This window comes from Streptomyces sp. NPDC051987, from assembly GCF_040680735.1.
In the GTDB taxonomy this organism is placed as follows: domain Bacteria; phylum Actinomycetota; class Actinomycetes; order Streptomycetales; family Streptomycetaceae; genus Streptomyces.
The window spans coordinates 1-51,143 of the sequence record NZ_JBFAXI010000055.1; the positions used below are offsets into that span (position 1 = coordinate 1).

The 51,143-nt window shown below is 69.6% G+C and carries 83 protein-coding genes (1 of these 83 running past the window's edge); 75 read left to right on the forward strand and 8 right to left on the reverse strand.

Translation table 11 applies throughout. The features are described 5' to 3' along the window. Positions 1–102: 102 nt before the first annotated feature. Entirely contained in the window at positions 103–1,356 is a 1,254-nt protein-coding gene (locus AB0M11_RS26275; RefSeq protein WP_365709554.1) for a site-specific integrase, read from the forward strand. Between the two features lie 4 nt (positions 1,357–1,360). On the opposite strand, the gene AB0M11_RS26280 is transcribed toward AB0M11_RS26275, so the two are convergent. Both AB0M11_RS26280 and AB0M11_RS26285 read right to left on the reverse strand, forming a co-directional pair. Further along, a complete protein-coding gene (locus AB0M11_RS26280; protein ID WP_365709556.1) occupies positions 1,361–1,636 on the reverse strand; it encodes a hypothetical protein in 276 nt (91 codons plus the stop codon). A gap of 160 nt (positions 1,637–1,796) precedes the next feature. Next, positions 1,797–2,213 carry an XRE family transcriptional regulator gene (locus tag AB0M11_RS26285; RefSeq protein ID WP_365709558.1) on the reverse strand — a complete coding sequence of 139 codons (417 nt, stop codon included), beginning with the start codon at positions 2,211–2,213 and terminating at the stop codon, positions 1,797–1,799. 267 nt (positions 2,214–2,480) lie between these two features. Here AB0M11_RS26285 and AB0M11_RS26290 point away from each other — a divergent pair, with 267 nt between their 5' ends. The 21 genes from AB0M11_RS26290 to AB0M11_RS26390 all read left to right on the forward strand — a co-directional run bounded on the left by AB0M11_RS26290 (position 2,481) and on the right by AB0M11_RS26390 (position 12,593). Beyond that, complete coding sequence (locus tag AB0M11_RS26290; protein WP_365709560.1) at positions 2,481–2,777, forward strand: helix-turn-helix transcriptional regulator; 297 nt, start codon at positions 2,481–2,483, stop codon at positions 2,775–2,777. Continuing rightward, positions 2,774–3,037, forward strand: a complete 264-nt coding sequence (locus tag AB0M11_RS26295; protein ID WP_365709562.1) for a helix-turn-helix domain-containing protein — start codon at positions 2,774–2,776, stop codon at positions 3,035–3,037. The genes AB0M11_RS26290 and AB0M11_RS26295 overlap by 4 nt, the downstream gene beginning before the upstream one ends. A 172-nt stretch (positions 3,038–3,209) precedes the next feature. Continuing rightward, positions 3,210–3,491: a hypothetical protein gene (locus AB0M11_RS26300; protein ID WP_365709564.1), complete on the forward strand. Its 282-nt coding sequence runs from the start codon at positions 3,210–3,212 to the stop codon at positions 3,489–3,491. After that, on the forward strand, positions 3,488–4,009 hold the full coding sequence (locus AB0M11_RS26305; protein ID WP_365709566.1) for a hypothetical protein: 522 nt from the start codon (positions 3,488–3,490) through the stop codon (positions 4,007–4,009). The genes AB0M11_RS26300 and AB0M11_RS26305 overlap by 4 nt, the downstream gene beginning before the upstream one ends. A gap of 109 nt (positions 4,010–4,118) precedes the next feature. Beyond that, complete coding sequence (locus tag AB0M11_RS26310; protein WP_365709568.1) at positions 4,119–4,493, forward strand: hypothetical protein; 375 nt, start codon at positions 4,119–4,121, stop codon at positions 4,491–4,493. Further along, positions 4,490–4,885: a hypothetical protein gene (locus tag AB0M11_RS26315; RefSeq protein WP_365709570.1), complete on the forward strand. Its 396-nt coding sequence runs from the start codon at positions 4,490–4,492 to the stop codon at positions 4,883–4,885. The genes AB0M11_RS26310 and AB0M11_RS26315 overlap by 4 nt, the downstream gene beginning before the upstream one ends. Continuing rightward, entirely contained in the window at positions 4,882–5,070 is a 189-nt protein-coding gene (locus tag AB0M11_RS26320; RefSeq protein ID WP_365709572.1) for a hypothetical protein, read from the forward strand. The genes AB0M11_RS26315 and AB0M11_RS26320 overlap by 4 nt, the downstream gene beginning before the upstream one ends. Beyond that, on the forward strand, positions 5,070–5,303 hold the full coding sequence (locus AB0M11_RS26325) for a hypothetical protein (protein WP_365709574.1): 234 nt from the start codon (positions 5,070–5,072) through the stop codon (positions 5,301–5,303). Before AB0M11_RS26320 ends, AB0M11_RS26325 begins: the two co-directional genes overlap by 1 nt. Beyond that, positions 5,300–5,659 carry a hypothetical protein gene (locus AB0M11_RS26330; protein ID WP_365709576.1) on the forward strand — a complete coding sequence of 120 codons (360 nt, stop codon included), beginning with the start codon at positions 5,300–5,302 and terminating at the stop codon, positions 5,657–5,659. The genes AB0M11_RS26325 and AB0M11_RS26330 overlap by 4 nt, the downstream gene beginning before the upstream one ends. Further along, entirely contained in the window at positions 5,656–6,693 is a 1,038-nt protein-coding gene (locus AB0M11_RS26335; protein ID WP_365709578.1) for a lambda-exonuclease family protein, read from the forward strand. The genes AB0M11_RS26330 and AB0M11_RS26335 overlap by 4 nt, the downstream gene beginning before the upstream one ends. Position 6,694: 1 nt before the next feature. Next, positions 6,695–7,471, forward strand: coding sequence for an ERF family protein (locus AB0M11_RS26340; RefSeq protein WP_365709580.1), 777 nt, complete (start codon positions 6,695–6,697; stop codon positions 7,469–7,471). After that, positions 7,468–8,322, forward strand: coding sequence for an exonuclease domain-containing protein (locus AB0M11_RS26345; RefSeq protein WP_365709582.1), 855 nt, complete (start codon positions 7,468–7,470; stop codon positions 8,320–8,322). Before AB0M11_RS26340 ends, AB0M11_RS26345 begins: the two co-directional genes overlap by 4 nt. After that, on the forward strand, positions 8,322–8,648 hold the full coding sequence (locus AB0M11_RS26350) for a hypothetical protein (protein WP_365709584.1): 327 nt from the start codon (positions 8,322–8,324) through the stop codon (positions 8,646–8,648). Before AB0M11_RS26345 ends, AB0M11_RS26350 begins: the two co-directional genes overlap by 1 nt. A gap of 2 nt (positions 8,649–8,650) precedes the next feature. Continuing rightward, positions 8,651–8,893, forward strand: coding sequence for a hypothetical protein (locus AB0M11_RS26355; RefSeq protein ID WP_365709586.1), 243 nt, complete (start codon positions 8,651–8,653; stop codon positions 8,891–8,893). Continuing rightward, complete coding sequence (locus AB0M11_RS26360; RefSeq protein WP_365709588.1) at positions 8,893–9,174, forward strand: hypothetical protein; 282 nt, start codon at positions 8,893–8,895, stop codon at positions 9,172–9,174. Before AB0M11_RS26355 ends, AB0M11_RS26360 begins: the two co-directional genes overlap by 1 nt. After that, positions 9,171–9,809, forward strand: a complete 639-nt coding sequence (locus AB0M11_RS26365) for a hypothetical protein (protein ID WP_365709590.1) — start codon at positions 9,171–9,173, stop codon at positions 9,807–9,809. The genes AB0M11_RS26360 and AB0M11_RS26365 overlap by 4 nt, the downstream gene beginning before the upstream one ends. After that, entirely contained in the window at positions 9,806–10,240 is a 435-nt protein-coding gene (locus AB0M11_RS26370; protein ID WP_365709593.1) for a hypothetical protein, read from the forward strand. The genes AB0M11_RS26365 and AB0M11_RS26370 overlap by 4 nt, the downstream gene beginning before the upstream one ends. After that, positions 10,237–10,701: a WhiB family transcriptional regulator gene (locus AB0M11_RS26375; protein ID WP_365709596.1), complete on the forward strand. Its 465-nt coding sequence runs from the start codon at positions 10,237–10,239 to the stop codon at positions 10,699–10,701. The genes AB0M11_RS26370 and AB0M11_RS26375 overlap by 4 nt, the downstream gene beginning before the upstream one ends. Continuing rightward, on the forward strand, positions 10,698–10,967 hold the full coding sequence (locus AB0M11_RS26380; RefSeq protein WP_365709598.1) for a helix-turn-helix domain-containing protein: 270 nt from the start codon (positions 10,698–10,700) through the stop codon (positions 10,965–10,967). The genes AB0M11_RS26375 and AB0M11_RS26380 overlap by 4 nt, the downstream gene beginning before the upstream one ends. A gap of 56 nt (positions 10,968–11,023) precedes the next feature. Beyond that, positions 11,024–12,232, forward strand: a complete 1,209-nt coding sequence (locus AB0M11_RS26385; RefSeq protein ID WP_365709600.1) for a T4 RnlA family RNA ligase — start codon at positions 11,024–11,026, stop codon at positions 12,230–12,232. Positions 12,233–12,383: 151 nt separating this feature from the next. Further along, positions 12,384–12,593, forward strand: a complete 210-nt coding sequence (locus AB0M11_RS26390; protein ID WP_365709602.1) for a helix-turn-helix domain-containing protein — start codon at positions 12,384–12,386, stop codon at positions 12,591–12,593. Between the two features lie 65 nt (positions 12,594–12,658). Here AB0M11_RS26390 and AB0M11_RS26395 read toward each other — a convergent pair whose 3' ends face one another. Further along, positions 12,659–12,853 (reverse strand): hypothetical protein, encoded by a 195-nt coding sequence (locus tag AB0M11_RS26395; protein ID WP_365709604.1) that lies wholly within the window; start codon positions 12,851–12,853, stop codon positions 12,659–12,661. A gap of 240 nt (positions 12,854–13,093) precedes the next feature. Here AB0M11_RS26395 and AB0M11_RS26400 point away from each other — a divergent pair, with 240 nt between their 5' ends. The 16 genes from AB0M11_RS26400 (at position 13,094) to AB0M11_RS26475 (ending at position 20,294) form a co-directional block, all read left to right on the forward strand. Beyond that, the gene (locus AB0M11_RS26400) at positions 13,094–13,984 is read left to right on the forward strand and encodes a helix-turn-helix domain-containing protein (protein ID WP_365709606.1); all 891 of its coding nucleotides are present in this window, start codon (positions 13,094–13,096) and stop codon (positions 13,982–13,984) included. Beyond that, entirely contained in the window at positions 13,981–14,643 is a 663-nt protein-coding gene (locus AB0M11_RS26405) for a hypothetical protein (RefSeq protein WP_365709608.1), read from the forward strand. The genes AB0M11_RS26400 and AB0M11_RS26405 overlap by 4 nt, the downstream gene beginning before the upstream one ends. Before the next feature lie 292 nt (positions 14,644–14,935). Beyond that, entirely contained in the window at positions 14,936–15,205 is a 270-nt protein-coding gene (locus tag AB0M11_RS26410) for a hypothetical protein (RefSeq protein ID WP_365709610.1), read from the forward strand. After that, entirely contained in the window at positions 15,202–15,435 is a 234-nt protein-coding gene (locus AB0M11_RS26415; protein WP_365709612.1) for a hypothetical protein, read from the forward strand. Before AB0M11_RS26410 ends, AB0M11_RS26415 begins: the two co-directional genes overlap by 4 nt. Before the next feature lie 95 nt (positions 15,436–15,530). Next, positions 15,531–16,085, forward strand: coding sequence for a hypothetical protein (locus AB0M11_RS26420; RefSeq protein ID WP_365709614.1), 555 nt, complete (start codon positions 15,531–15,533; stop codon positions 16,083–16,085). A 5-nt stretch (positions 16,086–16,090) separates the two neighbouring features. Beyond that, complete coding sequence (locus tag AB0M11_RS26425) at positions 16,091–16,849, forward strand: SAM-dependent methyltransferase (RefSeq protein ID WP_365709616.1); 759 nt, start codon at positions 16,091–16,093, stop codon at positions 16,847–16,849. A gap of 76 nt (positions 16,850–16,925) precedes the next feature. Further along, positions 16,926–17,600 carry a hypothetical protein gene (locus tag AB0M11_RS26430; protein ID WP_365709618.1) on the forward strand — a complete coding sequence of 225 codons (675 nt, stop codon included), beginning with the start codon at positions 16,926–16,928 and terminating at the stop codon, positions 17,598–17,600. Continuing rightward, the gene (locus AB0M11_RS26435) at positions 17,597–17,764 is read left to right on the forward strand and encodes a hypothetical protein (RefSeq protein WP_365709620.1); all 168 of its coding nucleotides are present in this window, start codon (positions 17,597–17,599) and stop codon (positions 17,762–17,764) included. The genes AB0M11_RS26430 and AB0M11_RS26435 overlap by 4 nt, the downstream gene beginning before the upstream one ends. 2 nt (positions 17,765–17,766) lie before the next feature. Further along, positions 17,767–18,051: a hypothetical protein gene (locus AB0M11_RS26440; RefSeq protein ID WP_365709622.1), complete on the forward strand. Its 285-nt coding sequence runs from the start codon at positions 17,767–17,769 to the stop codon at positions 18,049–18,051. Further along, positions 18,048–18,233 (forward strand): hypothetical protein, encoded by a 186-nt coding sequence (locus AB0M11_RS26445; RefSeq protein ID WP_365709624.1) that lies wholly within the window; start codon positions 18,048–18,050, stop codon positions 18,231–18,233. The genes AB0M11_RS26440 and AB0M11_RS26445 overlap by 4 nt, the downstream gene beginning before the upstream one ends. Positions 18,234–18,250: 17 nt before the next feature. Further along, positions 18,251–18,718 (forward strand): hypothetical protein, encoded by a 468-nt coding sequence (locus tag AB0M11_RS26450; protein WP_365709626.1) that lies wholly within the window; start codon positions 18,251–18,253, stop codon positions 18,716–18,718. A gap of 78 nt (positions 18,719–18,796) precedes the next feature. Beyond that, entirely contained in the window at positions 18,797–19,042 is a 246-nt protein-coding gene (locus AB0M11_RS26455) for a hypothetical protein (protein WP_365709628.1), read from the forward strand. Next, complete coding sequence (locus AB0M11_RS26460; protein ID WP_365709630.1) at positions 19,039–19,227, forward strand: hypothetical protein; 189 nt, start codon at positions 19,039–19,041, stop codon at positions 19,225–19,227. Before AB0M11_RS26455 ends, AB0M11_RS26460 begins: the two co-directional genes overlap by 4 nt. Then, positions 19,224–19,487 (forward strand): LuxR C-terminal-related transcriptional regulator, encoded by a 264-nt coding sequence (locus tag AB0M11_RS26465; protein WP_365709632.1) that lies wholly within the window; start codon positions 19,224–19,226, stop codon positions 19,485–19,487. The genes AB0M11_RS26460 and AB0M11_RS26465 overlap by 4 nt, the downstream gene beginning before the upstream one ends. Continuing rightward, positions 19,484–20,146: a hypothetical protein gene (locus AB0M11_RS26470; protein WP_365709634.1), complete on the forward strand. Its 663-nt coding sequence runs from the start codon at positions 19,484–19,486 to the stop codon at positions 20,144–20,146. Before AB0M11_RS26465 ends, AB0M11_RS26470 begins: the two co-directional genes overlap by 4 nt. Beyond that, positions 20,139–20,294, forward strand: coding sequence for a hypothetical protein (locus AB0M11_RS26475; RefSeq protein WP_365709636.1), 156 nt, complete (start codon positions 20,139–20,141; stop codon positions 20,292–20,294). Before AB0M11_RS26470 ends, AB0M11_RS26475 begins: the two co-directional genes overlap by 8 nt. Positions 20,295–20,477: 183 nt before the next feature. Here AB0M11_RS26475 and AB0M11_RS26480 read toward each other — a convergent pair whose 3' ends face one another. Beyond that, complete coding sequence (locus AB0M11_RS26480) at positions 20,478–20,936, reverse strand: AlpA family phage regulatory protein (protein WP_365709638.1); 459 nt, start codon at positions 20,934–20,936, stop codon at positions 20,478–20,480. A 171-nt stretch (positions 20,937–21,107) separates the two neighbouring features. Here AB0M11_RS26480 and AB0M11_RS26485 point away from each other — a divergent pair, with 171 nt between their 5' ends. From AB0M11_RS26485 to AB0M11_RS26525, 9 genes are all read left to right on the forward strand, one after another. Next, positions 21,108–21,278 (forward strand): hypothetical protein, encoded by a 171-nt coding sequence (locus AB0M11_RS26485; protein ID WP_365709640.1) that lies wholly within the window; start codon positions 21,108–21,110, stop codon positions 21,276–21,278. Beyond that, the gene (locus AB0M11_RS26490; protein WP_365709642.1) at positions 21,278–21,472 is read left to right on the forward strand and encodes a hypothetical protein; all 195 of its coding nucleotides are present in this window, start codon (positions 21,278–21,280) and stop codon (positions 21,470–21,472) included. Before AB0M11_RS26485 ends, AB0M11_RS26490 begins: the two co-directional genes overlap by 1 nt. Before the next feature lie 84 nt (positions 21,473–21,556). After that, entirely contained in the window at positions 21,557–22,624 is a 1,068-nt protein-coding gene (locus AB0M11_RS26495; RefSeq protein ID WP_365709644.1) for a hypothetical protein, read from the forward strand. Then, positions 22,621–23,133: a hypothetical protein gene (locus AB0M11_RS26500; protein WP_365709646.1), complete on the forward strand. Its 513-nt coding sequence runs from the start codon at positions 22,621–22,623 to the stop codon at positions 23,131–23,133. Before AB0M11_RS26495 ends, AB0M11_RS26500 begins: the two co-directional genes overlap by 4 nt. 15 nt (positions 23,134–23,148) lie before the next feature. After that, the gene (locus AB0M11_RS26505; RefSeq protein ID WP_365709648.1) at positions 23,149–23,664 is read left to right on the forward strand and encodes a hypothetical protein; all 516 of its coding nucleotides are present in this window, start codon (positions 23,149–23,151) and stop codon (positions 23,662–23,664) included. 17 nt (positions 23,665–23,681) lie between these two features. After that, complete coding sequence (locus tag AB0M11_RS26510; protein ID WP_365709650.1) at positions 23,682–24,308, forward strand: hypothetical protein; 627 nt, start codon at positions 23,682–23,684, stop codon at positions 24,306–24,308. A 68-nt stretch (positions 24,309–24,376) separates the two neighbouring features. Further along, on the forward strand, positions 24,377–24,628 hold the full coding sequence (locus tag AB0M11_RS26515) for a hypothetical protein (RefSeq protein WP_365709652.1): 252 nt from the start codon (positions 24,377–24,379) through the stop codon (positions 24,626–24,628). 54 nt (positions 24,629–24,682) lie between these two features. Beyond that, entirely contained in the window at positions 24,683–24,832 is a 150-nt protein-coding gene (locus tag AB0M11_RS26520) for a hypothetical protein (RefSeq protein WP_365709654.1), read from the forward strand. 134 nt (positions 24,833–24,966) lie between these two features. After that, positions 24,967–25,377 (forward strand): DUF732 domain-containing protein, encoded by a 411-nt coding sequence (locus AB0M11_RS26525; protein ID WP_365709657.1) that lies wholly within the window; start codon positions 24,967–24,969, stop codon positions 25,375–25,377. Between the two features lie 46 nt (positions 25,378–25,423). Here the strand turns inward: AB0M11_RS26525 and AB0M11_RS26530 are convergent, their stop codons facing one another. From AB0M11_RS26530 to AB0M11_RS26545, 4 genes are read right to left on the reverse strand one after another with little or no spacing between them, the layout of a single operon-like run. After that, positions 25,424–25,729: a DUF6221 family protein gene (locus AB0M11_RS26530; RefSeq protein WP_365709659.1), complete on the reverse strand. Its 306-nt coding sequence runs from the start codon at positions 25,727–25,729 to the stop codon at positions 25,424–25,426. Then, positions 25,726–26,109 (reverse strand): hypothetical protein, encoded by a 384-nt coding sequence (locus AB0M11_RS26535; RefSeq protein WP_365709660.1) that lies wholly within the window; start codon positions 26,107–26,109, stop codon positions 25,726–25,728. Before AB0M11_RS26535 ends, AB0M11_RS26530 begins: the two co-directional genes overlap by 4 nt. After that, positions 26,106–26,570, reverse strand: a complete 465-nt coding sequence (locus AB0M11_RS26540) for a GIY-YIG nuclease family protein (protein ID WP_365709661.1) — start codon at positions 26,568–26,570, stop codon at positions 26,106–26,108. Before AB0M11_RS26540 ends, AB0M11_RS26535 begins: the two co-directional genes overlap by 4 nt. Next, the gene (locus AB0M11_RS26545) at positions 26,567–26,758 is read right to left on the reverse strand and encodes a helix-turn-helix domain-containing protein (protein WP_365709663.1); all 192 of its coding nucleotides are present in this window, start codon (positions 26,756–26,758) and stop codon (positions 26,567–26,569) included. The genes AB0M11_RS26540 and AB0M11_RS26545 overlap by 4 nt, the downstream gene beginning before the upstream one ends. A 102-nt stretch (positions 26,759–26,860) precedes the next feature. Between AB0M11_RS26545 and AB0M11_RS26550 the strand changes: the two genes are divergently transcribed. From AB0M11_RS26550 to AB0M11_RS26685, 28 genes are all read left to right on the forward strand, one after another. Then, entirely contained in the window at positions 26,861–27,244 is a 384-nt protein-coding gene (locus tag AB0M11_RS26550) for a WYL domain-containing protein (protein WP_365709665.1), read from the forward strand. Positions 27,245–27,253: 9 nt separating this feature from the next. Then, positions 27,254–27,424, forward strand: coding sequence for a hypothetical protein (locus AB0M11_RS26555; protein ID WP_365709667.1), 171 nt, complete (start codon positions 27,254–27,256; stop codon positions 27,422–27,424). Between the two features lie 22 nt (positions 27,425–27,446). Then, a complete protein-coding gene (locus tag AB0M11_RS26560; RefSeq protein WP_365709669.1) occupies positions 27,447–27,632 on the forward strand; it encodes a hypothetical protein in 186 nt (61 codons plus the stop codon). A gap of 42 nt (positions 27,633–27,674) precedes the next feature. Beyond that, positions 27,675–27,959 (forward strand): hypothetical protein, encoded by a 285-nt coding sequence (locus AB0M11_RS26565; RefSeq protein ID WP_365709671.1) that lies wholly within the window; start codon positions 27,675–27,677, stop codon positions 27,957–27,959. 139 nt (positions 27,960–28,098) lie between these two features. Then, entirely contained in the window at positions 28,099–28,590 is a 492-nt protein-coding gene (locus AB0M11_RS26570) for a hypothetical protein (RefSeq protein WP_365709673.1), read from the forward strand. 98 nt (positions 28,591–28,688) lie between these two features. Beyond that, the gene (locus tag AB0M11_RS26575) at positions 28,689–29,498 is read left to right on the forward strand and encodes an endonuclease VII domain-containing protein (protein ID WP_365709675.1); all 810 of its coding nucleotides are present in this window, start codon (positions 28,689–28,691) and stop codon (positions 29,496–29,498) included. After that, positions 29,491–30,879, forward strand: coding sequence for a phage terminase large subunit (locus AB0M11_RS26580; RefSeq protein WP_365709677.1), 1,389 nt, complete (start codon positions 29,491–29,493; stop codon positions 30,877–30,879). Before AB0M11_RS26575 ends, AB0M11_RS26580 begins: the two co-directional genes overlap by 8 nt. A 93-nt stretch (positions 30,880–30,972) precedes the next feature. Further along, positions 30,973–31,212 (forward strand): hypothetical protein, encoded by a 240-nt coding sequence (locus tag AB0M11_RS26585; RefSeq protein ID WP_365709679.1) that lies wholly within the window; start codon positions 30,973–30,975, stop codon positions 31,210–31,212. After that, positions 31,209–32,816: a phage portal protein gene (locus tag AB0M11_RS26590; RefSeq protein ID WP_365709681.1), complete on the forward strand. Its 1,608-nt coding sequence runs from the start codon at positions 31,209–31,211 to the stop codon at positions 32,814–32,816. Before AB0M11_RS26585 ends, AB0M11_RS26590 begins: the two co-directional genes overlap by 4 nt. Then, positions 32,816–34,060 carry a head maturation protease, ClpP-related gene (locus tag AB0M11_RS26595; protein ID WP_365709683.1) on the forward strand — a complete coding sequence of 415 codons (1,245 nt, stop codon included), beginning with the start codon at positions 32,816–32,818 and terminating at the stop codon, positions 34,058–34,060. The genes AB0M11_RS26590 and AB0M11_RS26595 overlap by 1 nt, the downstream gene beginning before the upstream one ends. Further along, positions 34,057–35,457 (forward strand): phage major capsid protein, encoded by a 1,401-nt coding sequence (locus AB0M11_RS26600; RefSeq protein WP_365709685.1) that lies wholly within the window; start codon positions 34,057–34,059, stop codon positions 35,455–35,457. The genes AB0M11_RS26595 and AB0M11_RS26600 overlap by 4 nt, the downstream gene beginning before the upstream one ends. A gap of 55 nt (positions 35,458–35,512) precedes the next feature. Beyond that, positions 35,513–35,932 (forward strand): hypothetical protein, encoded by a 420-nt coding sequence (locus tag AB0M11_RS26605; protein WP_365709687.1) that lies wholly within the window; start codon positions 35,513–35,515, stop codon positions 35,930–35,932. Positions 35,933–35,936: 4 nt separating this feature from the next. Continuing rightward, the gene (locus AB0M11_RS26610; protein ID WP_365709689.1) at positions 35,937–36,407 is read left to right on the forward strand and encodes a hypothetical protein; all 471 of its coding nucleotides are present in this window, start codon (positions 35,937–35,939) and stop codon (positions 36,405–36,407) included. A 514-nt stretch (positions 36,408–36,921) separates the two neighbouring features. Then, complete coding sequence (locus AB0M11_RS26615) at positions 36,922–37,989, forward strand: hypothetical protein (protein WP_365709691.1); 1,068 nt, start codon at positions 36,922–36,924, stop codon at positions 37,987–37,989. A 2-nt stretch (positions 37,990–37,991) separates the two neighbouring features. Beyond that, on the forward strand, positions 37,992–38,366 hold the full coding sequence (locus AB0M11_RS26620) for a hypothetical protein (RefSeq protein ID WP_365709694.1): 375 nt from the start codon (positions 37,992–37,994) through the stop codon (positions 38,364–38,366). A 6-nt stretch (positions 38,367–38,372) separates the two neighbouring features. Next, positions 38,373–38,831, forward strand: a complete 459-nt coding sequence (locus tag AB0M11_RS26625) for a hypothetical protein (RefSeq protein ID WP_365709696.1) — start codon at positions 38,373–38,375, stop codon at positions 38,829–38,831. Position 38,832: 1 nt separating this feature from the next. Beyond that, positions 38,833–39,585, forward strand: a complete 753-nt coding sequence (locus AB0M11_RS26630) for a hypothetical protein (protein ID WP_365709698.1) — start codon at positions 38,833–38,835, stop codon at positions 39,583–39,585. Beyond that, positions 39,585–40,031, forward strand: coding sequence for a hypothetical protein (locus AB0M11_RS26635; RefSeq protein WP_365709700.1), 447 nt, complete (start codon positions 39,585–39,587; stop codon positions 40,029–40,031). Before AB0M11_RS26630 ends, AB0M11_RS26635 begins: the two co-directional genes overlap by 1 nt. Before the next feature lie 6 nt (positions 40,032–40,037). Further along, on the forward strand, positions 40,038–40,445 hold the full coding sequence (locus AB0M11_RS26640; protein WP_365709702.1) for a hypothetical protein: 408 nt from the start codon (positions 40,038–40,040) through the stop codon (positions 40,443–40,445). Between the two features lie 10 nt (positions 40,446–40,455). Continuing rightward, a complete protein-coding gene (locus tag AB0M11_RS26645; protein ID WP_365709704.1) occupies positions 40,456–40,863 on the forward strand; it encodes a hypothetical protein in 408 nt (135 codons plus the stop codon). 156 nt (positions 40,864–41,019) lie between these two features. Beyond that, the gene (locus tag AB0M11_RS26650) at positions 41,020–44,772 is read left to right on the forward strand and encodes a phage tail protein (RefSeq protein WP_365709706.1); all 3,753 of its coding nucleotides are present in this window, start codon (positions 41,020–41,022) and stop codon (positions 44,770–44,772) included. A gap of 4 nt (positions 44,773–44,776) precedes the next feature. Further along, a complete protein-coding gene (locus AB0M11_RS26655) occupies positions 44,777–45,289 on the forward strand; it encodes a hypothetical protein (protein ID WP_365709708.1) in 513 nt (170 codons plus the stop codon). A 91-nt stretch (positions 45,290–45,380) separates the two neighbouring features. Next, entirely contained in the window at positions 45,381–48,248 is a 2,868-nt protein-coding gene (locus AB0M11_RS26660; RefSeq protein WP_365709710.1) for a hypothetical protein, read from the forward strand. Positions 48,249–48,259: 11 nt separating this feature from the next. Next, positions 48,260–48,814, forward strand: a complete 555-nt coding sequence (locus tag AB0M11_RS26665) for a hypothetical protein (protein ID WP_365709712.1) — start codon at positions 48,260–48,262, stop codon at positions 48,812–48,814. A gap of 20 nt (positions 48,815–48,834) precedes the next feature. Next, positions 48,835–49,032: a hypothetical protein gene (locus AB0M11_RS26670; protein WP_365709714.1), complete on the forward strand. Its 198-nt coding sequence runs from the start codon at positions 48,835–48,837 to the stop codon at positions 49,030–49,032. An 82-nt stretch (positions 49,033–49,114) separates the two neighbouring features. After that, positions 49,115–49,960 carry a hypothetical protein gene (locus AB0M11_RS26675; protein WP_365709716.1) on the forward strand — a complete coding sequence of 282 codons (846 nt, stop codon included), beginning with the start codon at positions 49,115–49,117 and terminating at the stop codon, positions 49,958–49,960. Further along, entirely contained in the window at positions 49,960–50,871 is a 912-nt protein-coding gene (locus AB0M11_RS26680) for a GH25 family lysozyme (protein WP_365709718.1), read from the forward strand. The genes AB0M11_RS26675 and AB0M11_RS26680 overlap by 1 nt, the downstream gene beginning before the upstream one ends. A gap of 14 nt (positions 50,872–50,885) precedes the next feature. Next, positions 50,886–51,143, forward strand: the 5' portion of a protein-coding gene (locus AB0M11_RS26685) for a hypothetical protein (RefSeq protein WP_365709720.1). The gene runs 93 nt beyond the window's last position; 258 of the gene's 351 nt are visible here — the first part of the coding sequence; its start codon is at positions 50,886–50,888; the stop codon falls past the right edge of the window.

Below are 51,143 nucleotides of genomic sequence, written 5' to 3' on the forward strand. Positions count from 1 at the left end.
CGGGTTCGATTCCCGTCCGCCTCCGTCCCCTACCAGTACCGATAGAAAACTCGGCCAAACGCGGGCCTAACGCAGACGACTCACAACCACTACCCTCCCCCCATGGCGAGCATCAGGAAGCGCGAACGCAAGGACGGAACCGCGATCTACCAAGTCCGCTGGCTCCAAGGCGGACGCGGCGGCGACTGGGAGACCGAGAAGTTCGGCGACGAGACCGCGGCCGAGGAGTTCAAGAAGCTGGTCGACGCCAACGGCCAGCAGTGGCCGGCAGGCTGGGTGAAGGGCAAGGGCTTCGCCACGGAGCAGCTGGTCGAGGGAGACATGCCCCTCGTCCAGTGGGCCCACCGCTACGTCGACCGGCTCATCGGCATCGACGAGCGCACCCGCCGCGACTACAAGCGCGACGTCGACAACCACTTCGCAGTCATGCGGCACACCCAGCCGTCAGGGCTCGTTGTGGACGCAACGATCGGCAACGTCGTCGGCGACGACGTCCAGGACTGGGTACGGGCGCAGGAGGCGGGCGAGCGGGACCCGGCGAACCCGGAGGCGTGGCTGCGGCGGCCGGCGAGCCCGAAGAGCATCGCCAACCGGCACGGGCTGCTCTCCGCGATCGTCCAGGCCGCGGTCGAGGCGGATCCGCCGCTGCGGTCCAAGAACTGCTGCCTGGGTACGCGGCTGCCGCGGGTCGACGACGGCATCGACGACGAGATGTGCTTCCTTGAGCACGACGAGTACGCCCGCATCGCCGCCGAGATCGAGGACCCGCACGCCCGGGATCTGGCCGACTGGCTCGTGGGCACCGGCATGCGCTGGGGCGAGGCGACCGCCCTGCAGGTCCGCGACGTCAACCTCATCCGGAACACGGTGGGTGTCCACCGTTCCTGGAAGCGCAGCGCGCCGGGCGAAGCGGGCCCGGCGTACTTCCTTGGGCCGCCGAAGACCCGCAAGGCCCGGCGCGTCATCGCGGTCACGGACGCCCAGATGGAGATGCTGCGCCGCCGGATGGCGGGCAAGCGCCCCGAGGACCTCCTCTTCGAGACGCCGCGCGGCAAGAGCTGGCGCCACGACAACTTCTGGCGCCGACGCTGGGTCCCCGCGGTGAACGCGGCCGTTGAGAAAGGTCTGCCGAAGCGGCCCCGGATCCACGACCTGCGGCACACGCATGTGGCGTGGCTGATCGGCGAGCGGATCCCGCTGCCCGCGATTCAGGCGCGGCTGGGCCATGAGTCGATCACGACGACCGTGGACCGGTACGGGCATCTGGTGCAGGCCCTGGACGGCGAGATCCGGGCGGCCGTTGACGCTGTGATGGGCGCCGGGCCGGCCGCCCCGGGGATCCGCCGGCTGGTGTGACGGCCTACCGGCCGGGCCAGTTCTGGACCCACCAGCCTTCGTTGACGATGCGTGTCAGCTGTTCTACGAACTCGTCGACTGCCTGCTGGCTGACGTGCTCCTTGGAGGCGAGCCACATGAACTCGCCTTTCCGCTCGACGCCGACCACGGCGCGGCCCCCGGGCAGTGCATCGACGAGTTCCATCTTGAACTCGGCTTGCGGGTTGTCTTCCGGGGGCCGTGACGTTTCCTCGTTGTCGTCTTCTTCGCTGTGCGACGTGGCGCTGCCGTCGTCAGCCATCGCTCCCACCTTCCCCACGTACAGCCGCACGGGCGCTCGTTCTGACGTTCGAGCGCCCGTATGGAGTGATCCGTTCGCGCCCCCCAGGCGGATCACCGACTGTGCCACACCGATCAGGCTGTGACCAGAGGGAACCACAGAGTAGTGGTAAGTCGTACTTTTAGTCCGTCTTGCCTGCGCCTTTGCCGTCGCGCTCCGTACGCCTCCGGGCAAAGGTTTCCGCGATGGCGGCCAGCTGCTGCCGTTCCTCGTCCGTCATCTCCTCGATGCGGGCCGCGAGAACCCGGGTGGTGTGGTCCTCGCTCCAGAGGAACGACTGCATGTCCAGGTACTGCGCTGCGGCCGCCTCCTGGAGGGTCCGCAGTGGGAGCGACAGGCCGGCGGCGAGGGCGCGCAGGAGGGCGGGGGCGGGTGCGTCGGTGCTCTCGCCGCGCTCGACCTTGCTGATCCATCCGTACTTGGCCTGGGCGCCCGTCTCAGGGTCAACGGAAAGCTCTTCGAGCTTCCGGACGCTGATCTTCAGGTCGGCACGCCGCTGCCGTACCAGGTCGGCGAAGTCGGTCCGCTGCTCAGTCATGGCGTGCATTCTGCCCCTTCATCTCCTTCACGTGACGGTTGATGTCTACGTTACGGCTTTTGATCACTGAGCAAATAGCAGGTCGGGGCGGACGACCGTTCACGCTCCAGCACAGAGTGTCTACGGAAGCACCCTGTGCGCGCCATACACACGGGGTGTGATGACCGAATCTCGCTGCACTGTGCGTTTCCGTAGACACCATGACTACGGGCGTGTACTGTCGGTCTTGTTCACGGAAACGCACACCGCGTCTACGGAGGTGAACGCGTGCGTCCGCAGCAAAACCCGATGGTGCTCGTGAGCCCCGACCTCCTGGTCCAGCTCATGCAGCGCACCGGCAACGGCCGCGAGGTCTCAGTCCGAGAACTCGCCCAGGCCGCCCAATGCCACCCCAGCAAGATCGGTCACCTGCGCACCGGAGAGCGCAGCACCGCCACCCACGACGAAGCATTGGCAATTGCCAAACGGCTTGGAGTAGACCTCCTCGTCCTCTGGGAGCACACCGGCCGGACGGTACCGGCCCCCGAAGAGGACGACGTGACGCTCACGGCGGTCCCGGCATGAGCCGCCGCCTCAAGTACCCGGAGGCCGCGGAGCAGTTGGGCGTGAGCGAGGGCTGGCTCCGCAAGAACATCAAGAAGCTCCCGCACACCAAGATCGCCCGGACCGTGTACTTCACGGACGCCGACCTCGAACGCATCGACGTCCTGTTCCACCACGAGCCCAGCGCCGGGCCGCTGGCGACGCCCACGCCCATCGAGGCGTCCCCGTCGCCGCTGGCCGCACTGGTGCCGCTGCCCAGCCGCCGCTCAGTGCGCGGCTGACGCATCCCCTGAACGCGCCGAAGGGCCGCTCTGACTTTCGCCGGCCCGAGCAGCCCCCGATCGGCGGACCCCAACCATGAAGGAAGAGAGGCCCTCGATGGGCACATCATCTCAGAACCCCGTCCCTCTGCACCAAGCCCCGTTCTCTCGGATCAGGGACAACAACGACGCGGTGCAGGTGCTGATCGACAGGACTGGGCTGCCCGCGCCGACGCTGGTGTCGTTGCCGGATGCGGTGCACGTCATCCTCGCGGACATCGACGACATGATGCCGTGGCTGGCTGAGCTGGGCGGCCGGGTGGTTGTCGACGGTACGCCGGGGTGCCGGACGTGGACGCTGCTCACGGAGCTGGAGAAGACGAGCCGTCGGGGCGCGGTGCCGGTTCAGGTGCACGCGTTGACGGTCGTGGGCCAGGCCGTCCTTCCGTCGCTGCGCGAGGCGGTGGCGGCATGAGTGAGCCGATCACGAACCTGCCGGACGCGGTGGCCGCGCAGGGTGCTCTGCCGATGCCGGTAGGCACGGAGCCGCGGACCCTCAATGTGGTCGAGGAGGAGCTGACGGGCGCGAACTTGGCGCTCTACGAGGAGGAGTTGGAGAACGCGCGGCTGCGGTTGGCGTTGAAGTCGGCGCAGCGTGGGCGGCGGGAGCTGCGGGCCGACGTCCAGTTCCTGGAGCCGAGCCGTGCGCGCTGGCGCAAGGCGTGCATCGACGCCGAGGGCGAGCGGGACCTGCTGAAGGCTCGGGTTGCCGAGTTGGAGGCCGAGCGGCACTCGACGAACGAGGCCCTGGACGACGCCGTGCGGGAGCTGCGGGCCCGCGAGGTTGAGCGGTCGGAGGACAAGCTGACTCGGCTGTTGGCGCCGGTGCAGGCGTTGCGGGAGTCGCTGGAGGACCCGCACGACAGCCCGCTGCATCACGAGTACCGGGTGAGCCACGACCTGCCGCTGCCCGAGACGGGCGGTGCCTCGTGATGTGGCCCATCGAGTTCCTCTTCCTCGCGTTCTTCGCCGACGGCGCGCTCCTCGTGAAGGCCCTCGTCGACCGCGACTTCCCCACCACCAGCCCGAAGGACGGCACCCGATGAAGTTCCGGATCGAGGGCCCGTTCCCTCTCACCATCGAAGCCACCGAGTCGGGCGCCGAGCTCGACATCAGCACCTTCCTGATCCGCGCGCTCCTCACCCAGCTGGTGACGGACGCCGCCGAGGACCCGGAGGGCCTGGGCGAGGAGCTCGCCGGGATCGGTGACCTCCTCAAGTCCGCGATCCACCAGGGCCGCGACAGCCACGCTCGGCACGAGTTCGACGAGCAGATGCAGCGGCTCGTGGACCGGCTGGCGGGCGGCGGGACGATCCCGCTGTACGGGGCTGCGGTCGGCGAGTTGCGGGATGCGTGCGCGGTGATTGCGGCGCCCCGTCCGGTGCCCGCGCAGCAGGACCGGAGGCGGTCCGCATGAGCGCTCGCGAGCAGATCCTCGCGCATCCGGGCGTACTGGCAACCGCTGACGCGGAGATCGCGGCGCTACTCGACGTTCACCGCGCCGAGTCCATCGGCCACGCCATCGCCCGCATCAACGCCGTCCCCGTCGACTGCACCGCCCTCACCGGACCCATCTGGTACGGGTCCGGCTGGAAGGACTGCATCACCACGCTGCGGGACATCGCCGACTACCGGCTCCCCGACGGCGAGGCCTACCCCGGCGAGTTGCAGCGGCTCCGGGCGCGGATGCGGGAACTGCGGGCGGCCGCCCTCCGCGGTGAGGACATGCCGCGCGTGCAGCAGATCCTCATCAGCCACGCCGAGTACGAGGCGAAGGCCCGCGCGGAGAAGGCGGGTGAGCAGCGATGAACCTGCGCCTCGCCGCCCACTGGACCGCCACCACCACCACCGCGGCCGCCGCCGTCTCCACCGCCGCCGCGATCCCCTTCACCGGGCCCGCCGCCGGCGCCGCCGGACTCCTCGCCGCGGCCGGGGTGTGCCTGATCGGCATCGCCACCGCCCCCGCCCTCAACACCCGGAAGGAGAAGCGCTGATGGCCGAGCACTTCACCCGCCGCGGCCACCTCCTCGCCGCCATAAGGGCATACGGCCGCCCCGTCACCACCCAGCTCGCCGCACAACTCCTCGCCGGCACGTGGCCGACCTACGGCCGGAACACGGCCCGCAAGGACCTACGCGGGCTGGCCCGGGCCGGACTGCTCACCCCGGCCGACATCGACGACCGCCGCCTCTACCACCTCAACCAGACCCACCCGGGGGACCGATGATCAGCGCCAACACCCTGCGAAGGCAAGTCATCACCGCAGCCGAAAAACACGACCTTCCGCTCAGCATCCGGCAGGCCGAGGCCCTCGCCAACTACCTGGCCGTCCACGTCAACCGCGGCCCGGCCCCCACCGTCCGCCTCACCGACGTGCAGTACGCCGCCCTCGTCGGCCTCGCCTCCGGCGAAGACGCCGCAGAGACCGGCCGCCGGATCTGCCGCTCCGAGAACACGATCAAAACCCACCGGCGGACCCTGTACCGGGCTCTCGGCGCCCGGTCCGGAGCGCACGCGGTGGCCATTGCGATCGACCTGGGGCTGCTGCGCACGGCCCGCCGCCAGCTGGGCGGTGCCGCATGACGGACACGACCGTGGCCGGGGCAGTTGCTCCGGCCGCCGGCCGCCGCGTCACACCGACCGGCCGGCTCATCCTCTCCGCCGACGCCGACCGCGCCGACTGGCTCACCGCCCGCCGCAACGGCATCGGCTCCTCCGACGTCCCCGCCATCCTCGGCCTGATCGACCACAACCCGCCGCTGAAGGTCTACTACGACAAGCTCGGCCACGACGTCGACGACGCTGGCGAAGCCGCCTACTGGGGCACCGTCAACGAAGCGAACGTCGCCCACCGGTGGGCCATGCAGAACCGGTCGGTGATCCGCCGCGTTGGGCTCGTCGCCCACCAGGACCACCCGCACTGGATGACCACCCTCGACCGCAGGGTCACCGAGTGCCCGCTCGACTCCGACGAGCAGTCACCCTGCGGCCTTGAGGTGAAGACCCGCAGCGCCTTCAAGTCCGCCCAGTGGCACGCCGGAGCACCCGACGACGTCACCGCCCAGGTGCTGTGGCAGATCATCGTCAACGGCTACGAGCACATGCACTACGCCGTCCTCATCGGCGGCAACGACTACCACCAGGGCGTCATCCGCGCCGACGAGTACCGCGACGTCATGGCCGACATCACCACCGCCGTCGACCGGTTCTGGACCGAGCACGTCAAGGCCGAAGTCCCCCCGGCGCCGGACGGCGACGGCGAGGCCGTCACAAAGCTGCTCCGCCGCCTCCACCCCACCCGCAGCGGCTCCGTGGACGTCGACATGCACGCGGACGCCCTCGACGCCCTCCTCGCCTACGGCCGCCACCAGCGCACCGAAGCCGACGCGAAGAAAGCGAAGAACGCCGCGAAGGCCCGCATGGTCGCCGCCCTCGGCGGCGCGCAGGAAGCCCGCCTCGGCGGCGAGCGCGCCTACTCGCTGGAGCCCACGAACGCCGCACCGAAGGTCGACTTCGAGCTGATGGCCGAGCGCTTCCCCGAGGCCTACGCCGCGTGCGTCACCCCGAACCCGACCGAACGCATCGACATCGCCAAGCAGTACAAGGGGGGCATCTGACATGGGACTGCGTGAGAACGCAGCCGCCGCAGCCGGCCGAACGCTGGACGAGACCGAGCCTGCGGCCATCCGGTACGAGGTGCGTGAGGCGCCGAACCTGGCCGAGCCCGACCTCGGCGACCTCAGCAAGGACGCCGAACCCACGACCAGCGCCGTCATCGCCTGGTCCCGGGTCATGGGCGAGGTCCGCTCGATCGCGAAGAACGAGCGCTTCGACGGCGGCCGCGCCGGACGGTTCAACTTCCGCGGCATCGAGACCGCGCTGAACGCGTTCGGCCCGGCCTGCCGCAAGCACGGCGTGCTGGTGATCCAGCACAGGGTGGAGACCGAGTACCGGGACATCTCCACCAGCTCCGGCGGCCGGATGCGCGAGTGCACCGCCCTGGTGACGTTCCGGATCTACGGTCCGGACGGCTCGTTCTTCGAGTCGCAGGCCGCGGGCGAGGCATCGGACTCCGGCGGCCGGTCGACGCCGAAGGCGCAGTCGATCGCGCTGCGGACCCTCCTCATCAACAACGGGCTCGTGCCGACCGAGGACCGGGACGCCGACGCCGTCCAGTTCGAGCGGGCCGAGTCCCCGGTGCGGCCGGCCGTGTCGTACCTGGACGAGATCTGCAACCCGCAGACGAGCGCCGGGCGTCTGCGGCAGATCCACCACGAGCTGGGCACGACTCGCCAGTTGGGGGCGCTGGTCACCAACGAGGTCGGTGACGAGGAGCAGATCGGCGCGATGGTCGTGCGGATCGGCAAGGAGCGCGCCGCCGGGGGTGCCGCATGAGCGACCTCTGGTTCACCCAGCGCATGGCCGCCCTCGACTTCGAGGCGTCCGACAAGGACCCGGCGACCGCCCGGATCGTGTCCTGCGCGCTCATCCTCGTCGGCGGCGGCCTGCCCGCCGACATCCGCGAGTGGCTCGTCAATCCGGGCGTCGCGCAGGAGCCTGGCGCGATCGCCGTCCACGGCCTGACGGACGAGTACCTCGCCGAGCACGGGGCGCCGGCGGAGCAGGCGGTCGGGGAGATCGCCAAGTCGGTGGCCGAGGTCGTCGCGGCCGGCATCCCGCTCGTCGGCCACAACCTCGGCAGCTTCGACCTGAACCTGCTGAGCGCGGAATGCGGGCGGCACCTCGGCGACAGCCTCGAAGGGATCTGCCGGGCACCGCTGACCCGGGTCATCGACACCCTCGTTCTCGATAAGCACGCGGCCCCCTACCGGCGGCGGGTGAGCGAGAAGCAGGGCCCGTACCAGATGCGCACCAGCGCGGAGACGTACGGCCTGGACTGGGACGAGGACGAGGCGCACGGCGCCACCTACGACGCGCTTCAGTCCGCGCGGGTGGCGTACCGGATCGGTGCGATCGCCCACACCCGGCCGAAGGAGCGGCCGGACTGGGTGCACCGGTTGCGGAACCGGCGCGGCCCGTACGACCGGTTCAACGATCTGGCGTTCGTGACCGTCGAGGAGCTGCACCGCCGCCAGGTGGTGTGGGCGCGGGAGGACGCGGCGTCGTATCAGGCGTGGTTGCGGGATCCGGTGAAGTCGGGTGAGAAGCACGACCCGAATGCGGTGATCGACGGCACGTGGCCGCTCCGGCCCGCGCCCAGCACGACAGAGAGCGAGGCCCTGTGATGCCCGTCCTCAAAAGCACCTACCAGGACCTGCGGGCCCGCTACGAGCGGACGGCCGAGGCGCGCGACGAGGCGCTGAAGCTCGCCGCCGAACGGCTGTCGACCATCACCCGGCAGGCCGCCCAGATCGACCGCCTGCGCGACGAGCGGCCGGACGCCGTGGTGGTGGCGCCGCGTCCGCTCCCGGGCGATGCCGAGCTGCGCCGCCAGCTGCTCCTCGCGAACCGGGCGCTGGCCGAGATGCAGCAGCGCCTCGACGACCTCCAGCGCTCGCACATCGCGGACACGAAGGAGCTGCACGACCTGAGGCAGGGGGCCGCGTCGTGATCATGCCCCTTGCTGTCGGCGCCTGCTGCCTCATGGCCAGCCTCTCCGGGGCCGCGCTCATCGCCCGCGCCTGGCCGAAGCCGTCCGGTGCCCACCGGGCCCCGCACCCGATGCTCCGGCCCGTCGAGGCCCTCGACCAGTTCGAGGCGCACTGCCCGCACGAGGGCCGCACCACCCTGCACGCCCGGCTGCGGCTCGGCGGCGTGGTGTGCATGGACTGCCGCAACCCGGACGGGAGCGCCTGATGAGCATCGGCATCGTGATGGCCGCCGTCTTCGGCGGGTCCTTCGTGGTGATCGCCGCCATGGGCTGGCGGGCCACCCACACCCCGCTAACCGAGGAAGAGCGGGCCGCGCAGGCCGGCGCCCGGGTCGGTCTCCCGGCCCCGGCCGCGGACAACGTCGCAGGCGTCCGCACCGACTGGGCTGATGAGTGCGCACTGATCCTCAGCCTGCCCGAATACCAGGCCGGCGCGGACCGGCTCCTCGACGCCATTCGTGAGCAGCAGGAAGGAGAGCAGCCGTGACAGCGCCCACCCTGTTCGACACCGAGACCCCGGCCGTCCCCGCGGCGGCCGAGCCCCGGCCCACCGCCCTGCCGACCGTGTACGGCCTGGATCTTTCCTTGACCTGTACCGGCATCAGCAATGGCACTACCGCCGAAGCCCTCATCCCCGGCGACCGCGACGGCCACGACCGCCTGGAGTTCCACCGGCGCGCCATCCGCGAGCGGATCCCCGAGGACACCAGCCTCGTCGTCATCGAAGGCGTCGCCATGTCCGTCGGCTACCGGCCCGGCGTCGAGGAGATGACCTACCTCCGCGGCATCATCAAGCACGACCTGTGGCGCCGCCGGATCCCCTTCGCCACCTGCCCGCCGCAGCATCGGATCATCTACGCCTGCGGGGTGGCCAACCCGGCCAAGGACTACCCGCCCAGCCGGCGCAAGACGATGGCGAAGGGCATGGTCCGGGCGGCCGTCATCGAGCGGTACCGGGTGCCGTGCGAGGGCCGCGGCCGCTACGACCAAGCGGATTCGGTCGTCCTCGCGGCGATGGGCCTGCACTGGCTCGGCTACCCGCTGGCCGTCCTCCCGGACACGCACCGGCGGGCCCTGGACGGGGTCACGTGGCCGCTGAACATCCCGGCGGTGGCCCGATGAAAATCCGCGAAGACGTCGCCCAACTCCTGCGAGCCGGACACTCCGACCGCGGCATCGCACGCCAACTCGGCGTCCACCGCGACCAAGTCATCAAGGCGCGGCGCGCCCTCGGGATCCCCGCCGTGCCCACCCACCCCCGGCCCAGGCCCGTCGAGGAGGTCTTCCAGGCCCGCGTCGAGGAAGTCGACGGCGGCCACCTGAAGTGGACCGGATTCCGCAACGAGCGCGGCACGCCGGTGGTGAAGCACCGTGTCCAGGGCGTCCTGCGTAACGAGACCGCCTACCGGGTGGCGTGGCGGTTCGGGCACACCCGGGAACCGGAGGGCCTGGTCCTTCCCGGCTGCGGCTACGAGCAGTGCGTCGCGCCGGGCCACATGGAGGACCGGGTCATGCGAGCCGCGTACACGGCGATCTTCGGGGAGGCGGCATGAAGCACTACACCGGGGCTGCTCCCGCCACCCGCCAGCCCGCCGACTGGCGCCTCCGTGCCGCATGCCTCGGCAAGTGGAGCGCGATGCACCCGGAGAACGACGAGGCCGAGATCGAGGCCGCCAAGCGGATCTGCGGGCCGTGTCCGGTCAAGGTCGACTGCTTCTTCGACGCGGTCCACACCGGCGACATGGCCCACGGCATCCGGGCCGGGCTGCGGCCGAACGAACGCCGGGCGGTCGCGAAGGAGCTGGAGGGGCGCAAGCAGCCTGGGCAGGCCGTCTCGTCGCAGGCGGTGCCGGAAGAACCGCCGAAGAAGAGGGAGCCGGCGCAGTGCGGAACCCGCGCCGGTTATCGCCGGCATCGGGCGGCCGGTGAGGACGCGTGTGGTCCGTGCCGTCAGGCGAACACGGACGCGGACAACCGGCTGCGCCGGACCGGGACCTCGAAGGCTGCGGCGTGAGCGCCCGCGATCCGGAGCCGTGCGACGGCGTCAACGGCGACCACCACGGCGAGGTCCGCTTCTACCGAACCGGCTGGAAGTGCATCGCGCACGCGCCCCGCCCGCAGCCGCTCGGGCTCCCGGAGCCGCCGCCGTACTACAAGCGGCCGAAGCTCACGCCGGCGCAGCGGGACCAGATCCGGCGGCGGCTCGTGGATGGCGAGTTGGCGCGTGATCTGGCCGTCGAGTTCGGGGTGACGGTCGGGACCATCCGCAATCACAGCTGACTGAGTGGCCCCGGCCGCGCGAATCGGCCGGGGCACCCAACCCAAGGAGTAGCACGATGACCACCCTCACCGAGCTCATCCCACCCGACGAGCTCACCGCCGCACTCGACGCCGGGCACATCACCCGCAAACCACACCCCCACCTGCCGCTGTCGATCTACACCTACACCCGGGCCGCCCAATACCAGCAGGCCTGGAACACCGCCACCCTCCGCTGCCGCGGCCTCATCGCCGACGACACCACTGGGCAGATCATCGCGTGGCCGTTCCCGAAGTTCTTCAACGTCGGCGAACACCAGCAGGGCCGTACCTACGCCCCGCCCCTGCCTGAGGGCGAGCCGTTCCGCGTGTACGACAAGGTCGACGGCAGCCTCGGCATCGTCTTCCACTACGACGGCCGCTGGCATGTTGCGTCCAAGGGCTCGTTCACCAGCGAGCAAGCCATGTGGGCGCAGGCGTGGCTCATGACGAGCGACACCAGCAACCTCATCCCCGGCACCACCTACCTGTGCGAGATCGTCTACCCCGGCAACCGGATCGTCGTCGACTACGGCGACCGCGAAGACCTCGTCCTCCTCGGCGCCTACCGGGACAACGGCCGCGAGGCACAGCTGGAGTGGGCCGCACCGGACTGGGAGCCCATCGGGTCCGTCGTCCGTTCCTGGCGGATGCTGCCGCTGGCCGACCTGGTGAAGCTCGCCGAGGCCAACACCCGGCCCGACGGCACCCCCACCTCCGGGATCTCCACCGAGGGCTACGTCATCCGCTACGCCAACGGGCTCCGCGCGAAGGTGAAGCTGTCCGAGTACGTCCGCCTCCACAAGGTCCTCACCGGCATCACCGAACGGGACATCTGGCGCATGGTCGGCATGCAGCGGTACGCCGACCAGCCCGCGAAGCTCGTCGCCAAGGCCCTCGGCTGCCCGGTCGGCGAGGTGGCCGCTGTCCAGCAGACCGGGGCGTCGCCGCTCGCCGCGCTCCTCGACGCGGTCCCCGACGAGTTCGACCAGTGGGTGAAGTCGGTCGCGGCCCGGCTGGAGTTCCAGGCCCGTGAGCTCGGCAAGCAGACCGCCGAAGCGTATGCGGCGATCTCCCACCTCGGCGCGGACCGCGGAGTGTTCGCGCGGGCGGCTCAGCAGATCGAGGACCGGGCGGTCCGTGCCTGCATGTTCCTGCTCCTCGACGGGCGACCGACGGGGCTGCACCTGTGGCGGGCGGTGAAGCCGGAGGCCGCGGCGCCGTTCGTCGTGGACGACGACACCTGAGCCATCTGAAGCCGGCGGCCGCCCCCAGACGCCCCGCGTCACGGCCGCCACCCGGGCGCCGTCCCGCCCTTCCCCCCGCCGCTCAGCGGGACGGCGCCCACCTTTCCGACCAGCCGCACACCACCAGCACCACCAACCAGAAAGGCACCACGTGACCATCACCAGCCACAACCCCGGCACCCACCTCACCGGCCCCGACCGCACGGCCACCGCCCAACAGGCCGCCGAGCTGTACGTGCAGGGCTGCACGATCCAGTCCGTTGCCCGGCAGATCGGCCGCTCGTACGGGCTCGCGCGGGAGTTGCTGTTGGAGGCTGGCGTGACCCTGCGGGCCCGCGGCGGGGGCCGCCGGAGGCAGTGACGGGTCCGCAACACCAGGAAGCCCCGCACTCCGGTGCGGGGCCGTACGACGAGGAGGAGACGGTGTCAGGACTCGGCGATGTTCTTCGCAGCGGCGATGTCGCGCTGCTCCCTGCGCCAGCGCGCGACTTCCTTCTTGATGTACATCCGCAGGTCGTCCGAGCGGGAGATGCCCTTGGCGTCGCATGCCTCTTGGTACGCGCTCCAGTCGTCGTCGGAGACACGCACTACTCGGTTGGGCATGGGGTCGCGGGCTGCCATGGCAAAAGGCTAGCTGATCTGCGGGCGACTAGTCGACACCGCGCATTGCGTCACAGGTGCGTCATGGTCGCAGAACGCATATGCAATTTGCCACCAGCGGCGGTAGGATCTAGGGCAGGCAGGGCATCGACCAAGCCGCCCTGAACTGGGGGTTCATCTCGCATGCCCTGACCAGCACGACCGAGAGAAGGACCGTTGAGCCTCGAAGCCACAGTGTGGGCACTCAAATACGCACCCCCCATGCCCCCGCAGCTTCTCGGCACCCTGTTCGGCCTCGCCGACCACGCCGACAAGCACGGCCGCAGCGCGTACCCCTCGGTGCGCACCCTCGCCGCGTACGCCTGCAAGGCGGAACGGTCCGTCCAGCGCGACCTCAAGGAGCTGGCCAAGCTCGGTCTCATCCGCGACGGGGACCAGTCGGCCGCCGCGCACATCCCGCAGGAACGGCGCCCGCACGTCTACGACCTCGCGATGGAGATCACCGTCCCGGGCGGTCGCGCCGGCGCCGACGAGGTGACGCGGACGTCACGGGTGACGCTGGCGTCATCCCGTGCGCGCGGTGGCCGCAAAGGTGCAGCTCAGTACGAGGTAGGGGTGACGCCCACGTCAGGGGTGACGCCCACGTCACCCCCCGACGCCCACGTCACCCCCGGGGTGACGCCCACGTCCGAGTGGGGTGACGCCCACGTCGCCGGTGGGGTGACGCCCACGTCACCCAAACCGTCCTTTGAACCACCCACTAACCGTCCTATGAACCGGGGGGAGCTCGCGCTCGTCGCGAACACCGCCTCCGACACGGACTGGCCCGAAGGTCCCCCCGCCCCCATCGACATCGACGGCTTCACCGTCAGCGACTCCATGCGCCGGTGGGCCAACGGCGTCTACCCCGACTTCGACATCCGGTTCTCCACCCAGCAGTTCATCCGCCACTACCGCTCCACCGGCACCCGACGCCCCAACTGGTCCGAAGCCTGGCGCAAGTGGATCGCCGAAGACGCCGAACGCAGCGCACGCCGACAACCGCGCAGCAACCCCAGCCACCAACAGGCCGAGACAGATGCCTGGTTCGAACGCTCCCTCGCCCGCGCCCGAGCCCGCGATCAAGCCGCCGCAGAAGGAGGCACCGCATGACCAACGAAGAAGCCGCAGTCCTCTGCCGCTACGTCCGATCCCTCTGCCCCGCCCAACGCTTCGACGAATTCACCGCCGACGTCTGGCACGACCTCCTCTACCCCTTCCACCTCAACGAAGCCCGCACCGCCGCCGTTGCCATCGCCTCCACCCAGCCATTCGTCTCACCCGGAGAGATCGCCGCTCACGTCCGCCGCACCCGCGCCGACCGACTCCACCGCCACACCGACCCCACCCCGGCAGCCGACCCCGACAACGTCCACGCCTACCAGGCCGAGCTCCGCGCCACCCGAGCCGCCGTCGCCACCGGCCAGCAGGAACCCGCACAGCACGAACTCACCGCCGGGCCCATGCACCCCGACGTTGCCGCCCGCCTGAAGACCCTCGGGTCGTACGTCCCCCGCCAAGTCGACGAGGCCCTCGACGAGTACCGGCCCGTCAAGGCCGCCCGCCGCGCCGCCCTCACCACGGGCCAACCCGACGCGCTCGCCGTCGACTGCGACTGGTGCCATGCCCCGGCCGGCGAGCCCTGCCGCTCCCGCCGCATCGTCCCCGGCGGCGGCGCCACCTCGAACAAGCGCCGCACCACCCCGCACCCGTCCCGCGTCGACGACGCCCGCGACGCCCAGACCCAGCAACCGGAGGCCGACACCGCATGAACGACCACCCCGTCCACCGCGACGACATCACCGCCCTCAAAGCCGACGGCGACCTCCAGACCTACATGCGCAGCCTCATCCGGCCGACCAAAAGCACCGCGCCCGAGCCTCGCGGACGCAAGGTCCGCTGGGGCCAGATCCCCATCCCGCCCGACCACAAGCCCGGCGCATGGCCAACCGGCACCCAGCCCCCCGGACCACCACCCGAACGCGACTACCCACCCGAAGCCTGGGCCGACGCCGTACGCCGCTACCGCACCGAGACCCGCCACCAACTCGACCAGGAGGACCAGTGCCCGCCGCCCCGCCACCCGAAGGAAAGTGCCACCGCTGCAAGCAAACCCGGCCCCTCTTCGAACGCAAGCCCGACCACGACTGCATCGACAGCATCGGGCGCGTCGACCTCATCGAAGCCGCCCGCCTGATCGCAGAAATCGAAGACCAGGGCGACCACTGGTGCACCCGCCGCATCGAAGGCCTGCCACCCGTCAAGCTCTGCGTCCGCTGCCACGACGCCGACGCCACCGAGGAAGCCCAGCACGTTGCGGAGCACCAGCTGTGACCCCGCTGGAACGGCTCCTCGCCGAAGAACTCCCCACCGGCACCTTCGGCCACGCACTTCCGCCGCCCCAGCCCGGCCACCGGCCGCCCGCCCGCTGGACGCCCGAAGAACAAGCCCAGCACTGGGCCGACCTCGGCAAAGCCCTCCAAGGCTGGCACTGGCAAGACGACACCAGCCTCTCCAAAAAGCGCCGGCACCTCCGACTCGTGCGACGCGCCGAAGCCGCCTGACCACCAGCCCGGCCAGCCGTCCCACCACCCGGCCCGGCCAACGCAACCCACCCCAACACCACCAACTGACCCGCCATTCAGTAAGGAAACCGGTCATGACCAGCACTGATCCCGACCTCGACACCATCGAAGCCCGCGCCAACGCCGCCACGGCCGGACCGTGGAACATCGAACTCGACTACTGCGACTGCTCCGAGTACGGCTGCTCGCACGCCCCGTTCGCCGTCGGCTTCGGCCCGTTCACCTCGTTCGAGAACACGACCGACCGGCACCACTACGACGCCGAGTTCGTGGCCGCCGCCCGGACGGACGTGCCGGCGCTCGTCGCCGAGATCCGCCGCCTCCGCGCCGCCGCAGCCGCCGAACTCCTCCCCGCCTGGGAAGCCATGTACGAGCCCGGCAACGTCTCCGACTACCTCATCGGCTACGCCAACGACGAGCACGCGGCGAAGGGCGCAGCAGAGGCGTGGTTGCGGTCGCAGAAGGACGAGGTCGGCCGTCTGGAGTGGGTGCCGCAGCGTCCGCTCGACGGGTACGACCAGGAGGCGGAGCTGATCGAGCGGCACGGCGACGGCGTGGACACGGGGCCGGGGATCACCGTGCGGCGTCGCTGCGCCGTTGTGCCGGCTGCTGGCGGGGCGGGCGAATGACCACCATGACCGACACCCCCCTGCTCGCCCAGCTCGGCGCCTCCCGCATCCCGAACGGCCTGACCGTCCTCGACACCTACTGCTGCTCCGGCGGCATGGCCGTCGGCTACTGGCTGGCCGGCTTCGACGTCGTCGGCGTCGACATCGACCCCCAGCCCAACTACCCGTTCACATTCATCCAGGGCGACGCGATCGAGTACATCCGCGCCCACGGCCACGAGTACGACCTGATCCACGGCTCCCCGCCCTGCCAGGCCAAGTCGAACCTGAACGCCTACAACCACAAGATCTATCCCGAGCTGATCCACCCGACCCGCGACGCCATGCTCACCACGGGCCGCCCGTTCGTCATCGAGAACGTGGAGCCGGCACTCTCCGACCTTCGGGATCCGATCACCCTGTGCGGTCCGATGTTCGACCTGATCATGTACCGGCACCGGCTGTTCGAGACCGGGGGCGGCCTCACCCTCACCGCGCCGGAGCACCCGCGGCACGTCAAGCTCTGCACCCGCAACGGCTACCTGCCCACCCCCGAGAAGCCGTTCATGTCCATCCACGGCGGCAAGCACTCCAAGGCGTGGCAGCGCGCGGCGTGCGACGCCATGGGCATGCCGTGGATCAAAGTCCCCGAGGACGCCCGCGGGGAGCAGGTCCGGCTCGGGATCCGTGAGGTGTGCGAAGCGATCCCACCCGCGTTCGCCCGGTGGATCGGGGAGCGCGCCGCCGAGCACATCCTCAGCCGCCGCCTGCCCGCCGCCGCATGACCTCGTGCGCGGTCGCCCCCTCGCAGCAACCGAGGGGGCGGCCGGCACCCGACACTCTCACAACCCAAGGAGCCACATGGCCACCAACCCGCGTCAGCCCGCCTACGACGCCGTGTTCGCGTACATCCGGCAGCAGCCAGTCGACTTCCTTCCGGCCACCGTGGTCGACCGGAATGCCATGATCTGGCGGGCGGTGAACGCCGCGCTTGACGCCGTCCCGTCTGTGCCGGCCTCGTTGCCGGATCGGGCCGTGTTGCGCGACCGCATTCGCCGCGCTGTCTGCGAGGCCGAGGGCTTCACGTGGGACTCCGACATGCTGGAGCCCGACGAGTACGGCGAGGTCGCCGACGCGGTGCTGGCTGTGCTGCCGTCCACCGGCCGGGCCGCCGTCCTGCGGGAGGTGGCTGACTGGCTGAAGGTGTGGCGGCCGGAGTTCTTCGAACGGTGGGCCGTCGCCGAGCAAGATCGGTACGAGGGCGGCGTAGACGACGCTGCCGACGAGCTGCGCCGGTTGGCGGCCGAGCCGCAGCAGACCCAGACCGAGACGCCGAGCATGCGGCTGGGCCGCCGTTCCATGGACGCCCTCGCGCGCAAGGTGACCGGCGAGCCGGACCCCTACGAGGCGACGACCGGGCACCTGGCCACCTGCCTGACCGTCGCCGGGGGTGCAGCCGATCCGGACTGCGGATGCGCCGCCGCCCCTGTTGTGCCGGTGGAGGCTGCGGCAGACAACGAGGGGGCCGAGCAGTGAGCAGCAGCGGAGGCTTCACCGGGATCAGCATCGCGGGCCGGTGGGAGTGCGGGGCCTGCGGCGCCTCGGGCGATGCGTGGTGGGACGAGGACGAGGGGCCCACCCTGCACGACGAGAACGGGCAGCCGTTCGACCCCGCCGACCACGTGTGCGGGGAGGGCTGACCGTGAGCCGCGCGCCGTTGTTCGCCGACGCCATCAACACCCTCACCCAGCTCTTCTACGCCGGCGCCGCGTGGCTGCTCCTGGCCGCCATGTTCGCAACGATCGCCCTGTACGCGGTCACCGTCGTCGTGTGGACGGTCTGCCGTGCCGTCTGGAAGGCCGCACGGTGGCGTCCCAGCGGCCCGTCGTGGCGTCGTGGGCGGCTCCGGGCCCGAATCCACGCCGCACGCGCTACACGAGCCCCACGGAGGCGCACAGAGCCTCAGGGCTACCAGGAGGCGGCATGAACGCCCGCTACCGCAAGCAGATGCGCCTTCGATCCCGCCACGCGCGGCGCGGCCACACCCCCTGGTGCCGCTGCCCAGAACCGCAGCAACGCGCGCTCATCGCCTTCCGCCGCTGGAAGGCCAGTGGCAGGCCGTTGCCGACCCGCACCGTCCGCATCCCCACCCGACGCATCACCCAGTGAACCCGAAGGAGATCCACATGGGAATGTCCACAGACGCGATTCTCGCCTACGGCTACGACCTCGGCGGCGGAGACGGCTGGAAGATCAACGGCCTCGGCGAGTACGGCGAACTGCCCACCCTCGACTGGTACGACCCCGACGGAGACGAGGACTTCGAGGAGGCCATCGAACGGCGCCTCCTCGCGCAGATCGCCGACTTCACCGAGACCGACTGGCAGGTCGACGGCTACTACGACCGGAAGGAAGAAGCCCTCACGCGGCTCGGCGTGAAGCTCGTCAGCCACTGCTCCTCCGAGTACCCGATGTGGGTGCTGGCCGCCTACTCCAAGACCGCGTGGCGCGGAAGCCCGATCCTCTTCGATCCCGCCGAACTCGGCACCGTGCCGTCCGACTGGGACGACAAGCTGCGCGCCGCCGTTGCTGCTCTCGGCATCACGCCCAAGCAGTTGCGCCCGCAGTGGGTGCTCTGCTCGGACTGGGGCTGACCACACCCGCCGCCTGACCCCCTCGCCTGCCTGTTGGGCCGTCTGCGCGGCGGCCCAACCACACCACGGAGCACCCGCATGACCGACCAGCCCACCGAAGAAGTCCGGCAGCAACTCCTCGCCGCCCTCAACGGCCAAGCCCCCGCCATCGTCTGCTACACCCGCTGCTGGCCCTGCCAGTTCGACCAGCACTACACCCCACCCCAGCCGCACCCGTGGGCCGACGACGAAGACCGCGAACACGCGAAGGCGACAGGCCGCCCCGAACCGACCGGGAACTGCGCGTGCTCGTGCGCCCGGCAGCCGGAACAGGCCCAGCCGTGACCGCCGTCCAGCTCGCCCTCTGCGATCCCGACTGGGCCGACCTCACCCCCGTACCCCGACCCCGCCGCGGACGCGGCCGGCGGCTCCGCGAACGCGAGAAACACGACCTGCGTGGCCAAGGACTCACCAACCGGCAGATCAACCGCATCCGCACCATCCGACTCGCAAGCCAGGAGTACCTGTGAGAAACCCCGGCGTCGAAGGCCAACCCCTCAGCCCCGGCCAACTCGCAGCCCTCCGTCTCATCGCCGCCGGCTACACCAGCCGCCAAGCCGCCCACCGGCTGAACACCACCGAGACCGCGGTCAACCTGCGCCTGAAGGAGGCCGTCGTCCGGCTCGGCGCCCGGTCACGGACACACGCCGTCGTCATCGCACTACGGCGATGCGTCATCCGCTTCGACGAGATCGAACTCCCCGACCAGCAGCAGGAGACCGCAGCATGAGCGACCGCATGATCGAAGTTCACGGCCGTTGCCCGGCCTGCGGCAACAGCACCCTGTTCCTCGGCGACGGCGGCCACATCACCTGCTCCCTCGTCGACTGCCCACGCCCCGACCTCGTCAACGAAGTCATCGGCGAGATCGGCGACGCACGCCAGCACGCCGCGTACACGTTCTGCTCGCAGCTCGTCGGGCACGTCACGATGGCCGCGTTCGCCAGGAAGAGCACCGAGAAGATCACCGCTGTCGCGCACCGGGCCGAAGCGGTCGCCTATGCCAACGAGCAGAAGAAGCGCGCCGACACGGCGGAGGGGACGCTGCAGGAAGTCCTCGACGCGTTCGAGGCGTACTGGTCGCGGTCCAGCTACGACGGGCCCGGCATGTCGGCCGTCCAGCCCGAGCACTTCCAAGGCTGGCGCGCGCTCCTCGACCAACCCGCGCCCGGCCCGGCCACCGTCCGACCGGGCCTGCGTGAACGACACCACGCCCAGTGGGCGGCCCTCACCGACACCGAACGCGCCGCACGCCTCGCCGAACTCGACCAATACGACGAACCGACACCCGGCCCGGCCATCACACAGCATCCCGACGTCCTCCGCGAACGCGCCGAGACCGACATGCACACCCTCGCCGAGGAGCACGAGGAGCAGTCCAGTGCCTGAACTCCGCGTCCTGCCCCCACGCCTGCCGGCCACCACTCGGGCCAGGCTCCGCTTCGAGTGGCACGTCGACCAACTCGGCGCGTGGCTGTGCGGGCACCACTCCACGGGCGCGGCGGTGTGGCTGTGGCGGGCCTGCCGGATGCTGTGACGACGGCCGCCCGCGCGTGGCATCCTGGATTCGGCTCGGCTCCAACCGGCTACCGGGTGTCCTCATTGGCGTGAGACCCCGACCGCCCCGCTCCTGACTGCGTAGGACGCGGGGCGGTCGCATGTCCGGACAGCAGTGCGCCCCGACCGGGTATGACCGGCCGGGGCGCAGCAGCGTGTGGGATCAGGGCCGCCAGTCCTCCGTGACTCTCGGATCGATGAGGTCGGCCGCAGCCCCCTGACCACTGCCGCGCAGCTTCTCGGCCAGAGCCTCGGCCGTCTCCGCCTCATGAATGTCCAGCATCAGCGTCACGGAAGCGTGGACCGGGGGCGGGACGTTGCCCTGCCACGCCACCGTCGCCATCTCGTACAGGTTGTCGCGGGCGCTGGACTCACCCGCCTCGCCCTTGAGTTGCTGTTCTGCCATGGCTGGCTCTCCTTGCTGCTTCTCGGCGAGGTCGGTCCGCTTGCCCTGCTGCTTCGGGTTGGCCGCGAACCAGGCGGCCACCTCGTCGGCGCGGTACTGGGTCTTCGTGGAGCCCTCGACCGGGACCGGCTGAGGGAAGGAGGCGCTGCGCCGGTACGTGTGCAGTGCTGACCGGCTGACCCCGTGCTCCTGCTCGATCTGCTTCAAGGTGATCAAGCGGCTCCCCTCGCTCTCAGGGTTCTCGGGCACGGCTACATCCTCCCCGAACTTCTGGACAATGTCCATAAGTTCTGCCACTGTGGAACGGCACCAACAAGTACGCCCCGGCGGGAGTTGCACCTCCCGCCGGGGCCAGCCATTCACCTGCCGTGAACAGGAGAAATGACCGTGGAGCAGCGTACCCACGCCAACCCCCAAGAGCCCAGCCCCTCACCCTGGTCACCCCCGCCCGGCCGCATCCTCAGCGAACCCGCCACCGTCGCCCAATGCCGCGCCGACTACGAAGCCGCCGCCGACGTCCGCCGCGTCATGAGCAACCAGGACGCAAGGCAACGCTGATGGGCCTCTTCTTCGGACGCGGCCAGACCACGCGCGCCTACCCGGCCGCCGGCACCTCCGTCACCGGGGCGGCCTCCCGATTCTTCCGCGCCAAGACCACCGGCGCCCGCCGCGCCGACCGCCAAGGACAAGCCTGGGAGGACCGAGACCGGGCCCAGGACCGAAAAGGCGGCTGGTACCGCCCCGCCCGCTAACCCCACCCCACAGACGCCCGGCCCTCGCGCACCGTTCCCCCACGGCGCGGGGACCGGGCTCACCCCTGGCTCCGGAGGAGCACCGTGAAGAAGCTGACCGGAGGACAGATCACCGTCCTCATCCTCACCACAACCCCCATGGTTGCGGTCGGGGTCGGCGGAGCCGTCGGCACCTACGCCAACGCGGCCAGCGTCCTCCACCGCAAAGAAACCGCCCTCGGCGTCGTCGCCGCCGGCGAAGGCGCAACCCTCGTCGCCGCCCTCGTGATGATCGTCGTCACGATGCTCGGCCAGACCGCGCCCACCGTCATCCGCTCCGCCCTGTGGCTCCTCCCGGCCGCCGCCGCCGTCATGGGCCTCGCCATTGCCCCCACCACCACCGAGAGAGTCGTGTTCGCCCTCACCCCGCTCGCCATGACCGCGAGCGCCGAAGGCATCAGCCTCCTCGCCCGCCGCATCGTCGTGCACCGCACCGGTGAGGACATCGAAGCCCAGCGCCGCAACGCCGCAGTGCTGCGCCGGATCGCCTTCCACCGGGCCCGGGCCGAGCGGCATCCGTGGAAGTGGGTGCGCGCCTACTCGGAGCTGGTGGCGTGGCGGCTCATGAGCCGTGCCGGGGAAGGCGACGCACGGCTCGGCTCAGAGCTCATCGCAGTCCAGCGTGGCCGTCTCACCGAGGGCGCCGATGAGGCGCTCGCGGACATGCTCACCGGCCGCCCGGCTCACCCCGAACTTCCTCCGACTCACACCGCCGTGAGCCCTGAGCCTGAGCCCCGTGAGCCTGAGCCTGCCGACTACGAGACGACCGTCACCACCGCCCTCCACGTCACCGGCGGCGAGCCCCGGCCCGCGTTGGCCGACCCCGTCCAGCCTCCTGCCGCACCGGCTGACCAGCAGGGATCACGTGAGCCCGTCTTGAGCCCGGCCGAGCCGATCCTCGCGAGCCACCCCGAGCCGACCGGCGAGCCCGGCGAGCCGGAGAGCGACGACATCGAGCAACAGATCACCACGCTGGCTCACCGGCTCAGGTCCGGCGACCGGCTCACCAAGACCACCGCGGCTCAGCTCCTCGGCGTGAGCCAAGCCACCGCCGGCCGACGGCTCAAGGAAGCCCGGGCCCGCATCGGAGAAGGGACAGGGCAGTACCTGTGAGCATCGAACCCGGAGCAGACGAGCTGCGGATGCGGGCGCTCCTGAAGCAGCGCATCGACCCGAAGCCAGCCGACTGGTGGGAGCCGAAGCCCGAGCCCGCCGAACCGGACGACGAGCCCGAGCTGGAGACCGCCGGCCGGCCGCCCGTGTTCGCCCCCGCTCCCGCCTACTGGCCGCGCCCCCACGTGCCCGCGGTACTCGTCCACGCTCCCGAGCGGGCGGCCGCCGCGATCAGCCCCCGCACCCGCCGCCTGCTCTACAACGCCTCCGCCGCCGGCGCCGGATGGGGCCTCGGCCTCTACCAGCGGTTCGCGTGGGCCCTCAACGACTGCGGCACCAGCCAAGGCGTCCCGGCCGCGCTCGTCCTCGGCATCGGCGGTGCGCTGGTCATCGCCCACGTGTGGGACCGGCGCACCCGCCACTGGTGGCCCGGCATCGCCTGGGTTGCCCGGATCCCCCTCGCCACCGCGCTCCTCGCGCTCGCCCTGTACGCGCCCGCCGCGCCCTGACCTGGAGACATCATCGTGATCGAGCACATCACCGCGGCTGCCCCCGCCATCAGCGTCGAGGGCGGCCGGATCCTCGGCACCGTCGGCGCCGGAGGCATCGCCACCGCCCTCACCGTCATCCTCGTCGCCGGGATCCGCGAGCCGAAGGGCGCTGCCGCCGGTGCGGCCCCAGGCGGGCAGGGCGGCGGCGGGAAGAAGTCGCGGCTGCGCAAGCGCCTCACCTCCGACCAGGCCCAATGGGTCGGCGTGGCCGCCGGCACCCTCTACATGACCGCCGGATCAATCTGGACGATCGGAAAGAACGTGTCCGACGCGTTCGCGACGGTGTTCACCGGCGGCGGGTTCGGGCAGGCCGGGCTGGGCGCGGTGTCGCTGCTGCTCGGCGGGGTCATGTACTTCCGGGAGCTGTCGCCGGGGAAGGCGGCGTTGACGGGGATCGTGGCGGCCGGGGTGTGGGCGCAGGCGGGTGGGATCTGGGGGCTGCCGCAGGCGGTGATCCTGACGGGTGCGCACGCGATCGGACTCCTCTAGTGAAGATCGTTAAGAAGATGGGGGAGCACCTACCCCCCTGGCTGACCAGTGAAATCCGCCCGGTCCTCGCCTTCACCGGCGCGGGCCGGGCGCTCGCCATCGGATCCCACGTCCTCGCACGCCGCGCCTGGCACACGCTCGGCGAGCACCTCAGCGGCCTGGAACGGCTCGGCGCACTCGCCGGCGGCGGATACGTCACCGTCTACTGCTGCGCGCAGGCCCCGCACATCGCCGAGTTCGCCGCCCCCGGCGCGGTCGTCGCCTGGTGTGTGGCCGCCTGGTGGGTCGCCCCGCCAGCCCCGGCCACGCCGGAGCAGCCGGCCGAGGAGGAACCGGCGGTCGAGCAGCGGCCCGCGCCGGAGGACGTCCGCGCGGCCACCCTCGACTGGATCCGCGAGCGCATCGGCGACCGGCAAGGCGTCCACCTCCGCGACCTTCTGGAGCACGCCCAGGCGCACGGCATGTTCGAGGGCCTCGACGTGAGCGGGCTCCGCGGCCACCTGGAGCGGTGGCAGATCCCCGTCCGTGACCGCGTCCGCGTCCGCGGCCTGGGGGTCACCGTCGGCGTCTACCGGGACGACCTGCCGCCCTTCCCCGACCGGGATTCCCAAGACCCACCGAATCCCGAACTACACGCCGCGTGAACTGCGAAACTACAGCCTGAACTACAGCCCGCTACACGGGCGACTACAGCCCGGAAGAGGGGACCCCGATGCCGTACGTGTACCGCTGCCGCAGATGCCGCGCGTCGTCCCCTCCCGGGCCGCGCCGGCAGGCTGAGGAGTACCGGCAGCAGCACCGGGACATCGAACACGGCGGCCTGGTCCCGGACGGTGAGGCCATCGTGCGGGTGGCCGGCAGTGCACCAGATCCGGACGGCCGGTATGTGAGCACGGGCGCTGTCGTGGCGCTGCTGGTCGTGCTCGCGGTTGGGTCGTTGCTGGCGCGTCTGCTCGGCCACTGACCGTCGGCGGGCGTGTCACACTGCGCCCAGGCCCGTCGCCCGGAAGGACCCCCGATGCCCCAGACCATCTCCGTGCCCCCGCACCGGCCGCTCGCCGAGGCCGACTACACCCCCGCCGACCGTCGCGACCTGGACCGGTGGGAGGCGCTGCAGCCGGACAATGAGGGCGAGTTGCCGAAGGTGACGTTCAACTCGGCGGCTTGATGGCACACTGGACGGCGAGTCGAGTTACAGGGCCCAGCAGGCTCCCCCGTCCTGCTGGGCCTTCGCCATTCCCGGGGCGGGTTGTCGGTGGCTGGCGCTACGATCCGGGCACTCGACCGGTCCTTGGGGGGATCATGCGTAGAACCGTGGCTGTTTGTCTGCTCGCCTGTCTGGCGCTCGCTGGCTGTTCCAACTCCGGCAGCAGCGCCGACGCGAAGCCGAGTCCGAGGAAGACCGTCAGCAAGGAAGCCGCCTTCCTCAAGGCCGTCCACACCGCCAACCTCAGGAGCTGGACGGACAAGGGCCCCACCGACGATGAGCTGCTGGAGTATCCGCAGCAGTGGTGCGACGGCCTGGCCGCGGGTCACAGCGTGAAGTGGTTGTTCACGATGTTCGGGGACGGGGGTGGTCTGTATCCGATCGGGGAGCACTGGGGTACGTACAAGGCGGATGCGAATGCAGTGTTGGTGATGGGTGTGAGGGCGTACTGTCCGGAGAATCTGGCGGACGTCAAGGAGCAGCTTCGGGCGTCCGGGGACTACTGATCGGCGTCGTGCAGTGGCCCCGCTCGGTGCCCGGGCGGGGCCTTCGTCATGCGGTGGGCGCGTCAGGTCGCCACTCGTCGCGGTAACCGGGGTGGTCGGCGTATGGCAGTGCGAGAGCGCGGAGCACTGGCTCAGCCCACGACCCGAGCCGTGACCAGTTGTTGTATGGGCGTGGCGAGGGGCCACGCCTCAGGAGATTCAACATGGCCTGCTGAGTGATGAGGTTGTCGACCGCCTCGCACCCGGCAGCTCCTGAAGCGTATGCAGGCCCCGAGACGCCGTAGACGCTTCGGATGCGTGCACCCTCCTCGGCGTAGCGGTCATGAAGGAACCGCGCCAGTTCGGCGGTCATGGTGTGGGCTCCTCGTCCGGGCGTCGTGGGCTGTGCCCGTATTCCTCGACCGTCACGTTGTACGTCGTCCCCTGATGCTCGACGCCCACCCACTGGGCGCGCGGGCCGGGATCCTCGTCCGGGCGCACCGAGCCCGCGCTCTCCCGGTGGCGGTGCAGTTTCGCCGCCGCCTTGAAATCGTCCGCGATGGGCAGCACGTTCAGGTTGTGCAGGTACGCCGTCTCGATGTCGGGGCCTCCGCAGATCACGCACCGCAGGATCACGCAGTCGAGCGCGTCTCCGCCGGGGATGTACGAGAGGCGCAGCCCGTCGCGTGGCTCGTCGAACGAGAGGCGGCTCTCGTTCGCCAGCCAGTTCCTCAGCTCTTCGTGGTCGCTCATGTGGTGGTCTCCTCGCTGCTCGCCGGGCGCTCGCGGCGCTTCCGGTTGACCCGCTCGTGCATCAACTCGATGAGCACGTCGGACCGCGAACGCCCCTCCTCGATCGTGGCGTCGAAAGCCGCCCGCAGCTTCGGGTCCGCTCGGAACGTCACGGCTTTGGTCTGCCCCGTGGCGGGTCTCCCGCCCTTGCGCCCATGGAGCATTCGACCATCAGCGTCGGGGCGGATCGCATTCCACTGAGGGTTCTCTCGCCCAATCGCCTCAGCTTCTGCTGCTTCTGCCTCGGCCCGCGTCGCCTTCCACTCGATCGTCCGCTTGCGAACGTCGGACCACCACGCCTTCTGGCGGGCGTGGTAGGCCCAACGGACTTCGGGATCGTTGGTGATGCCGACGTACAGCAAGCCGCCAGATTCGTTGAAGAGGCGATAGAGGGCGGTGCGTTCAGTAGCCGTCTCGGTCACTGAGCTGCCCGCCCTTCCGCGATCAGTCGCCTGACGGTCTCTCGGCTGTAGCCGGTGGCTTCGATGATGTCCTTCTGCGGCATGTGGTCGGCGGCCTGGGCGAGGCCTCGGGCGCGTGTGCGCTCGGCTTCGGCGATGGCCTTGTCGTAGGCCTCGCGGATCTTGGTGACGTCGTCTCGGGTGACCATCACGCCAGTATGCCTAATCGAGTAGGCCTAGTCTACTTGACATGCCTCATGGATTAGGCCTAATCTATTAGGCATAAGGGACGGCGCACCGAGGGGGACCCGATGAGGCACACCAAGAACGAGACCAGCACCACCACCCTCACCCGCCTCATCAAGGCCCTCGACGCCAAGCACCCCGTCACCATCACCTACACCAAGGCCGACGGCACCGAGACCATCCGCACCATCGAGATCCAGGACTTCGTCATCAGCCAGGCCGGCGACATCCTCATCAAGGCCCTCGACCGCGAGACCGGCGAGATGCGCACCTGGCGCCTGGACCGCCTGGTCTCCTACACCATCCACCGGACCGCCTACGTCATCGACCAGCCGGCCGCCGACGAGCCCCGCACCGGCCACGGCCTCGCCACCGTCACCGTGCTGTACCCCGTCGACCTGCCCGTCCTCGCCCGCGTCGAACTCCTCGCCGACGCCCTGGCCGCCTAGGAGCCCGCCATGCCCCGTTCCGAACACCTCGCCGACATGCACCCCGACGACCTCCGCGACCAGCGTGAGGCCTGCCTCCTCCTCACCACCGACGACTACGCCGGCACCGACCGCGTGAAGGAGTTCCACGCCGACTACGCCGACCGAATCAGCGACGAACTCGACAGCCGCAACGACTGACACCCATCCGAGAGGATCAACCATGGCCCACACCATCCGCTGCGCCCACGACGACTGCCCCGAACTGTCGACCATCGCGTCGTTCAAGCCGAAGCCCCGCGAGCAGCAGGCCGCCGACCATCGGCGCGCTCTCGCCGCCGAGGGGTGGAGTGACGTGGAGGGCCGGGACTACTGCCCCGACCACGACCCGCGCCAGCCCGACGCCTGACCCCCGCCGTACGATCCACCCAGCCACCGAAAGGAACCCGCCGTGGCCGAGCTCCCGAACCGCCTCACCGCCACCCCTGCCGAGGTCGACGCCCACCTCCGCGCGATCCTCGCCGAGGACGTCTACCTCCGCTACCAGCAGGCCATCGGCGACCACGCCATTGGGCAGACCGTCGAGGACGTACAGGCGGTGCGCGCGGCAGCCGACAACGAGGGCCTCTTCAACAACGACTGGCGGGAGGGCTGGGACGACGTCATCGACCGGATCGACCCTGACCGCGACAACGGCCCGTACCCGGTGAAGCTGATCGAGTTCCCCGACGCCTGACCCTGCCCCGCACAGCAGAGAGCCCGCCCCGGCGCCACCCCGGAGCGGGCTCTCCTGCTGTCCCCACACCAGCCATCAGTATCCACGATCACCAACCGCCCTATCATCATGAACAACAAACACCACCAGGAGGGCGGACATGGCCAACCCCAACCAAGACGCCCGCTCCGGCAACGGCCAATACGTACGCACACCCGAAACCGCCGCCCGCGACGCCCAAGCCGCCGAACTCCGCGCCCAAGGCCGGACCCTCCAACAGATCGCCGACGAACTCGGCTACGGCGACAAGAGCAACGCCCTGCAAGCCGTCCGCCGCGCCCTCCGCGAGATCGTCCAAGGCCCCGCCGAGAAACTCCTCGCCATCCACATGGAACGCCTGGAAACCCTCTACGAAGCAGCCACCGAAGTCCTTGAAGCCGACCACGTCGTCGTCTCCCACGGCCAGATCGTCCGCGACGACAACGGCCAGCCCCTGAAGGACCACGGGCCCACGCTCGCCGCGATCCGCGAAGCACGGCAGACCCTCGACAGCTTCTGGACGCTGACCGGGATGAAGAAGCCGGCGAAGGTGGAGCACTCCGGCGGGGTGAAGTACGAGATCGTCGGCGTGTCACCGGACGACCTCACGTGAGCGCCCAACTTGCCTCCCCAGCAACGCGGTTGAGCTGCGGAAACGATAGAATCAGAGGCAATAGAGGACCCCGGCGAGCGCGCCAACGCTCCCGGGGCATGGCCGACCTGAGAGAGCAGATCGACATGACCGATCGTACGTGCAGCATGCCCGGATGCGGCAGACGCCACTACGGCAAGAGCTACTGCTCGGTCCACTACAAGCGGTGGAAGGCTTCCGGCGCTCCGGGCCCCGTCGAGATCGCGCCGCCGCAGGTGCCCCGACGCGAACGCATCTGCACCACCGAAGGGTGCGTGAAGCCGCTGAAATGCCGCGGCCTGTGCGAGATGCACTACGGGCGCCTGCGGCGCGCCGGGCTCCCGGACCTTCCACAATCCGCGCGCGTCTGCTCGGTTGAAGGATGCGGCCGAAAGCACAACACGGGTGGCTATTGCTACACGCACTATGCACGGATCAAGAGAACCGGCTCTCTCGGTGACCCGAAGATCCGAGAGCGCGTGCCCACGGTCATCCGTGACGACGAAGGCCGTAAGCGGTGCCGACTCTGCCGTGAGTGGAAGACCCTGGACAACTACCACGGGTCCAAGAACTGCGCCGACGGCCTCAACCCCCGCTGCAAGCGGTGTATGCGCAACCGCAAGTTGGTCGAGAACTTCGGAATCACGATCGCCGACTACGAGGAACTGGCAGCCGCCCAGGGCGGTGCGTGCGCCATCTGTGGCGACAAACCCGAGGTACTCAGCGTCGATCATGATCACGCGTGCTGCCCCGAAAAAGGCAAGAGTTGCGGAAAGTGCATCCGCGGTCTTACGTGCGGCAACTGCAACACGGCCATCGGCCTGATGCGCGACGCTCCTGATCGGCTGGAGGCGGCGGCCTCCTACCTACGGCGGTATACCCGTGAGTGAGACCGTCCATCGGTACGAGCCATGGGGAGCGGCGCTGCAACTGATGCGGTGCCGCACCTCAGAGGTGCTCCTGAGTGGACCCGCGGGCACCGGGAAGAGCCGGGCCTGCCTGGAGAAACTGCACCTGATGGCCCTGGCAAATAAGGGAATGCGTGGGCTGATCGTTCGCAAGACCCGCGAGTCCCTTGGGTCCACTGCCCTGGTGACCTACCGAGAGCACGTGGCGAAGGAGGCGTTGGCCACCGGGATTGTGTCGTTCTACGGGGGGTCGGCCGAGGAGCCGCCGCAGTACCGGTACGCGAATGGCTCGCGAATCATGATCGGCGGCATGGACAAGCCGACCAAGATCATGTCATCCGAGTACGACGTGGCTTACGTCCAGGAAGCCATCGAACTGACCACCACGGACTGGGAGAACATCACCACCCGACTGCGCAACGGCGTCGTCTCGTTCCAGCAATTGATCGCAGACTGCAATCCAGACAAGCCGGACCATTGGCTTCATCAGCGATGCGCCAGCGGCACAACCAAGATGATCAAGTGCCGTCATGAAGACAACCCGGTCCTCTACAACGCTGACGGCACCCTCACCGCACGAGGCAAGGACTACATCAACAAGCTCGACGCCCTCACTGGGGTGCGGTACAAGCGCCTGCGACTCGGTCTATGGGTTGCGGCTGATGGTCAGGTGTACGAGACCTTCGACCCAGCCGTTCACATCGTCGACCAGCGGCCCATCCCGGACAGTTGGACCCGCTACTGGACTGTGGACTTCGGGTTCACCAACCCGTTCGTCCTCCAGTGCTGGGCCGAAGACCCTGACGGCAGGCTGTGGCTGTACCGGGAGATCTACCGCACCCAGCGCCTCGTCGAGGACCACGCGAAGCACATCCTGCGCCTGGTCCGCCGCTGCGCCGACTGCTGCAAGTCCAAGGCCGCCGACCACGACTGCCACGACTGCAAGGCCTGCCGTCTGGAGTGGACGGAGCCCCGGCCGCGGGCGGTGATCTGCGACCACGACGCCGAGGATCGCGCCACCTTGGAGAAGCACCTCCAGATGGGCACCACGGCGGCACACAAGTCGGTGTCGGACGGCATCCAGGCCGTGCAGTCCCGGCTGAAGGTCCAGCCCGACGGCAGGCCGCGCCTGTTCGTGATGCGGGATGCGCTGGTGGAGCGGGACCCCGGGCTGGAGGAGGCGTCGCTGCCGATGGGCGCGGCCGAGGAGGTCACCGGCTACGTGTGGGCGGTGAAGCCCGGGAACGCCGGCGGCCTGAAGGAAGAGCCGGTGAAGAAGGACGACCACGCGATGGATGCGCTGCGGTACATGGTCGCGGAGCTGGATCTGGGTGGCCGGCCGCGGGTGCGGGTGCTCGGCTGACTGGGCCGTCCAGGCAAGGACTGGATACCGATCTTTTCAGATCTGCCGTCAAGTGGTAGCGGCTCTCAAATTTAACCGAGTATCATCCGTCGCATGACGGCAGTGATCGACCGCCCGCGCCCGGCCCCACGCCCCCGCGTCCCGGCCGCGATCACCCGTCTCGCCCGCCAGGCCGCCGACCACGCCCTGGCGACTGCGCAGCGCCTGTCCGGGAGCCTGCTCACCGCCGTCGGCCTCGGCTGCATCGACGTGGGCGCTTTCGAGGCGCACCTGATCGCCGGATGGATCACGACCGGTGTGACGGTGCTGCTCCTCGACTGGAAGCTCGAATGAGTTCCCTCATCGGCAAGGTCCTCGCCAAGGCCAACAGCGCCCCGCCCGTCCCGTTCGCCGGCCGCGGCTTCCTCCGCCAGTCGATGATGGACGGCGGCGCCGACCCCACCAGCTACATGCGCGCCTACGGGGCATCCGGCACCGTCTTCAGCATCGTGTCGATGCTGGCCCGGCAGACCGCGAAGAAGCAGTGGCACCTGTTCCGGCAGCAGCCCCAGGACGGGCGCCGCCGGTACACCACGGGCGACAAGGGCTCCGACGAACGCGTAGAGGTCGTCAAGCACCTCGCCATCGACGTGTGGAAGCGCCCGAACCCGTTCATGTCAGGGTTCCAGCTCCGCGAGATCGCCCAGACCTACCTCGACCTCACCGGCGAGTCCTACCTCGTCGTCCAGCGGGACTCCCGGGCGACGTTCCCGACCGGGCTGTGGCCGGTCCGCCCGGACCGTATCGACCCGATCCCGTCCCGCGACGACTACCTCGCCGGGTACGTGTACCGGGGCCCGTCGGGTGAGGCGGTGCCGCTGCAGCCGAACGAGGTCATCCAGATCAAGTACCCGAACCCGTTCGACCCGTACCACGGGTTGGGCCCGATCCAGGCGATCCTCGTCGACATCGACGCGGCCCGGTACTCGGCGCAGTGGAACCGGAACTTCTTCTTGAACTCGGCCACTCCGGGCGGCGTGATCCAGGTCGACAAACGCCTCTCGGACGACGAGTGGAACGAGTTCACCACCCGCTGGCGCGAGACCCACCGCGGGCTCGGCGCCGCCCACCGCGTGGCTGTGCTGGAACAGGGCGCGCAGTGGGTGCCCAACGCGATGACGATCCGCGACATGGACTTCGGGAACCTCCGCGAGGTCTCCCGGGACGTCATCCGCGAGGCGTTCGCCATGCACAAAGCGATCCTCGGTACCTCGGACGATGTCAACCGCGCCAACTCCGTGACCGCGCAGGAGCACTTCGAGAGCTTCCTCCTCACCGACCGCCTCGACCGCTGGCGCGACACCCTCAACTGCAACTTCCTCCCCCTCTTCGGATCGACTGGCGAAGGCGTCGAACTCGACTACGAGGACCCCGTCACCTCCAACCGCGAAGCCGACGCGCTGGAACTCCAGTCCAAGGCCGCCGCCGCGAAAACCCTCGTGGACGCCGGATACGAACCCCACGCCGTCCTGGAGACAGTCGGCCTGCCCGACATGGACGTCGTGGAGAAGGCGACGCAGACGCCGGCACTGCCGCCCGGCTGGGTGACGGCGCCCGCGCCCGGCGAGGAAGAGACCGCGCCGGCCGCGCCCGGGAGCGCCGCGGCGGCCCTGCTGCGCGAGGGCATCGACAACGCGCAGCGGTGGGTCGCGGTCGCGCACCTCGACGACAACACCTGCCAGCCGTGCCGCGACAACGACGGCAAGACGTACAAGAACCGCGAGCAGGCCTACCGGGACTACCCGAACGGCCAGGGCTTCAAGGACTGCATCGGCGCCGAGTACGGCAAAGCCTGCCGCTGCAAGGTCGTCAAGCGACGCAAGGACAACGACGAGACGAACGACGCTCTGGAGGCGCTGATGGCGCGCCAGCTCGCCTGGAACCGGGCAGGTGCCTGATGGATCTTGAAGCTATGCGCCGCCGAGCCCGGCGCCTCACCAACCTCGCACAGCAGCCCCAGGCCAGCTGGTACCGGGTGCTCCGCAACGACGCCGGAGGCCCCACCCGCGTCGACATCTACGACGAGATCGGCGGCTCGTGGCTGTTCGGCGGCGTGTCGGCGGTGGACTTCGTCAACGAACTCGCGCAGATCAACGGCGACATCGAGGTCCACATCAACTCGCCGGGCGGCGACGTCTTCGACGGCCTGGCCATCTACAACAGCCTGGCGCAACGCCCCGGAAACGTCACCACCGTCATCGACGGGCTCGCCGCGTCGGCGGCGTCGTTCATCGCGCAGGCCGGGAAGGTCCGGACGATCGCCCCGGGCGCGATGATGATGATCCATGACGCGTCCGGCATGTGCATGGGCAACGCCGCGGACATGCGTGAGCTCGCCGAGCTGCTGGACAAGGTGTCGGACAACCTCGCCGGGATCTACGCCGACCAGGCCGGTGGCGACGCTGAGGAATGGCGCGCCGCGATGCAGAGGGAGACTTGGTACACCGCGGACGAGGCCGTCGCGGCCGGGCTGGCGCATCGGGTGGCGGAGCGCCCGCAGGAGGATGCGCTGGCGGCGGTGGCCCGCTTCGACCTGTCGGTGTACGCGCATGTTCCGGACGGGCTGCGGAACAGCGGCCGGGCCCCGGCGGCGGAGCCCGCGTCGGCCGGGTTGACGGAGGACATCCGGTCGCTGATCGGGGATGAGGTCGCTGCGCAGCTTCGTGCGGCGGTGGCCCCCAAGGTCACCGCGAAGGCGCTCCCGGTCCACCACACCGCGACTGTCGACGAGCCGTGGGACGGCCCGGCCGCGGTCGCCGCGATGCCGAACGACGACGAGGTCCTCCGCTACTGCTTCGCGTGGGAATCCGACGAGGCCGCGCGCACGCCTCATGAGGAGGGCGACGACGACGCGGACGACAAGAAGGCCAACTTCCGCTTCCCGCACCACAAGACCAAGGGCGGCCCCGCCAACTTGGCCGCCTGCCGTAACGGGCTGGCACGGCTGGAGGGATCGAAGATCCCCGAGTCCGACAAGGCCGGCGTCCGCGCGCACCTTCAGGCCCACCTCGACGACGCCGGCCACGGCGACGCAGACGAGGCCGGCACCAGTAACCACGCCGAGGACCTCCCCGGCTGGCTCACCACTGACTCCGCGCCGCTCCCGGCGTGGCTCACCAACGCCGAGGAGGCGATGAAGTGACGATCACCATTCCGGACTCCCCGGCGGGACTGGCTGAGGCGCTCAGCGACGCGGACAAGATGAAGGAGCTGTGGGCTTCCAAGGAGAGCCTGCAGCAGTTCATCGAGGGCTACGCGAACGCCGTCGACAAGTCCAACCGGGGCGAGATCAACGCGCAGGCCCGCGAGCAGATGCAGCTCGTCCTCGCCGAGTACCTGAAGAACAACGGCTCCGACGCCAAGCCGCCGGTGGACTTCGCCGGCGAGCGCGCGCACGCCCTGGCCCCGGAGATCAAGGGCCTGTCGGCGGGCGCCCGCAAGAGCCTCTACAACCGGCGGGCGCCCGGCGCCAAGGCCGACGGCATCTTCGCCGACGCCTCCGAGTTCTTCCGCTCGACCTGGTACCGGGCCGACCGGCTGAAGGACTTCGGTGAGCTCCGGCCGAAGCTGGACAAGCTCATCGAGATCCAGAACTCCTACGGCAGCGAGGTCCCGGCCGACGGCGGGTTCCTGATCCCGGAGGAGCTCCGCTCGGAGATCCTCCAGGTCGCGCTGGAGACCGCCGTGGTCCGGCCGCGGGCCACGGTGATCCCCATGTCGTCGCTGCGGGTCCCGATCCCGATGATCGACGACACCTCCCACACGTCCTCGATCCTCGGCGGCGTCGTCGGCTACTGGACCGAGGAAGCCGCAGGCCTCACCGAGTCGCAGGCCTCGTTCGGCCGGGTCGTCCTGGACGCGAAGAAGTTGACCGCGTACGCCGAGGTCCCCAACGAGCTCCTCATGGACGCCCCCGCGTTCGAGGGCTTCTTCTCCGGCACCTTCCCGAAGGCCATCTCCTGGTTCGAGGACGTCGCGTTCCTCACCGGCACCGGCGTCGGCGAGCCCATGGGGTTCATCAACTCCCCGGTGTCCGTGCAGGTCGCCGCCGAGGCCGGCCAGCCCTCCGGCACGATCGTCTGGGAGAACCTGGTCAAGATGTACGCCCAGATGCTCCCCACGAGCCTGGGCCGCGCGGTGTGGATCGCGTCCATCGACACCTTCCCGCAGCTCGCCACCATGGCCCTGTCCGTGGGCACCGGCGGCGGCCCCGTCTGGATCGGCAACATGGCCGGCGGCCAGGGCGGCATGGACGCCCCGCCCGCCACGATCCTCGGCCGACCCGTGTACTTCACCGAGAAGACCGGCCCGCTCGGCACGACCGGCGACATCTCCTTCGTCGACCTGTCGTACTACCTCATCGGTGACCGCATGGAGATGCAGTCGTCGAGCTCCGAGCACTACAAGTTCGCCAACGACAAGACCGCCTACCGCGTGATCGAGCGCGTCGACGGCCGCCCGTGGCTCCAGTCCGCGATCACCCCGAAGAACGGCAGCAGCAACAAGCTGTCGCCGGTCGTCCAGCTCGCTTCCCGCTGAACTTGCGGCAGTGACGCCCCGCTAACCACCCCAGTCACAAAAGGAAGGCACAGCAATGGCAGGCATGCACGGACTCGGGCGCGTGTACAACGTGATCCCGATCGCCGCAGGCAACGCATTCAAGCTCCGCGGCGCGTCCGCGTGCAGCTTCGTCTGCACCGGCAACGACACCTTCACCCTCACCGTGGCGTCCAGCTTCGGCGGCTCCTACGCCAGCCCCGGCAACATCATCACCAAGAAGTGGACGAACACCTCCACCAACGGCACCGCCGCCTGGGTGGAGGCCACACAGTCCGCGTCCAACGCGGTCACCATCTCCTCCGGGACCGTGGTGTTCACGGTGCTGACGTCGCAGATCGCCGACCCGAGCGCCTACCTCAAGGTGTCCGTCGGTGCGTCCGGTCTGGTGACGGCGATCCTCCACGACCTGACCGTGGCCCGGAAGCCCGCCAACCTCGAAATCCTGGGGGCCTAGTCCGATGACGACGCTCATCAAGAACCAGGACGTGCGCACCATCTCGGGCGGGATCCTGGTCAGCCGTACAACGAACACGCTGCCCGCGTCCGCGACCGGGAACATTTTCGTGGTCTCTGGCGGCCGCATCCTGGTGCGTGGCCTGGTCGGCGAGGTGACCACGGCCGTGCAGAACCAGGCGTGCACGCTCGCGCTCGGCACCGCGCCGACCGTCGGCACCGGGTCGACGACCGCGCTCGGTACCGCGACGAGCATCATCGCCGCGCCGATCGGCACGCACATGGCGGCCAACCCGGGCGGCGCGACCGTCGTGGACCTGTCCACTCAGGCGGGCGTCCTGATCAGCACGGCCGCCCTGTTCGTGGTGAACGCCGGGAACATCACGATCACCACCTCGGCGACGAACACCGGCTCCGTCAAGTGGGACCTCATCTATGTCCCGCTGGACAACGGCGCCCAGGTCGTGGCGGCCTGACGTGCTGGAGACATGCCCGGCCTGTACGTGCCGGTTCGCGGTGGGCCTGCTGCGGTGCCCGCACTGCCAGGCCCCCGCGCCCCGGTTCGCCGACCGCATGAAGGAGGAGGACACCATGCCCCGCATCACCGTGGCGGGCGGCCCGTCCAACCCGGACGCACTGCCCGGCGAGACCGGCTACATCGCACCCGAAGGCGGTGAGGACGTATCAGCTGGAACCAGCTCCTCGACATCCGACGCCAAGCACGAGCCGAGTTCGAACGAGACCCCAACGTCGTCGGACCACCCAGCGCCTGCCCCCGAGACGGAGAACCCCTCCAGCCCGGACCACCCAGCGAACCCGGCACCTTCTTCTGCCAATTCGACGGATGGTCCTACCCGCGGGACTGGGTCCGCCCGACCCCGCCGGCAGGGCTCTTCGACGGGGTCGCAGAAGGGCCGGGGTCGTACGGCGGACTCCCGTAACTCCGACGAGTCCTGAACGCGTCCGTACGCCAACAGGGAGGAGGTGACCATGGGCAGCACACAGGACGGCATCGCCTACGCCACCCGCGAGGAGATCAAGGCCGAGCTCGACGTCAAGGAGACGGCGCGCTCAAACGCGCGGATCGACCGCGCGATTGAGGACGCGTCGCGGCGGGTGGACGGGCTGATGAACCGCACGTTCGCCCCGGTCACCGCCACCCGCTATTTCGACTGGCCGAACTTCCAGTACGCCTACCCGTGGCGGCTGTGGCTGGACCAGTGGGAGCTGGCGGCGATCCCGACGCTGGTCACCTCCGGCGGCGTCACCATCCCGCTGAACGCCTGCAACTTCGAGCCGGTCAACTCCGGGCCGCCCTACCAGTCGCTGGAGCTGCGCCGCGACCTGCCCTACAGCTTCGGCGTCAGCTCCACACCGCAGCGCGACGTGGCCATCACCGGCCTGTGGGGCTACCGCAACACGGAAGCCGCCGCCGGCGCACTCGTCGAAGCCCTCGACACCACGGAGACCGGCATCGACGTGAACGGGGCCACCGCGGCCGCCGTCGGCGTCGGCAGCATCCTGCGGGTCGACTCCGAACGGTTCATCGTCACCGACCGGCAGCAACTCGACACCGGGCAGACCCTTGCGGCCGGCCTGACGAACCAGAACAACGCCGTCACCGTCACCGTCCCCAGCGGGGCCGCGTTCGCGGCCGGGGAGACCATCCTCATCGACAGCGAGCGGATCCTCATCGAGGACATCGCCGGGAACCAGCTGACCGTCCGCCGCGCCTGGGACGGGTCCACGATCGCCGCCCACACCCTCGGTGCCACCATCTACGCCCCCCGCACCCTTGTCGTCACCCGCGGCGCGCTCGGTACGACCGCGGCCACGCACACCAACGGCACCAGCATCAGCGTGTGGCAGCCGCCGGGCCCGATCCGGCAGCTGTGCGTCGCCGAGACCGTCACGGACCTGCTGCAGGGCCGCTCCGGGTACGCGCGGACTGCGGGCTCCGGGGAGAACGAGCGGGAGACGTCCGGCCGGGGCCTCGCGGACCTGCGGGACAGCGCGTATCAGGCTTACGGCCGCAAGGCCCGCCAGAGGGCGGTGTAGCGATGCTCCTCGACGTCTCTACACACCGCTCCGGCCCCATCTTCGACGGGCGCGCGCAGGCCCTCGCCAACCAGTACGTCGATCGGCTCGAACGCCAGCTCGCCGAGGAAGGCCTGAACATCCTCAAGGCCGAAATGCGGGCCGTGTTCAAGCACCCCACCGGCTACTACGAGTCCCGGTGCGTCGTCGTCGACGGCCGCAAGATCTGGGACTCCCGGGTCGTCTACGGGCCATGGCTCGCCGGGGTCGGCTCCCGCAACTTTCCCGTCACCCGGTTCAAGGGCTACGACCACTGGATCAAGACCCGGCACCAGCTGAATGAGCGCAAGCAGGGCATCGGCGAACGCCTGCTGCGCCGCTACACGGGACGGATGTGATCGCCCGTGTCCCTTGACCTCCTCACCTACCGGGCCGCGCACATGTCGCAGGCCCAAGCCCTCGGCCTGTTCGGGCAAGTCGTCGGCCACGAGCCTGTCTCGGCGCCCGGCAGCGGCCTCACCTACGCCGTGTGGGTCGCCCGCGTCGGCACCGTCCCCGCCGGCTCCGGGCTCGCCGCGGGCACCGGCCGCCTTGAGCTGACCGGCCGGGTGTTCATGCCTGCCGACAGCGAGCCGCAGGACGACGTCGATGTCCAGGTGACGAGCGCGGTGGACCAGCTGCTGGCCGCGCTGTTCGGTGACTTCACGCTCGGCGGGGCGGTGCGGAACGTCGATGTGTTCGGTGCGCACGGGGCGCCGCTCGGGGCGGCGTTCGGGTTCACGCGGTTCGACTCGACGACGTACCGGGTGGCGACGCTGACCATTCCTTTGATCGTGAACGACGTGTGGACGGAGGTGGCCTGACGTGGCGAAATCCTCGGGCCTCGGGGACAACCTGTACATCGCCGGGTTCGATGCCTCCGGCGATATTCAGCAGCTTCAGCAGATCGGCGGCGGTCCGGCCCTGCTGGACGTGACGGGCATCAACAAGAGCGCCTATGAGCGGATCGGTGGTCTGCGGACCGGGGCGTTCGAGATGACGACGTACTTCAACCACGTCGCGGTCACCGGCGGCACGCACGAGAAGCTCGCCGCGCTGCCCCGCACCGATGTGATCATGACGTACTGCCGGGGCACCACCCTCGGCAACCCGGCGGCATCGCTGGTGGGCAAGCAGGTCAACTACGACCCCACCCGCGGCGCGGACGGCATGCTCACGTTCGCCGTGAGCGCGCAGTCCAACGGCTACGGCATCGAGTGGGGCAAGCAGCTGACGGCCGGCGTGCGCACGGACACCGCGGCCACGAACGGCGCGAGCATCGACACCACCGCCTCAGCGTCGTTCGGTGGGCAGGCCTACTTGCAGGTGTTCTCGTTCACCGGCACCGATGCGACGGTGAAGATCCAGGACAGCGCCGACAACAGCACGTTCGCTGACGTTGCGAGCTTCGCGTTCACGCAGGTCACGGCCGCTCCGTTCTCGCAGCGGGTCGCGCTCACGAACACGGCGACCATCCGCCGGTACGTGCGGGCGGTGACGGTGACGACGGGCGGTTTCACGTCGATGGCGTTCGCCGTCAACATGATCAAGAACGAGGTTGCGGGAGTGGTGTTCTGATGCCCTTCGAACTGTCCCGGCCGCAGCCGCTCATGGGCGCCGCCGCGTACAAGACGTACGAGATGCAGGCGCCGCTGTCGACGCACTTCCGCCCAGCGACGTGCGCGGAGGTCAAGTGCCCGCACTACCTGAACGGCTGGCGCGTGCACGTCGAGGCCCTCACCGACGACCTGGTGAAGGCCGCCCGCCAGTCCGGGCGCCGCTACCGCGAGGAGCACGTCGCCGAGGGCCAGACCTACCTCGTGTTCGAGGCCGGGCAGTCGTGCTTCCGCGTATCGCAGCACCGGGCCCGGATCGACCGGCCGCCGCTGTACATCGTCCGCGACGGGGACTTCCGGGGGAACCCGCGCGGCACCCGGGCGCGCCTGCACCAGCGCGCGCAGGACTGGGTTGAGGACTTCGCCACGCATCAGCAGGCGATTGCAGACCAGATCGAGAAGGGGTGATCACCCATGGCGAAGGCTTCAGGTCTCGGCCAGAGCGTCCTGTCGGTCGACGATGCGTCGGGCACCGTCAAGGACATCAAGAACGACATCACCAACTGGCAGCTGTCCACCCCGCGCGGGGTGCAGGAAATCACCGGCGTGGACAAGTCGGCGATCGAGCGGCTGCTGCTGCTGGCCGACGTCAGCGTCACCTACAACGGCGTCTTCAACGCGGCGACCGGCCTGTCCCACGACGTGTTCAAGACCGTTCCCAGCACCTCGGTGAACCGGACGTGCACCAACACGGTGAACGGCGTCACCCTCGCGTTCGAGTGCCTGTTCTCCGACTACCAGCTGACCCGCGCCAACAGCGGCGAGCTGACCTGGTCCGCGCCCGGCTCGCTCGCCGATGGCACCGTGCCGACCTGGGCCTGAGGAGCAACGCATGGGCTACAAGACAAAGGTCAAGACCTTCACCATCCGCTTCGCCGAAGGCCACGAATTCCACGGCGCCGAAGCCCGCGTGAGGAGCATGACTCTCGGCGAGTACATGGAAGCCCTCGGCTTCGACGGCGGCGAAGGCGACCAGGCCCCCGGCTCGACCCTCCACCGCTTCTTCGACCACCTCGTGTCCTGGAACGTCGAAGACGAGGACGGGCAGCCGGTCCCGGCGACCAAGGAGGGCGCGCTCCTCATCGACCACGACCTGGTCCTCGCCTTCAACAACGCCTGGGTGCAGCAGCTCCTGGGGGTCCACGACGCCGACCCTTTGCCGCAGAGCTCGCCCTCTGGCGAGCCGTCCCTGGTGGAGTCCGTCCCGATGGAAGCACTGTCGGAGAGCCTCGCGAGCTGAAACGCGCCCGCTACCTCCTCGGCCTGCTGGAGAGGTTCCCGGGCTACACCCTGTCCTCCCTGTTGGAGGAGGACACCGAACTGATGCGCCTCGTGGCGATCGAGGAACTCGGCGGCGGCCGCGACAGAGGGGAGGAGGTGGGCGATGTCTGACGACGTGACGATCACAGTGCGGGTCAACAACCAGACGGCCGCGGGCTTCCGCGACATTGACGGCCGGCTGCGCACGATGGACGGCCGGTTCGCCGGCACGGCCCGCCAGGCCGACATCTTCTCCAAGTCCATGGTCGGCATGAAGGCGACCTTGCTGTCGCTGGCGCCGGCCGCCGTTCCGGTCGCGGCGTCGCTGGCTCCGATCGCGGTGAAGGCGGGCGCGGCCGGGGTGGCGGTGGCCGCGTTCGGGGCCGCCGTCGTCCCGCAGATCGCGAACCTGAAGAACGCGGCGGACGCCCAGGACAAGTACACGGCTGCGGTCACCAAGTACGGGGCCGGGTCGAAGCAGGCTGTGCAGGCGCAGCAATTCGTCGCGGACACCTTGAAGAGCATGCCGGCGGCGACGCAGCGGGCGGCGGCCGCGTACTCGAATCTGCGGGATTCGTTTCACTCGTTCTCGGACTCCACGGCGAAGTTCACGATGGCCCCGGTCGAGCACTCCTTCGCGGTGCTCGGCGCGATCATCCCGAAGCTGACACCGATGGTCGCGGCCACGTCGACGCAGTTGGACCGGCTCGTGAAGGTCGCAGGCGGAGCGGTCAACACAGCCGGGTTCGATGCGCTGTCGAAGAAGGTCTCCGACTTCGCCAACAGCAGCCTCAAGAACGCGACGGACAGCGCGATCCACTTCATCCGGGTCATGTCCGAGGGCAACGCCAAGGGCCCCATCAGCGAGTTCATGGCGTACGCCAAAGCCGAGGGCCCGGCGGTCAAGGAGCTGCTGTCGAACCTGGTGCAGGCCCTCGGCAACATCGCGAAGGGCGCCTCGGAGGCCGGGCCAGGCATGCTCAGCCTGGTCAACGCGTTCGCGAAGCTAGTAGCCGTAGTGCCGCCGCAGCTCATCGGGAACCTGATGCAGGTGTACGCCGCCGTCAAGCTGATCAAACTGGCGGGTGCGGGCGTCGGCGTGGTTGCGGGCGGGTTCGCGACGCTGGCGGGGAAGGTCGCGGCGCTGCAGGCCGCGTCGGTGGCGGCCGGCGGCGGTCTGGCGGGACTTAAGGCGGCGTTCCTGTCGCTGGGGACGACCGCCAGGGCGTCGGTGGTGGTGGCGGGTATTGCGGCGCTGGCGCTGGTGCTGACGAAGCTGGCGTCGATCGGGAAGAGCGCGCCGCCCGATGTGGACCGGATGACGACGGCCATCACGAATCTGGGCCGGAGCGGGAAGGTGTCGGGGGAGGCGCTGCGCGTCTACGGGGCGAATCTGGGGGGCCTAGCCGACTCTCTGCGGACGCTGTCGCGGCCGTCGAACTTGGACAAGGTGCAGCAGTTCCTCGTGAGCCTGGTCGGCATGGACTCCACGCCGGTCGCCAAGGCGAAGGACGACCTGGACGGCGTCGACAAGGCGCTGGCGAACATGGTGAAGGGCGGTCACGCCGATCTCGCGAAGGTCGCGTTCAACGACCTCGCGAAGGCGATGGAGAAGCAGGGCCTGACCGGCAAGGAGCTGAAGGGGAAGCTGGACGACTACAAGTCGGCGTTGGCGGATCAGGCGCTGGAGCAGAAGCTCGCCGCCCAGTCCATGGGTCTGTTCGGGGATGCAGCGCAGAAGACGTCGGCGAAGCTCGACGCACAGAAGGCGTCGGCGGACGGCCTGCGGCAGTCCATTCAGGCCCTGAACGACGTGAACCGGCAGGGCCTGGGCGGGATGATCGCGTTCAACCAGGCGATCTCTGACGCAGCGGACGCGGCGAAGAAGAACGCCGGCGCGCTGTCGATGAACCACGGTGTCCTCGACCTGAGCTCGCAGAAGGCCCGGGACGCGGCGTCCGCCCTGCAAGACCTCGCGGACAAGACCGACTCGGCTGCGGCGAGCGCGCGGGAGTCGGGGTCCAACTGGGAGACGGTCAACGGGATCTACAGCAAGGGCCGCTCGGCGCTGATCAAGAACGCTGAGGCGATGGGCCTGTCCGCGTCCCAGGCGAAGCAGCTCGCCAGCCAGATCCTGAAGATCCCGGACAAGACCGCCAAGGTCAAGATGAATACCGAGGACGCGATCGCGGGCGTCAACGCGTTCAACTCAGCCCTGAAGCGCACGCCAGGAGCCAAGAGCGTCACCCTGAAGACCCTGTCGTCGTCGGCCGAGCAGGCACTACAGGCGTTCGGCTACAAGGTCCAGCACCTCAAAGACGGCCGCGTCAGGGTGAGCGCGGCCACCGGCAGCGCCCTCAGCCAGATCCTGAACGTCTCCCGCGCGATCTCCAGCCTCAACGGCAAGACCGCCACCACCTATGTGATCACGAAGACGTCCACTACCGGCGGCTCCGTCTACCACGAGGGCGGCAAGTACGCGCGCGGCGGCCGGATCCGCGGGTACGCGGCCGGCGGCGGCGTGCAGGCGTTCCCAGACGGTGGCTATGTGCAGGGGCCTGGCTCGGGCACGTCGGACAGCATCCTCGGCTTCATGGGGTCGGGTGCGGTGGCGGCGGTGTCGAACACCGAGTACGTGGTGAAGGCCGCCGCCGTCCGGAAGTACGGCGTGAAGATGATGGACGCCATCAACGAGGGCCGTCTGCCAGTGGCGCATCTGGCGAAGGGCGGCATGTCGCAGGCGATGAAGGACGCCCGCGGCCAGCTCGGCGGCAGCTTCGGGATCTCCTCGTTCGGCCGGATGGCCGGGTATCAGCGGACGCCGTTCGAGAGGTCGCTGGGCGCGCCGTCGAACATGTCGTCGCTGGTGTCGGCACTCAACAGCGTGGCCGGACAGATCCGGGCCGCGTTCAACGGGCACACGGAGTCGTCGCTGCTGCACCGGCTGTCCAGCGTCGGCAAGAGCCTGATCGGCTACGAGAAGCAGCTCAACTCGGTGACGAGGTCGCTGGCGTCGGCGAAGGACAAGCTCAACAGCCTGAAGGACGCCAGCAGCCAGCTCGCCTCGTCGGTGAAGTCCGGGATCCTGTCGTCGGCGAACATCACCTCCGGCACATCCGGGACCACCCCCACGGTCGCATCGATCATGGGCGGCCTCACCGACAACCGGGACAAGGCCGTCGCGTTCGCCGACGCACTGAAGCAGCTGAAGGCGAAGGGCCTGTCGGCCAGCCTGATCCAGCAGATCGGCGAGGCCGGTATCAGCGGCGGCGGCCTAGAGACCGCGGGCGCCCTGCTCGGCGCATCGCCGTCGGAGATCTCCTCCCTGAACAGCCTGCAAGGGCAGATCAACTCGGCGGCCGGGTCCGCAGGGAAGACGACCGCCGACAGCGTGTACGCGAAGGCCATCAAGGACCAGACGGCCACGGTCAACAAGCTCACCCACCAGCAGGAGCGGCTCGAAAAGGCCATGGCCTCGCTGGCGAAGACCATGGAGAAGCTGATCTCGAAGGCGCTGAAGGGGAAAGCCTCGGGCGGGATCGTCGGCGCGGCCGCGTCGGGCGGTCTGCGGTCGGATCTGACGTGGGTGGGCGAGCACGGCCCGGAGCTGCTGGATCTGCCGGCGGGGTCGCGGGTGTGGTCGAACCCGGACTCGCGGCGGAAGTTGGCGGAGGCCCAGGCGCCGTGGGCGTCGATGCTCAACAGCTCCCGTCGCGCGGCCGCGCCGGCCGGGGGTTTCCAGGGGCCTGCGGGCCGGGAGCCGATCGTGCTGGAGATCCGGGCTGGCGACGGGGGCCGGTATTCGGAGTTCCTCGCGCGGGAGTTGCGCCAGTTCGTCCGGGTGCGCGGCGGCAACGTTCAGGTGGCCATCATGGGCCGCTCGTCATGAAGGAGTGATCAAGATCCATCGCTACAAGGTGTACAACGGGCCCGCTCCGACCGCGGCGGCCCAGCAGAAGGTGACCACGGGCACCGCGATCAAGACGATGCTTCAGATCGCCACGCCATCGACGCGGGAGATCCAGCTCATCAGCTGGGGCTTCACCCTCGACGCGGTGCCCGCGTCGGCCGGGCAGGTGGAACTCATCCAGACCGATGTCGCCGCGACTGTCACGGCGCACGTCGCGAGCGGCGTGCAGCCCCTCGACCCGAACGCTCCGGCCTCACTGATGACGCTGGGCACCTCAGCTACCGGATACACCGCGAGCGCGGAAGGCACCGTGACGGCGACGCGCACGTTCGACGCGCAGCTGATCCCGCCGACCGCGGGCGCTCTGGATCTGAACTACTTCTATCAGTTCATGCCGGACGAGCGGCCGATCATCGCCATCTCGAAGTTCCTGCGGGTGCGGTGCACCTTCGGAGCAGCGGTCAACATGACTTGTTGGGTTGCTTTCGATGAGTAGATGCCATACCCACGGAAATTTCCGGTGGGCCACCCGCAAGGAGCAGGCCAACAACCGGCGCGACCGCTGGCGCGCGAAGGACGGGTGACCGATGCCCCACGGACTGGCCCCGCAGCTAATGGCCTGGCAGCGCCGCATGAACGGCCTGCCAGGTCTCGCCGGCGCGTCCGGGGACCCCTCCAACGGCCTGCCGGTACAGGTGGAGATGCTCATCAACGGCGTCTGGACCGACATCACCTCGTACGTGATGGTCCGCGACGACCAGGGCAACATCACTATCACCCACGGCATCCGCGACGAGGGCAACGCCACCGAACAGGCCACCGCCGCCCTGCCGGTGAAGAACCAGGACGGCCGGTTCACGCCCCGCAATCCGATGGGCGTCTGGTACGGGCTGATCGGCCGCAACCAGCCGATCCGCGTGTCGGTGCCCGACGGCCTCGGAGGCAAGAGCTACCGCATCTGGGGCGAGGTCCCGAAGTTCCCGCCGTCGTGGGACCCGACCGGCACCGACGTGTGGGTCGACATCACGGCGGCCGGACTCCTGCAACGCCTCGCCCAGGGCCCGGCCCCCGCCCGGTCGGTGATCTACAACGCGATCGCCAGCCCGGCCAGCTCGAACCTCGTCGCGTACTGGCCGATGGAGGACCCCACCGGCTCCACACAGCTCGCGTCCGGGATCCCGGCGGGCTCGCCCATGACGTGGACCGGGACCGCGAACCTGGCGTCGTACAGCAGTCTCGCCGCGACGGACCCGCTGCCCGACCTCACTGCCGCGACCTTGTCCGGCGGCGTGGGCGCCTACAGCGATCCGACCGCGACCCAGGTGCGTTTCCTCGCCTACATCCCGACGGCCGGGCTGGCCAACTACAAGGTTTTGTGCGCGTTCGATCAGGTCGACTACTCGGTGGGAGCGGCCCAGTTCTGGGAGCTGTACTACAGCACCACGGACGCCCCGAACAGCCTGGTGCTGCGGACTTGCGCGGACGACGGCACCAACCTGGGTGCTCTCCTGCCCCACACCCTCGACGTCCGCGGCCGCCTCCTGTACGTCTCCATCGAGTTGCAGGAGTCCGGGACGAGCATCACCCGCGCTATCCGCCTGCGTGATGTGGCGACCGGCCGGGTCTACTCGGTGTCCGACACCGAGACCCTCACCAGTCTGACGAGGGTGACGCAGGTGCAGTTCGGTCCGGCGTCTCGCAGCGTCGTCAGCCCTGGCACCGCGTTCCTGCCGGGTGTGGCGGTCGGCCACTGCACGATCGAGACAGCGATCACCGCGATCGACGCGCTCGGCGTCCGCCTCAATCCGATCGGGGAGAGCGCGGGGCGCCGCATCCAGCGACTGTGCGGTGAGCAGGGCATCCCCTTCGAGTGGGTGGGTGACCTGGACGACACCGTGGCGATGGGCGCGCAGGGCAAATCCAATCCGTTGGCGCTGATGCAGGAGTGCGTCACCGCTGATGGCGGCCTCCTGTACGAGTCACAGACGGCGCTCGGACTCGGCTACCGCACCAGGGCCTCCCTGTACAACCAGGACGTCGCACTGACCCTGAACTACACCGCGGCCAACCTCAGCGAGGTGCCCACACCGGTGGAGGACGACCGGTACCTGGCGAACAAGGTCGTGGTGTCGGTCGGCGGGGTGACGGCGACCTACGAGGACACCACCAGCGCGCTGGGGACCGCTCCGCCGCCGGCGGGGGTGGGGGTGTACGGGGCGAACGCGGATTCGCCGCTCGCTTTGAATCTGGCGTCGTCGGATACGGGCACGCTGCTGGACCAGGCGGCGTGGCGGGTGCATCTCGGCACGGTGAACGAGGCCCGCTACCCGCAGATCAGCGTTTTCTTGCAGCATCCGAGCATCACCCCGGACATGCGGCGGGCGATCCTCGCGCTGCGGATCGGCGACCGGGTGCAGGTCATCAACCCGCCGTCGTTCCTGGGCACGGACAGCATCGACCAGCTGATCCTCGGCCGGGAAGAAACAGTGAACGCGTTCCAGCACCGGATCACATTCACCTGCCAGCCCGCCTCCCCGTACTCGTACCTCGCCTACCTCGACACCAACGCCCGCATCGACACCGACGGCTCCCAGCTGCTGTCGGCGCTCGGCACCGCCGACACCAGCATCGACGTGGTCCCCACGTCGGACATCAGCATGCTGTGGACCCTCGACCCCACGGATCTGCCGTTCGACGTCCGGGCCGCCGGGGAAGTCATGCGGGTCACCGCCGTCACCCCGAAGATCGCCGACACCTTCGGCCGGACCGTCTCCAACGGCTGGGGCGCCGCGGACACCGGGCAGACGTGGTCGACTGCCGGCGGGGCGGCGGCGGACTACTCCGTGGCCGGCGGCCAGGGGCAGCATTCGCTGACGAGCATCAACGTCTCCCGGTACTGCGTGACCGCGTCCCCGTACGCGGATGTGGATGTGCGGGTGGAGGCGGCTTCGAGCGTGCTGGCCACCGGCGGCCCGCACTACGTGCACCTGGTGGCCCGCTACCTGGACACCAACAACAACCTCCTCGCCCGGCTGGCGTTCAACACCGACCAGACGCTGACGCTGACCCTGGAGAAACGAGTGGGCGGCGTGCAGACGGACTTGGCGTCGGTCACCGTGCCCGGCACCCACGCCGCGAACACCTTCTTCGGACTGCGGTTCCAGGTGCAGGGGGCGACGCTCCGGGCCCGCGCGTGGCCGCTGACCGGCGCGGAGCCCGGGGCGTGGCATGCGACGGCGGTCGACGCATCGCTGACGGACCCGGGGTCGGTGGGGGTCCGCTCGATCCTGTCGTCGCTGAACACCAACGTCCTGCCGGTGACCGTGTTCTACGACAACCTGCGGCTGGTCAACGTACAGACGTTCACGGTGACCCGCTCCATGAACGGCGTCATCAAGAGCCATGCGGCCGGTGAGGATATCCGGCTCGCCTACCCCACCTATCTGGCCCTGTAGAGGAGGCACGCGTGCCTGAGGCATACCCGACACCGGCCGCAGGGCAGCGGCTGACCGCGAGTCTGCTGCGGTCGATGCAGACGCAGACGCTCCGCAAGTCCGCGGACACCGGGCGCTCGGCGACGACCACGCCGGCCGCGGACCCTCACCTTCAGCTGGACGTGGCCGCGTCCGCGGTGTACCGGTTCCACGGCTGGCTCTCCTACGACGGGCTGGCCGCCGCGGACATCATCGTCGGGTTCAGTGTGCCGACGGGGGCGCTGGGCACGTGGGGCGGTCACGGCGGCGGTATCACGGTGACGTCGGCTACGGGCGGCGGCGGCACGCAGCAGGACGTCGTGTCGACGTGGGGCTACAACATCCGCCTGGAGACGACCGCGATCGGTGCGACGCGTACGTACGGCTGTCTGGGGGTGGGGACGCCGCTGGGGGTGTTCTTGTACGGGACGCTGCGGACGGCGGCCAGCGCGGGGACGTTTGCGCTGACGTGGGCTCAGAACGCGTCGTCGGCGACGGCGACGACGGTGTACACGGATTCGTATCTCGACGTGCTCAGGGTCGCCTGAGCAGGAAATGGAGGCTTGTCATGCCCAGTTACGTGGTGACGGGAAAGAACAGCTCGGGTGAGCCGCTGGTGTCGGTGAACATCGCCGCAGTCAACCAGGACGGCGCTGTGGTGCAGGAGTTGGACGTGGTGAATGCGGTCCGGGCGGAGCTGGCGGGAACGGCGGGGATCGCCAGCGTGGTGGCGCAGAAGTACGAGCAGGTCATCACGAACGTCTGATCAGAGGAGCGGTTCATAGCCGGGGGACTTACGCTACGAGTCGTAGCGAAACTCCGGCATCCGGCCGAGGAAGGGACCCGCGTTGAACATCACTCGCATCCCCGAAACCCATGACCGCGGCTACCGGCTCGGCCGACACGTCCGCCACGACCCCCGCAGCGCCGCCTACGCCCTGCCAGCGATGCCCAGGACCGCCATCAAGTCGGTCACCTGGGAACGGCACATCCCCATCCTCAACCAAGGCCAGGTCGGCTCCTGCGTCCCGAACACCGGCACCGAGTACCTCGCCTGCGACTCCCTCGGCTACACGGGCGCCGCCAGCACGGTGGTCCAGAAAACGGACACCCAGGGCGAGTTCAAGGCTGGCGAGTCCTGGGACCTCGACGAGGACTTCGCTCTCCAGCTCTACCGGCTCCTCACCCGCATCGACAGCTACCCCGGCCAGTGGGAGCCGGACGACACCGGCAGCGACGGTCTCACCCTCGGCAAGGGCCTCGTCATGCTCGGCGTCGCCGACAAGTACGACCACGCCTTCACCTACAAGTCCGCCGTCTCCGCCCTCCAGTCGGGCCCGGTCTGTTTCGGCACGGTCTGGTACAACTCGATGTTCGACCCGAAGCCGGACGGCGAGATCGTCGTGGACCCCAAGTCGGGTGTGGCCGGCGGACACGAGTACCTGTCGCGGCAGTTCGACGCGGACCAGGACCGGGTGTGGATCGACAACTCCTGGGACACCTCGTGGGGCCTGGACGGCCGGGCGTGGATCTCCGGCAAGGGGATGACCGCGCTGCTGAAGGCGCAGGGCGATGTCACGGTGCCGCACCTGCTCGGCGCCGCCCCGACGCCGACCCCCACTCCGCCGCCAGCCGATCCGGACATGGCGATGGCGCTCGCCGCCCGGGCATGGCTCACCGCGAAGGGACTGTGATGATCCACGGCGTGGACGTCTCCGCCTACCAGCCGGAGACCTACAGCACGAGCGGCCTGGACTTCGTCTTCGTCAAGGCGACCGAGGGCCTGTCGTACACCAACCCGCTCCTCGCTGCGCAGACCAAGCGCGGGCGCGACGCCGGGCTCGTCGTCGGCTTCTACCACTACCCGCACATGGCCAACAGCCCCGTGGCGGAAGCCGACTACTTTCTGAGCAAGGCGCCCATCCAGGCAGGCGACGTCATCGTCTTCGACTGGGAGGGCTACGACGCGGCCAACAAGGGCGTGCCCAAGGCCCGGCAGATCGCCTACCGCGACGCCTGGCTGGCCTACGTCAAGGGCAAGCTGCCCAGCCACCGGGTCGGCATGTACTGCAACACCGACTACTGGCTGAACGTCGACACGACGTCCACCTGCGGCGACTTCCTGTGGATCGCCACCGGCGGGAAGCCGGCGGGACAGCCCGGCATCAACTACGCGTGGACGTTCCACCAGTACAGCACCGCGAACGACATCGACCACGACGTCGCCGCATTCACCGACCGCGCCGCGCTCGCCGCGTGGGCGCGCGGCCTCATCGAGGAGGACCCCATGGCGGGCATGACCAAGCAGGACGTCCACGACGCGGTGTGGAAGGTCGACGACATCGCCGCCCCCACCGACGCCCCGGACATCAAGACCAACCCCACCTGGCAGCCGCAGTCCTACCTGAAGGACACCAACGCCCGCGTCCGGTCGCTGGAGACGCAGCTGGCCGCGCTCACGAAGACGAACTCGGCGCTCGTCGACACGGTAGCCAAGTTGGCGGCCGGGCTCGGCGACATCGACCCGGCGGCGATCGTCGCCGAGCTGCGGCAGGAGCTGGAGTCGATCCACGTCAGCCTCAGCGTCACCAGCACCCAGAGCTGAAGGAGCACCACACCATGAAGATCCTCGGAAGAGAACCGGCCGCCTGGCTCGCACTCGTCGCGGTCGCCGTGAAGCTGCTCGCCGCCTTCGGGGTCGGCATCACCGCCGACCAGCAGGCCGTCGTCAACGCCGTCGCCGCGGCCGCTGTCGGCCTCCTCGTCGCCGTGATGGCGCACGACGCGCTCGCCGCACCCATCTACGGCCTCGCGCAGGCCTCGCTCGCCCTGGCGGTCGGGTTCGGGCTGCACTGGTCCGCGGACCAGCAGGCGGTC

Coding starts and splice junctions, on each gene's coding strand:
- AB0M11_RS26275 (WP_365709554.1), top strand. CDS start 103: ATGGCGAGCATCAGGAAGCGCGAACGCAAGGACGGAACCGCGATCTAC.
- AB0M11_RS26280 (WP_365709556.1), bottom strand. CDS start 1,636: ATGGCTGACGACGGCAGCGCCACGTCGCACAGCGAAGAAGACGACAAC.
- AB0M11_RS26285 (WP_365709558.1), bottom strand. CDS start 2,213: ATGACTGAGCAGCGGACCGACTTCGCCGACCTGGTACGGCAGCGGCGT.
- AB0M11_RS26295 (WP_365709562.1), top strand. CDS start 2,774: ATGAGCCGCCGCCTCAAGTACCCGGAGGCCGCGGAGCAGTTGGGCGTG.
- AB0M11_RS26305 (WP_365709566.1), top strand. CDS start 3,488: ATGAGTGAGCCGATCACGAACCTGCCGGACGCGGTGGCCGCGCAGGGT.
- AB0M11_RS26310 (WP_365709568.1), top strand. CDS start 4,119: ATGAAGTTCCGGATCGAGGGCCCGTTCCCTCTCACCATCGAAGCCACC.
- AB0M11_RS26315 (WP_365709570.1), top strand. CDS start 4,490: ATGAGCGCTCGCGAGCAGATCCTCGCGCATCCGGGCGTACTGGCAACC.
- AB0M11_RS26320 (WP_365709572.1), top strand. CDS start 4,882: ATGAACCTGCGCCTCGCCGCCCACTGGACCGCCACCACCACCACCGCG.
- AB0M11_RS26325 (WP_365709574.1), top strand. CDS start 5,070: ATGGCCGAGCACTTCACCCGCCGCGGCCACCTCCTCGCCGCCATAAGG.
- AB0M11_RS26330 (WP_365709576.1), top strand. CDS start 5,300: ATGATCAGCGCCAACACCCTGCGAAGGCAAGTCATCACCGCAGCCGAA.
- AB0M11_RS26335 (WP_365709578.1), top strand. CDS start 5,656: ATGACGGACACGACCGTGGCCGGGGCAGTTGCTCCGGCCGCCGGCCGC.
- AB0M11_RS26340 (WP_365709580.1), top strand. CDS start 6,695: ATGGGACTGCGTGAGAACGCAGCCGCCGCAGCCGGCCGAACGCTGGAC.
- AB0M11_RS26345 (WP_365709582.1), top strand. CDS start 7,468: ATGAGCGACCTCTGGTTCACCCAGCGCATGGCCGCCCTCGACTTCGAG.
- AB0M11_RS26350 (WP_365709584.1), top strand. CDS start 8,322: ATGCCCGTCCTCAAAAGCACCTACCAGGACCTGCGGGCCCGCTACGAG.
- AB0M11_RS26355 (WP_365709586.1), top strand. CDS start 8,651: ATGCCCCTTGCTGTCGGCGCCTGCTGCCTCATGGCCAGCCTCTCCGGG.
- AB0M11_RS26360 (WP_365709588.1), top strand. CDS start 8,893: ATGAGCATCGGCATCGTGATGGCCGCCGTCTTCGGCGGGTCCTTCGTG.
- AB0M11_RS26370 (WP_365709593.1), top strand. CDS start 9,806: ATGAAAATCCGCGAAGACGTCGCCCAACTCCTGCGAGCCGGACACTCC.
- AB0M11_RS26375 (WP_365709596.1), top strand. CDS start 10,237: ATGAAGCACTACACCGGGGCTGCTCCCGCCACCCGCCAGCCCGCCGAC.
- AB0M11_RS26385 (WP_365709600.1), top strand. CDS start 11,024: ATGACCACCCTCACCGAGCTCATCCCACCCGACGAGCTCACCGCCGCA.
- AB0M11_RS26395 (WP_365709604.1), bottom strand. CDS start 12,853: ATGGCAGCCCGCGACCCCATGCCCAACCGAGTAGTGCGTGTCTCCGAC.
- AB0M11_RS26400 (WP_365709606.1), top strand. CDS start 13,094: ATGCCCCCGCAGCTTCTCGGCACCCTGTTCGGCCTCGCCGACCACGCC.
- AB0M11_RS26405 (WP_365709608.1), top strand. CDS start 13,981: ATGACCAACGAAGAAGCCGCAGTCCTCTGCCGCTACGTCCGATCCCTC.
- AB0M11_RS26420 (WP_365709614.1), top strand. CDS start 15,531: ATGACCAGCACTGATCCCGACCTCGACACCATCGAAGCCCGCGCCAAC.
- AB0M11_RS26425 (WP_365709616.1), top strand. CDS start 16,091: ATGACCGACACCCCCCTGCTCGCCCAGCTCGGCGCCTCCCGCATCCCG.
- AB0M11_RS26430 (WP_365709618.1), top strand. CDS start 16,926: ATGGCCACCAACCCGCGTCAGCCCGCCTACGACGCCGTGTTCGCGTAC.
- AB0M11_RS26445 (WP_365709624.1), top strand. CDS start 18,048: ATGAACGCCCGCTACCGCAAGCAGATGCGCCTTCGATCCCGCCACGCG.
- AB0M11_RS26450 (WP_365709626.1), top strand. CDS start 18,251: ATGGGAATGTCCACAGACGCGATTCTCGCCTACGGCTACGACCTCGGC.
- AB0M11_RS26455 (WP_365709628.1), top strand. CDS start 18,797: ATGACCGACCAGCCCACCGAAGAAGTCCGGCAGCAACTCCTCGCCGCC.
- AB0M11_RS26470 (WP_365709634.1), top strand. CDS start 19,484: ATGAGCGACCGCATGATCGAAGTTCACGGCCGTTGCCCGGCCTGCGGC.
- AB0M11_RS26490 (WP_365709642.1), top strand. CDS start 21,278: ATGGGCCTCTTCTTCGGACGCGGCCAGACCACGCGCGCCTACCCGGCC.
- AB0M11_RS26510 (WP_365709650.1), top strand. CDS start 23,682: ATGGGGGAGCACCTACCCCCCTGGCTGACCAGTGAAATCCGCCCGGTC.
- AB0M11_RS26515 (WP_365709652.1), top strand. CDS start 24,377: ATGCCGTACGTGTACCGCTGCCGCAGATGCCGCGCGTCGTCCCCTCCC.
- AB0M11_RS26520 (WP_365709654.1), top strand. CDS start 24,683: ATGCCCCAGACCATCTCCGTGCCCCCGCACCGGCCGCTCGCCGAGGCC.
- AB0M11_RS26525 (WP_365709657.1), top strand. CDS start 24,967: ATGCGTAGAACCGTGGCTGTTTGTCTGCTCGCCTGTCTGGCGCTCGCT.
- AB0M11_RS26530 (WP_365709659.1), bottom strand. CDS start 25,729: ATGACCGCCGAACTGGCGCGGTTCCTTCATGACCGCTACGCCGAGGAG.
- AB0M11_RS26535 (WP_365709660.1), bottom strand. CDS start 26,109: ATGAGCGACCACGAAGAGCTGAGGAACTGGCTGGCGAACGAGAGCCGC.
- AB0M11_RS26545 (WP_365709663.1), bottom strand. CDS start 26,758: ATGGTCACCCGAGACGACGTCACCAAGATCCGCGAGGCCTACGACAAG.
- AB0M11_RS26550 (WP_365709665.1), top strand. CDS start 26,861: ATGAGGCACACCAAGAACGAGACCAGCACCACCACCCTCACCCGCCTC.
- AB0M11_RS26555 (WP_365709667.1), top strand. CDS start 27,254: ATGCCCCGTTCCGAACACCTCGCCGACATGCACCCCGACGACCTCCGC.
- AB0M11_RS26560 (WP_365709669.1), top strand. CDS start 27,447: ATGGCCCACACCATCCGCTGCGCCCACGACGACTGCCCCGAACTGTCG.
- AB0M11_RS26570 (WP_365709673.1), top strand. CDS start 28,099: ATGGCCAACCCCAACCAAGACGCCCGCTCCGGCAACGGCCAATACGTA.
- AB0M11_RS26575 (WP_365709675.1), top strand. CDS start 28,689: ATGGCCGACCTGAGAGAGCAGATCGACATGACCGATCGTACGTGCAGC.
- AB0M11_RS26585 (WP_365709679.1), top strand. CDS start 30,973: ATGACGGCAGTGATCGACCGCCCGCGCCCGGCCCCACGCCCCCGCGTC.
- AB0M11_RS26590 (WP_365709681.1), top strand. CDS start 31,209: ATGAGTTCCCTCATCGGCAAGGTCCTCGCCAAGGCCAACAGCGCCCCG.
- AB0M11_RS26595 (WP_365709683.1), top strand. CDS start 32,816: ATGGATCTTGAAGCTATGCGCCGCCGAGCCCGGCGCCTCACCAACCTC.
- AB0M11_RS26605 (WP_365709687.1), top strand. CDS start 35,513: ATGGCAGGCATGCACGGACTCGGGCGCGTGTACAACGTGATCCCGATC.
- AB0M11_RS26610 (WP_365709689.1), top strand. CDS start 35,937: ATGACGACGCTCATCAAGAACCAGGACGTGCGCACCATCTCGGGCGGG.
- AB0M11_RS26615 (WP_365709691.1), top strand. CDS start 36,922: ATGGGCAGCACACAGGACGGCATCGCCTACGCCACCCGCGAGGAGATC.
- AB0M11_RS26620 (WP_365709694.1), top strand. CDS start 37,992: ATGCTCCTCGACGTCTCTACACACCGCTCCGGCCCCATCTTCGACGGG.
- AB0M11_RS26635 (WP_365709700.1), top strand. CDS start 39,585: ATGCCCTTCGAACTGTCCCGGCCGCAGCCGCTCATGGGCGCCGCCGCG.
- AB0M11_RS26640 (WP_365709702.1), top strand. CDS start 40,038: ATGGCGAAGGCTTCAGGTCTCGGCCAGAGCGTCCTGTCGGTCGACGAT.
- AB0M11_RS26645 (WP_365709704.1), top strand. CDS start 40,456: ATGGGCTACAAGACAAAGGTCAAGACCTTCACCATCCGCTTCGCCGAA.
- AB0M11_RS26660 (WP_365709710.1), top strand. CDS start 45,381: ATGCCCCACGGACTGGCCCCGCAGCTAATGGCCTGGCAGCGCCGCATG.
- AB0M11_RS26670 (WP_365709714.1), top strand. CDS start 48,835: ATGCCCAGTTACGTGGTGACGGGAAAGAACAGCTCGGGTGAGCCGCTG.
- AB0M11_RS26680 (WP_365709718.1), top strand. CDS start 49,960: ATGATCCACGGCGTGGACGTCTCCGCCTACCAGCCGGAGACCTACAGC.